Origin of the sequence: Agrobacterium sp. GD03872 (genome assembly GCF_029840625.1) — a bacterium.
GTDB lineage: Bacteria > Pseudomonadota > Alphaproteobacteria > Rhizobiales > Rhizobiaceae > Agrobacterium > Agrobacterium fabrum_A.
Genome location: NZ_JAOCCY010000003.1, coordinates 444,828 through 500,912 on the forward strand (window position 1 = coordinate 444,828; position 56,085 = coordinate 500,912).

Sequence of the window (56,085 nt, forward strand, 5' to 3'; positions counted from 1 at the left end):
CAGCGACTGATAGGCGGCGTCTTCGATGACGGCGATATCGAGTTCATCGGCCAGCGCCAGAACCTTTTCACGGCCGGCGAGATCGACAGTTTCGCCGGTCGGATTGGAGAAATCGGCCGAGAGATAAGCGAACTTCACCGCACCGCCGAGCTTGGCGGCATTCTCACGGTAGGTCTCGGGCGTGCGGTTGCCGCCGGGGTTCAGCTGGTCGTAATTCGGCTCATAGGCGTTGAAGGCGGAAAGTGCGCCGAGATAGGTCGGCCACGTCACCAGCGCCGTATCCTTCGGCGACAGGAACAGCTTGCCGAGATAATCGAGACCCTGCTGCGAACCGGAAACGATGAAGACATTGTCGGCGGTGCAGTCGATGCCGATCTCGGCCATTTCGCCCGCCAGCCATTCGCGCAGCGGCTTGTAACCTTCGCTCACCGAATATTGCAGCGCCGAGTTGACCTGCGAACCCGAAAAAATTTCCGCATAAGCCTGCTGGAACTCCTCTGCGGGGAAAAGAGCCGGGTCCGGAATACCGCCGGCAAAGGAGATGATATCGGGCTGCTCGAGCAGCTTCAGCAACTCGCGGATTTCGGACGCTTTCATGCGCGAAGAGCGCGTGGCGAAAATTTGTTCCCAATTGAGCATGGGTACGTTTCCTCTTGTGTCGTTTTTATGCGTGCATCTTTACAGAAATGTCGATACGTCAGCAATACTGACTTATCAGTTTTTCGAATTATTTCTGCCTCCCTGCACCTTGCCCGCAACCGACCTGCCTTAAGGCCCGATTTTGCGGACAAAGCCAAATACACCCTTGCGCAAAGCTTCACAATCACACCTTTGCGATTGACGCGGCAAGGTTTTCCGGCTGGATTGCGCGCGCGCCGCAACACGGCGAAAGCATCATGGGAGTTTGATGACATGCTGAAAAATATCGACCCGGCGCTGAATGCCGATGTCCTGCACGCGCTGCGCGCCATGGGGCATGGCGATACGCTGGTAATTTCCGATACCAACTTCCCTTCCGATTCCGTTGCCCGCCACACGACCGTCGGCAAGGTGCTGCATATCGACAACGTCTCCGCAGCCCGCGCCATGAAGGCGATCCTCTCCGTCCTGCCGCTCGACACGCCGCTGCAGCCTTCCGTCGGCCGCATGGAAGTGATGGGCGCGCCGGATCAGCTGGAGCCGGTACAGGTGGAAGTGCAGAAGGAAATCGACGCGGCGGAAGGAAAATCCGCACCCATGTACGGCATCGAGCGCTTCGCCTTCTACGAGCAGGCAAAAAAAGCCTATTGTGTCATCACCACAGGGGAGACACGGTTTTATGGCTGCTTCCTTCTGACGAAGGGTGTCATCCCGCCAGCGAAGTAAGGCCGAAAACGGGAAAATGACGCCGGCCGCCCACCTTCATGACAATTTCAAGTTGTTATGGCAAAAACTTCCACTAGGCTTGAAAAACCAACCGGAGGTGTGCGGATCATGACCCAATATGTCCTGGCGTTCTGGAATGTCGAAAACCTGTTTGCGCCGGAGGGTTATCCGGCGCGAGAGCCGTGGATTGCCGAGCGGCTGAAGAACGATCTGAAAGGCTGGACCGAGGACCTGTTCAAAACCAAGGTCAAGCAGCTCGGTTCGATCATAAGCCAGATCGGCGGCGCGGGACCGGATCTGCTCGGTGTCTGCGAAGTCGAGAACCGTTTCGTTCTGGAGACGCTGGCGGAACATCTGAACGACCTCATGCCCGCGCGCTCCTACCGGGTCGTGCATGCCGATTCCAGCAAGGACCAGCGCGGCATCGATACCGCCTTCATCTATGACAGCAAAAAGCTGCTGATCAACGAGAACGAGATTTTCAGCCATTTCGTGATGCGCCGCACCGGCACGCGCGACATTACCCAGTGCACTTTCATCACCAAGGGCGGCCGCCAGCTTATCGCGCTCTCCAATCACTGGCCGTCGCGCTCGGGCGGCGCGGTGGAAAGCGCCGGTTTTCGCATGACGGCCGGTGAAACGCTGGGCTACTGGCACCAGCGTATCAGGGAAGAGAAAGGCAACGACATCGCCGTTGTCGCCTTCGGCGACTTCAACGACGATCCTTCCGATGCCTCGCTACGCTACCACGCCAATTCCACCCGCGAGCGCGACGATGTCGAAAACTCGCAATCGGCCATGTTCTATAATCTCACCTGGAATTACCTGCGCCAGCCGGTGGTCGATTCCGTCGGCACGGCAAGAACGATCTACGGCACGCTCTATTTCAACGGAGACGCCAATATCTTCGATCAGATCCTCGTTTCCCGATCGCTTCTGACCGGCAGCAGTGGCTTCAAGGCGCGTGAGGAGACGGCAAAAATCGAAGCCATTGCCGCCATGGTCAGCCACAGCAAGAATGAGGGGCCGATCCGCTTCGGCCTGTCGAAAGGCGATGCGGTCAAAAACGTCAATCTCGGTGGGTTCTCCGATCACTTCCCGGTTTCGGTGGTTACCGAAGAAGAAGACGCCATCGTGTGATCGAGCACCAGGCACAATGCAAAAAAGGCCGGAGCTCTCGCCCCGGCCTTCCAATCTTCTGCAAGCAATGAAGCTTAGTTGACGGCCTTGTCGACCAGCTTGTTCTTGCCGATCCAGGGCATCATGCCGCGCAGCTTGGCGCCGACTTCTTCGATCTGGTGGGAGTCGTTGTTGCGACGGATACCCTTGAAGCGGGCGCCGCCGGCCTTCCATTCCTGCATCCACTCGGAGGTGAACTTGCCGGTCTGGATGTCGTGCAGGACGCGCTTCATTTCAGCCTTGGTGTCGGCGGTGATGATGCGCGGACCGGTGACGTATTCGCCCCACTCGGCCGTGTTGGAGATCGAGTAGTTCATGTTGGCTATGCCGCCTTCATAGATCAGGTCGACGATCAGCTTCACTTCGTGCAGGCACTCGAAATAGGCCATTTCCGGTGCGTAACCGGCTTCGACCAGGGTTTCGAAACCGGCGCGGATGAGTTCGACGAGACCGCCGCACAGAACGACCTGTTCGCCGAAGAGGTCGGTTTCGCATTCCTCTTTGAAGTTGGTTTCGATGATGCCCGAACGGCCGCCGCCAACGCCGCAGGCGTAGGAGAGAGCGAGTTCAAGCGCGTTGCCGGAAGCGTTCTGATGAACGGCAACGAGGCAGGGAACGCCGCCGCCCTTCTGGTATTCGCCGCGAACCGTGTGGCCGGGGCCCTTCGGTGCGATCATGACGACGTCGAGCGATGCCTTCGGCTCGATGAGGCCGAAGTGAACATTGAGGCCGTGTGCGAAAGCAATTGCTGCGCCATCACGGATGTTGCCGGCGATGTCGGCCTTGTAGATGTCGGCCTGGAGTTCGTCCGGCGTCGCCATCATCAGAAGGTCGCCCCACTTGGCGGCTTCGGCAACGGTCATAACCTTGAAGCCGTCGGCTTCGGCCTTCTTGACGGTCGGCGAACCGGCCTTCAGAGCGATGACGACGTTCTTGGCGCCGGAATCCTTGAGGTTCAGCGCATGGGCGCGGCCCTGGGAACCGTAGCCGACAACGACGACATTCTTGGACTTGATGAGATTGAGATCGGCATCACGATCATAATAAACGCGCATTTTATGGTCCTTCCCTAATGCTTGTCTCTCAGTTGTCTGAACCGGAATGTCAGGCGGGTTTGCCGCTGAGTTCCGAATGTACCTTTTCCGTGCCGTAGAGGGTCAGAAAGGCGACGACCGCCTTCTTCGCCCGGGCGGAAAAATCCTTGTCCGGCGCCTCGCCCAAAAGCATGCGCACATGCAGATCCGAAACGATGAGGCCGTAAAAACTACGATATGCCTCCTCGGCATCATCGAAACGCAGATAACCGGAACGGCGACCCGCCTCGATCAGCCCACGCGCCCGCCGGTCGATCTGGCGACGGCCGCGTTCCAGCAAGAGATCGCCGAGCTTCGAGCCGTCACGGCTCGCCTGCCCTATCGCCAGACGGTTAAGCGCCAGTGACACGTCACCCGCCAGCACATCCAGCAGATCATGCGCGAAAACCTCGAGGTGATCGGCAAGCTGCGGTGCGGAAACGCGGTCACCCGCCTTTTCAAAGGTGCGGACCTTGCTCTGCTGAAAGGTGATCATCGCCGCCAGCAGGCCGTCCCGGTCACCAAACCACTTATAGAGGCTTTCCTTGGAACAGTTGGCGGCGCGCGCCAAACCGGATGTGGTGAGCGCTTTCTCGCCGCCCTCGACCAATAGACGCAATGCCTGGTCCAGAACGGCGTTCTGGCGCGGCGAAAATTCCTGCGCTGTGATCGGGTCGGAAGCCAAGTCTTTCCACTCCAGGGGCTCGATTAATGTACCGTACGGTACGGTTCGAGCGCCATTTAAGCGGAGGCTGCGTTGCGGTCAAGCGGATTCTTCAGAGAGGATGAGAATTGACGCGGTGCGGCGGAGGGTGAATGCCGGCTTGGGGAGCTTTATCAGGAGGTTTTGTGTTGGTGGCAGATCGATGGTGGGGGCTTTACCCCCCCCCGCCCTGCCGGGCATCTCCCCCTCAAGGGGGGAGATCGACTCGTGGTTGGGTCTCGCCCATCTCAACGTTTGCGAATGGAGCGGTGGTAGGGCCTCCTGCCGATCTCCCCCCTTGAGGGGGAGATGCCCGGCAGGGCAGAGGGGGGTAAGCCCCACGTGCCACCGCTCCGCCTTGAATGGACACCTACCCAGCCGCGCTGATCTCCCGCGATGCATCGATATCCCGCGACGGCGATAATCCGTAAAAGCGGCTATATTCACGGCTGAACTGCGACGGGCTCTGATAACCGACGCGGTGGCCGGCGGTGCCCGCATCCAGCCGCTCCAGCAGCATCAGCCGCCGCGCCTCATGCAGGCGCAGCTGCTTCTGGTACTGAACCGGCGTCATGGCCGTGATCGTCTTGAAGTGATGATGGAAGGACGAGACGCTCATGCCGATATGATCGGCCAGATCCTCGATACGCAGCTGGCGGGCAAAATTCTCGCGCAGCCAGGCGATGGCGCGGGCGATGCGGTTGCCATGGCTGCCGGCCGCGATGATGTTCATAAGCTGCCCGCCGGCCGGTCCGGTCAGAATACGGTAGAGGATTTCCTGCTCGATCAGCGGCGCCATGGCCGGGATGTCCGCCGGACGGTCGAGCAGACGCAACAGGCGAATGGCCGCGTCGAGAAGTTCCGGCGTGGCCGTATTGACGACGATGCCGCGCTGCGCATTCGCCGGCTCGGCGGGCGGATCGATGGGCACGCGCCGCATGAGATCGAGCAGCTTTTCGCTGTCGATGGCAAGTGCGATGCAGAAATGCGGCACCTCCCTGCTCGCCTCCACCACCCGCCACGCAACCGGCAGATCAAGCGAGGTCAGGAGATAATCCCCCGCCCCGTAATTGATGGTGTCGGTTCCCAGCCGAACGCTTTTCGAACCCTGGATCACCATGGCGAGACAGGGGCGATAGCTGCCGTGGCATGGGGCGCTTGGCGTCGTGCGCCGGCTGATGCCGAGGGAGTCGATTACCGTCTGCACCTCACCGTCCTCAGTGGTATGCCGCGCGGCGATGGAGGCGATCTCCTGATAGACATTGAACGGCAAGGACATGGGGAAATCCCTTAGCTTAAAGAAGAGATGCGGCTGATGCCTTTTATCTAGAAAGCCGCGCGGCCCGCGCAAAGAGTGGCCCACCATATTTTTGCAGGATCGTGCAAAAAGCTCGGAGGATCGCTCTAACGCCGCGTCCCTCTTCCATCGCATATTCCGACGTCCCCAACTCCCGAAAGGATATTCAGATGGCTATTGCTAGAGGTTACGCTGCGACCGATGCGTCGAAGCCGCTTACCCCGTTCACCTTCGAACGCCGCGAGCCGAATGATGACGACGTCGTCATCGACATCAAATATGCCGGCATCTGCCACTCGGACATCCACACCGTCCGCAACGAATGGAAGAACGCCGTCTACCCGATCGTTCCCGGCCATGAAATCGCCGGTGTCGTGAAAGCCGTCGGTTCAAAGGTCACGAAGTTCAAGGTCGGCGACCGTGTCGGCGTCGGCTGCTTCGTCGATTCCTGCGTCGGCTGCGCCACCCGCGACCTCGACAACGAACATTATATGCCTGGCATCGTCCAGACCTATAATGACGTCGACCCCTTCACGAAGACCGCGACCCATGGCGGCTATTCCGACTCGATCGTCGTCAAGGAAGGTTATGTCCTGTCGATCCCGGAAAACCTGCCGCTCGACGCTTCCGCACCGCTTCTCTGCGCCGGCATCACGCTCTATTCGCCGCTGCGCCGCTGGAATGCCGGTCCCGGCCAGAAGGTCGCGATTGTCGGCATGGGCGGCCTTGGCCATATGGGCGTTAAGCTCGGCGCGGCCATGGGCGCGGATATCACCGTTCTTTCCCAGACATTGTCGAAGAAGGAAGACGGCCTGAAGCTCGGCGCGAAGGAATATTACGCCACCAGTGACGCCTCGACCTTCGAGAAGCTGGCCGGCACCTTCGACCTGATCATCTGCACGGCCGGCGTCGCCATCGACTGGAACGCCTATCTCGGCCTCCTGAAGCCCAAGGGCAGCATGGTCGTCGTCGGTGCGCCGGAACATGCAATCCCGGTGCACGCCTTCTCGCTCATCATCGGCGCGAAAAGCCTGTCCGGCTCGATGATCGGTTCGATCAAGGAAACCCAGGACATGCTGGATTTCTGCGGCGAGCATAACATCGTCTCGGAAATCGAGACGATCAACATCCAGGATGTCAACGAAGCCTATGAGCGCGTGCTGAAGAGCGACGTGCGGTATCGCTTCGTCATCGACATTGCATCGCTCGACGCTTGATGGGCGCCAAATCGACGTCGTAACTAAAAAAGGGCGGGGAGCAATTGCTTCCCGCCTTTTGATTGGGGCAAACCTCTCCTTCCACACGACGTCATCCTCGGCCTCGTGCCGAGGATCTGCCAACGTCCCGTCAATTCGATACGTTGCAGATGCTCGGGACAGGCCCGAGCATGACGACGGAGAGGTTATTACCCTCTAGGACAGTAGGCGGCCGGGATCTCCCGCCCTTTCCGCCTCCGCCTCAGGCTTCGTCCTTCAGCGTCTCTTTCTGGGTAATAAGCCGAGCGCTGTGCTGGCCGCTCAGGTAAATCCACAGCCAACTCCACGCCACGGCAAGCCGCGACCGTGTTCCGATCAGGAAGTAGATATGGGCAAGCCCCCATATCCACCAAGCCAGTACGCCCTTGAGCTTGAACCTGCCGAAATCGATCACCGCCGCGCGTTTGCCGATGGTCGCCAGATTGCCCTGATGGCTGTAACGGAAGGGAGCCGGCAATGGTTTGCCGTCAAGCCGCGCCTTGATGACCTTCGCAACATAGGCGCCCTGCTGCTTTGCCGCGGGCGCAATGCCCGGCACCGGCTTGCCGCTTTCCTGATTGACCGCCGCCGTGTCGCCGATAACGAAGATGTCGGCATCGTCTTCCAGATTGAGATGAGGTCCGACGATGACGCGCCCCGCCCTGTCGGCGGCGGCGTCAAGCCACTTCGCGGCGGGCGACGCCTGCACGCCGGCGGCCCAGACGACTGTGCGGCAGGGATAATAGGTCTCGCCCACCGTCACCCCTTCATCGGTGCACGCCGTCACCGGTGTTCCGAGCAGAACCTCGACGCCGAGCTTTTCGAGCGCCGCCTTTGCATAGGCCGAAAGATCTTCGGTGAAGACCGGCAGAACGCGGGGGCCAGCCTCGACGAGCAGCACCCGGGTCTTTCTGGTATCCACATTGCGGAATTCCGCCGGCAGCGCCTTGTGGGCCAGCTCGGCGATCATGCCTGCCATTTCCACACCCGTCGGGCCGGCCCCGATGATCACGAAGGTCAGCAGCGCCTGCCGCTCTTCCTCGCTGGTGGCGAGTTCGGCCCGCTCGAAAGCCAGAAGCAGGCGACGGCGAATTGTCGTCGCATCTTCCAGCGTCTTGAGGCCGGGGGCTGAACGTTCCCACTCATCACGGCCGAAATAGGCGTGGCGCGCGCCGGTGGCCAGCACCAAGGTGTCGAAGTGGATCGCTTCACCCGAATTCAGCTGCACGGTCCGTGCCGCCCGGTCTATGCCGGTCACTTCCGCAAGCAGGGTCGTCACCTCCTTGCGGTCGCGATAAAGATGGCGGATCGGCCAGGCGATTTCGGATGTCGCGAGAGCCGTCGTCGCAACCTGATAAAGCAGGGGCTGGAACAGGTGGTGATTGCGGCGGTCGATCAGTGTGATGCGGACAGGGGCCCCCTCCAGCCCGTGTACCAGTTGCAAACCGCCGAAACCTCCACCCACGACGACAACATGATGTTCTTGCATATGTCTCTGCCTTCCAAAGCTTGCGCACGGAGCATGCGCAGGCAAAGCATAGGCGAAAAAATTGACTTTGGTTATGAAATAGCCTGACCGCAGGCCTGACAAAAACGCCGGACTGTTTCAGCCATGCCATATTCCAGCGCATCCGCCGTCAGCCCGTGACCGATGGAAACCTCCGCCAGATAAGGGATACGTTTCATCAGCCTGGGCAGGTTCGCCACAGTGAGATCATGGCCGGCATTGACGGCAAGCCCGAGCGCTCTGGCATGATCCGCCGTCTGCCCGAGCTTCTCGACAAGCACATCCGCCTTTTGCGGATCGTCAAAACAGCCGCCATAAGGGCCGGTATAAAGCTCGATACGGGAAGCCCCCGTCTCCGCCGCCAGTTCCACCGGCTCCCGCTCTCCATCGCCATCGGCAAAAAGCGAGACGCGCATGCCGCCGGCCTTCAGGCGTCCAACGACATCCTTCAGGAAAACGGCGTGTTTGCGGAAATCCCAGCCATGGTCGGACGTCGCCTGCGACGGGTCGTCGGGCACCAGCGTCACCTGCTCCGGCTGGGTCTTCTCGCAAAGGACAAGGAAATCTTCAGTCGGATAACCTTCAATGTTGAATTCCGCACCGGGGAAACGATCATCGATCAGTGCCCGCAGCACCGGCAGGTCTGAAAAGCGGATATGGCGCTGGTCGGGCCGCGGGTGTACAGTCAGCCCGCTTGCACCCGCCGAGAGTGCAATTTGCCCGAAATGCGCGACATCCGGCCATGGAAGATCGCGACGGTTGCGTAACATGGCAATTGCGTTCAGATTGACAGAAAGTTTAGCGGGCATGTCATCAGGGCTCCGGTTCGGAATTGACATCCTGTTTCACGCAGGTTGAGGCCAACCGCAAGGAGGCCGGCAGATTTTTTATGAGGGCGGGAACGAAAACACACAATACACGTTACGGTTCTTATGTAGCGTTTGGCATGATGTCTTGATCGGAAAACAGGTCCGTTGCCGGGGAACAAGCAACGGACGCCTTAAAAAGGCAGGCACGCTGCCTGAAAGCGCGAAGGGGGAGACAATGCAGGATGGCCGGATGCCGTTCGAAAATCACGGCGACGAGGACAAACCCAATCTAAGGATCAGCAGCTTTTTACCGGATATAAGCCTGCCTTCCTCCCTGCCCGCCGAACCGGTCCCCATTGCCGACATGGCCAATATCTTCGGCGTCACCCATCGGACGCTGCATTTTTACGAGGAGAAGGCGCTGCTGACCTCGAAGCGCATCGGCCAGATGCGGGTCTACACCCATCGCAACGTCCAGCGCATGGCCGTCATCAATGTCTGCCGCGAAGTAGGCATTTCCGTCGCCGCCATTACCGAGATCATGGAAAAATTCGTCCGTTCGCTCTCGCAAGATGAGGCGGACGACATATTCCACGCCGCGCTGCGGCAGCGGAAGCGGGAATTGACGGCGGAACTTTCCACCCTTCAGCGCCAGGCGCAGCAGATCGAGGAACTGCTGGTCACCGACACCGATGCGGACGGCATGGATGGCGCGGAACGGGCCCCGGCGAAGGACATCGCCCTGACCGATACCGAACGAAAATGTCTGGAGCTGATGGCGGAGGGTTACGCCCCGGTGCGCCTTGCCCGCGCCCTTGGTCTTTCGGGCAGCGATCTCAATGTCCTCGAGGCGAAGATCATCGGCAAGTTCAATGCCAGCAACCGCTTTCAGGCGGTCGCCAAGGCGGTTCTGCTCGGCGTCATCCGTGCATAGTCACGATCAACGAACGATTGTCAGTGTCTCCGCCGCACGGGTAATGGCAGTGTAAAGCCACCTTTCGCGCGAGTACCGGAAAGCATAGCTTTCGTCGAAGAGGACCACGTTGTTCCACTGCGAACCCTGCGCCTTGTGCACGGTCAGCGCATAACCGAAATCGAACTCGTCGTATCGCTTGCGGGTCGACCACGGAATTTCGGTCTCCACGTCCTCGAAGGCCGCCTTCAGCAATTTGATCTTGGCCGCACCGCGATCCATATCGTCGTCTTCCGGCCGGATCATCAGGTTGATGCCGGGCTTCACCGTTTCGCGCGATGAACTCATCACCTGCCATAGCGAGCCGTTGAGCAGCCCCTTGGCCGGATCGTTGCGCAGGCAGACCAGCTTGTCGCCGGATTGCGGGTAATCGGCGGTAAAACCCTTCAGCTCGCGAAGCCGCTGATTGTAGCGGCGGCGGGTGCGGTTGGTGCCGACCAGCACCTGGTCGGCGTCGAGCACCAGCGACTGCGTCACCTCGGATTTGGAAATCACCTGCGCGGTCCCGTAATCGCCACGCATGATCTCGCGGCCCTCCCGCACATCCATGGCAAGATGGATGATCGGATTGTCCTTGGCCTGCCGATGGATTTCCGACAGCAGATAATCCGGCTCCTGCTCGGTGAAGAAGCCACCTCCCGAAACCGGCGGCAGCTGGCCGGGATCGCCGAGCACGAGGATCGGCGTGCCGAAGCTCATCAGGTCCCTGCCAAGCTGCTCGTCCACCATCGAACACTCATCGATGATGATAAGCGCCGCCTTGGCGAGCGGGCTCTGGCGGTTGATGGAGAACATCGGCGCAATCGAAGTCTTGCCGGTTTCCTCGTCTTCCACGGTTTCTTCGCCGCGCGGGCGATAGATCAGCGAATGGATGGTGCGGGCATTGGTGGCCCCGCGCGAGCGCAGCACCTGCGCCGCCTTGCCGGTGAAGGCCGCAAACAGCACCTCGCCATCGACATTTTCCGCGAAGTGCTTGGCAAGCGTCGTCTTGCCGGTTCCGGCATAACCGAACAGCCGGAAAACCGGCGTCCGGCCTTCCTTCAGCCAGCGGGAAACAGCCTTCAGCGCTTCGTCCTGTTGCGGTGAAAATAACATGCGCCCTCATCGCAGGATTCGAGCGTTGTGCGCAACAGAAAAAGAACGAAAGATGAATCATCTCGCCAATATGAAGGCTCAATTGACCGCTTGCTTCTCGACAAGCTGCGCCAGCTGCTCCGCAACCGTGTTCCAGCCGTCGAAGAACCCCATCTCCGCGTGCCTGTCGCGATCCTCAAGATTGTTGTGCATGGCGTAAGCCACATATTCCATGCCGTCGGGGTGATCGCGAAACGTCATCACGGCGGTGAGGAACGGCTGGGCGGAGGGGCGAAAACCCGCCGTCAGCGCATCGGTGAAAACCAGACGCTGCTCATGATCCACCGCCAGAAAACATCCTTTGACATGCGGACCGAAGGCCATGCCGTCCTCGCTGTAGCGCGTTTCGAAAGCGCCGCCGGGATGGAGCTCCATGCGGTCGACCCGGCATTGGCCGGGATGCGGCACCCACCATTGTTCGAGGCTCGCCCTGTCCGTCCAGGCATTCCAGACGAGCCGGCGCGGCGCCCTGATGACGCGTGAAATCTTCAGATCGAGGTCGGGATTGAAAGTCTCGGTCATTGGTCATTCTCCCCTTTGCTGGACATCCTGTCCTGTTGTGCCATCACGAATTGTTCGAGCCGGTCGGTGCGGCCTTCCCAGATGGCGCGTTGTTGTGACAACCAGCCATCGAGCATGGAGAACCTCTGTTTCTCCAGGGAACAGAACCGGACACGCCCTTGCTTGCGCGTCACGATCAGCCCCGCCTCTTCCAGCTGGCGGATATGTTTCATGAAGGATGGCAGGGCCATGTCGAAGGGCTCGGCGAGCGTTCCGATACTCGCCTCCCCGCCGCCCAGCCTCAGAATCACCGCCCTGCGGGTCGGATCGGCAAGAGACTGGAAGATATCGTCGAGCGCGTCTGAATAGTTTTCCATAAGGCTAACTATCATATCGAAATAGTTAGCTCAATGGATAAGTTTAAAAATCGCGAAAATTCGTTGCCGCAGGGAATAATCCGTCGGGCTGCGGTGTCTCTTGATGTGCTGGCGGCAGAGGCCGCCCGAACCAAGGAGGATATGTCCATGAAGATCCGCTTTATCGTTCCCGCCCTCGTTCTGGCTTTTGCCGGAACGGCCTATGCCGCCCCTATGGTCGAAACCGTCAAGACTGCCAAGGGCGATGTGCTGGCGGGCGAAAAAGGCATGACGCTCTACACTTTCAAGAACGACAAGAAGGGCGTATCCAATTGTTACGACAAATGCGCGGTGAACTGGCCGCCGTTTTTCGCAGCCGCCAGCGACAAGGCCGAGGGCGCCTATTCCCTCGTGAAGCGCAAGGATGGCAAGATGCAATGGGCGAAGGATGGCATGCCGCTTTATTACTGGGTCAAGGACACGAAAAAAGGCGACGCCACCGGCGACGGTATGAACGGTGTATGGGATGCCGCAAAACCCTGATGGCATGAAGGACGAAAAGCGGGGGAGCCATTCCCCCGCAGCCGGCAGCTTCGAGGCGGAGATGCTGGCGCTGATGCCCATGCTGCGCCGTTATTCCCGCAGCCTTTCCCGTTCCGATGCCGATGGCGAGGACCTCTTGCAGGATTGCGTGGAAAAGGCGCTGACCAATAAAAGGCAGTGGCGCGGAACGGGTTTGAAATCATGGGCTTACACGATAATGACGAATCTTTATCGTAACCGCCACCGCGCCGAGAAACGCCATCCTTCCGAGAGCCTGGACGGCCATGAGAGCATCGCCGGCGCAGAGACGCTCTCCGACACGCTGGAGAACGACCGGCTGCACGGCGCGCTCGCGCTTCTTTCGCCGGACATGCGCGCGGTGCTGATGCTGGTGACGGTGGAAGGCTACAGCTATCAGGAGGCGGCAGAGACATTGTCGATCCCGCTCGGCACCGTCATGTCCAGATTGTCCCGCGCCCGAGAGACCCTTCGCCAGCATCTGGCGGCGGACAATATCATTCCCCTGCGGAGACCCCGATGAAACGGCCCGACACCATAACCGAAGACGACCTGCACGCTTATGTCGACGGACTTCTCTCCGACGACGATCGCGCGGCCGTCGAGGCCTGGCTGGCGGAAAGGCCGGAAGAGCAGGCCCGCGTGGAAGAGTGGAGAAAACAGGCCGATATTCTGCGCAATGCCTTCGCCTCCTATGCCGCCGCACATCCGCATGACGCATCCATGCTCGCTCCACAAAAGAAGGCCCGCGCATGGCGGGCAAAACCGGCTCTGCTGCAAACAGCGGCCGCCCTTTTGATCTTCGTGGCGGGCGCTGCAGCCGGCAGGCTTCTGCCGCCGTCTTTTTCCACACCGCAGGACGTGACGCTCGCATCGTTGACGACGGATATTCCGGCGCAGGCGAAATCCGCCTATCTCATCTATGCGAGCGAGGTACGCCATCCCGTTGAAGTCGGTGCCGGAGAACAGCAGCATCTCGCGACATGGCTCGGCAAGCGGCTCGGTTACCCCTTTACCATCCCCGATCTCTCGAAGATCGGATACGACCTCGTCGGCGGGCGTCTTATCCCCGTCAGCGGCAAGCCGGGCGCGATGCTGATGTATCAGGACAAGACCGGCCGCCGGGTGACGGTGCTGATCGGCCACAACGAGGAAAACCGCACCACCAGCTTCCGCATGGCCAGCGCCGACGGCATCGAGACCTTCTACTGGATCGACAATGAACTGGGTTACGCCGTTTCCGCCGAGCTGACGCGCGACGAGGTGCAGGCGATCGCCGAGGAGTGTTACCGGCAGTTCCCGACGTGAAGGCGGTTATTTCAGCATCGGCCACAGACTGATGACAAGAAGCACGGCCATGGTGATATTGAACCATTTGAGCCGGACCGGGACAGCCAGCCAGTCGCGCAGGGCCGAGCCGAAACCGGCCCAGGTGGAAACGCTGGGAAGATTGACCGCGGCGAAGGCCACACCGACGAGAAGCACGGTGAGGAAATATTGCCGCTCATCCGTATAGGTCGCCATCGCCGTCACCGCCATCACCCACGCCTTGGGATTGACCCACTGAAAGGCGGCCGCGGCAAGGAAACTCATCGGCTCCAATGCGGCCGAACCCTCGCTCAGGCTGCGGGAGGTGCCGATCTTCCACGCGATCCAGACGAGATAGAGCCCGCCTGCGAATTTCAGCCCGGTGTAAAGCACGGGCACCGAATGCAGCAACGCGCCGAGACCTAAGCCGACCCCGATCAGCAGCGACAGGAACCCCGCCCCGATACCCAGCATATGCGGGATGCTGCGGCGGAAACCGAAATTCACGCCTGACGCAAACAGCATCATATTGTTCGGGCCTGGTGTGATGGAGGTGGTGAAGGCAAACAGCACCAGCGCGACGAAGGTTTCGACAGTCATGATCTCTCCTTGAGCCGAAACCCTATCCGCCGGCCCATCATCAAGCCACCCCGTGAGGTCGATGGGCGTGGTCAATTTTTTTGATGGGTCGATCCTTCCCATGCCGGGTTTGAGAAGTCGGCACAAAGGACTATTGTCCAATCGACAACCGCTGGAGCGAAACCATGCATGACGACATTCCTTCCGTCACCCTGACCTCCGGGAAAGACGTTCCAGCCCTTGGCCTCGGCACCTGGAACATGGGGGAGACAAGATCATCCGCGCCGCAGGAGGTCGAAAGCATCCGCAGGGCCATCGATCTCGGCATGACGCTGATTGACACGGCGGAAATGTATGCCGACGGCAGATCGGAGGAAGTGGTGGGCGCCGCAATCGCCGGCCGCCGCGACGACGTGTTTCTGGTCAGCAAGGTCTATCCCTGGAACGCCAGCGCCAGAGGCACGGCGGAGGCCTGCGAGCGCAGCCTCGCAAGGCTCGGCACCGACCGCATCGACCTCTATCTGCTACATTGGCGCGGCGAGCATCCCCTCGAAGAAACCGTGGCGGCTTTTGAAAGGCTGAAGAGCGACGGCAAGATCGGCGACTGGGGCGTCTCCAATTTCGATACCGACGACATGGAGGAGCTTTTCGCGGTTCCCGGCGGCAGGAACTGCGCCGCCAATCAGGTGCTCTACAACCTGTCCCGGCGCGGGCCTGAATTTTCGCTGCTGCCCTGGTGCCAGGAGCGCGGCGTGCCGCTGATGGCCTATTCCCCCATCGAGCAGGGCCGCATCTTGAAGAACCACGAACTCATCCGCATCGCCAAGGCCTATCAGGCGACGCCGGCGCAACTGGCGCTGGCCTTTCTTCTGGAGAGGGACGGCGTCATCGCCATCCCGAAATCCGCCAGCGTTTCCCGTGTCGAGGAAAATCGCGGCGCGACCGATCTTGAAATAACCGAGGAAGACTGGGCCGCACTAGATGCCGCCTTCCCGCCGCCAATGCGCAAGACGGCGCTGGAAATGCTTTGATATAACAGCTGATTAAGAAGAATTTCGGACTCTGTCGCTCAAACGGTTGAATCGGAATGTGAACAAGCCTTTTTGCACGCATCACGGCAGGCGCGGGCTGGAAACAACGGCGCGGAGAGCCGCGCCGTCGAAATCGAAGAATGCAACGCCCTTATTGCGGTATGCGCTGCTCATATTCCTTTTTCAGTTCCAGCCAGGCGTCCCAGAATGGCCCCGGCTCCTTTTCCCGAAGACGACCGGCGAGAATATCGAGATGCGCATGCCAGCCGGCGCTGACATTGAGCCTGGTGTTCCTGTCCGCCAGCCGGCGATGAACCAGCGTCAGGAGCACGTCCTTGCCCAGGGCCTGTAGCTCGATCGACACCTCACCGCCTTCGCCCCAACTGAAGACAAGTCGATGCGGCGGAACGACGGTAATGATGCGCGAGGCCATCTTCTCCTCTTCGGAAAAGCCTTCCGGCCGTTTGCCCGGCGGATCGGAAAGTTCGTCATTACGCCAGACGAGTTCGAACGGCGCATCGGGTGCAAGTTTCATTTCACCGGATGCCAGCCAGCGGCGGCGAAGCTCGCTTTGTGTGAGATAGGCCCATACCCGCTCGATCGGCCCCGGCAGCAGCCGTTCGATCTTCAAGGTAGTCGGCTCGACGAGACGGCCATAGGCGTCGGGCATTGCAATATCAGCCATTGTCATTTCCTCCATCTGCAGGGGTTTTTCCCTGATCATCCTCCCTGAGCATCTGCTCAAGAATATCGAGGCGGCTGCCCCAGAACTGCCGGTAGAAATCCAGCCACTCATGCGCTTCTGCCAACCGTTCCGGCGCAAGGCGGCAGACATGGGTGCGCCCCCTCACCTCGCGGCGGATAAGCCCCGCATTTTCCAGCGCCTTGATATGTTTCGAGGCGGCGGCGAGCGATATGTCGAACGGCCGGGCCAACTGGCTCACCGTTCGTTCACCAAGGGAAAGGTCACGTAGCATCGTGCGTCGCGTGGCGTCGCCAAGGGCATGAAAGACAGTGTCGAGATGTGAAGCGGATAATTCAACCATGCTGTTGAATATAGACCGACGCCCCGGAAAGTCAACCATATGGTTGAATATAAATTCATCGAATGGATACGACAAACCGCAGGCCGAACGGCTGACAACAGCGGATCGAGTTTTCGGATCGGAATCAGATTCGGAGAAACTTCATTGCCAACTGGCATTCTTTGAAACGTAAATATCAAAGCGCAAACAACAAGATATGCGCACGAATACATATTAATATACAAACACTCTAATAATCATAAAAACAGTCAAATGAAATAGCGAAATTGATTAAATTTCACGATCTATATTTACGGTAGCGCAACTGGAATGCACGATCATACTGATATATTCATCGGGATCACCAGTATTATGATCGGGAAATATACCAACCAAATGCAAACAGCCCTCCTTTTGGAAGGCAACTTCACCTCCTCGCCATTACCGGGTCTGATCAAGCAGCTCCAGACCGTGTTCAACCGGCTCGGCATTCCCCTGACGTGCCCCGGAATGTCTTCGACCTATGTGCAGATGTTCGGGCCGAACGATCTGCAGGTCACCATCGAGTTCATGGCCGGGCCGGCGGATCACGGCGTTTTCGCTGGCACGCTCGGCTCACCAATCTCCACCATGCTGGTGCCCGATGCCACAGACCGTATCAGACGCCATAAATCCCATCTGCTTGTCTACGTGCAGCACGGTGTATTTGGCGGTGTGATGGGGGAAAAAGGTATTTCGAGCCTGTTCAACGAACTCGGCATGCACCAGCCCGGACATTCGCTTGCCGAGTTTCTCGAGCGGATCAAAATCCTGTCGATTGCCTGCGAAACAATCTGCGCGGAAATGCCTGCAAGCCTGATCCACTGGACACAGAGCAACATGGTGTTTTCATCCACCAACTTCACGACAGTCGTGGAAGAGCCCATCGGTCCGCTGACGGTTCATCCCTGCCTTTACGGTCCGGAACCGCCCCGGGGAGCGGCGAAGCAATATGTCGGCATCCACACCTTGGGGGCAGCAGACTATATTGGGCGGGAAATCCACGTGGAAGCCGCGCCGGTTCCCTGGACGGAATTATATGCGGGCGCCCTGAGTTTCATCAAAATCGCTATCGAGAAAAACGGATATATCATCCCCGATGGCGACATCTTCGGGGTGGAGGGCGATTCCGTTTCTTTCAGGGTTCGCCATGTCGGAGCAAATGCCGAACAAGGCCTGTCGGATCATTACCAACTAACCCTTCGCTACTCTCGCGAACATGGGTATACGATGCCTGATGCCAAACGTCGGCTGACGGTTCCAGGTGGCGTCGACGGCGTTGAGAGGCTGATCGGCACGGCGACGCCGGAAGCACGGGCCCAGCTTCGCAGAATGCGCGAAAGCGCGGCGCTGGCTGAAGGTATCGGCGGCCGTCTCGTCGTGACCCGACCTGCGGATGAGCCGCCCCAGGCCCCCGGACGAACCGGAAACGCACGCATCATCCCCTTTGGAAAACGCACCGGACTATAATTGGAAAAACACAAGCCCGCGACGTAGCGCGGGCTTGATACTCAACGGCGTTTACTTTGCTTACGGAGATTACATCCCCTGCGAGCCACGGTTCATTGCGGCAATACCCGTGCGGCAGATCTCGATCAGGCCGAGCGGCTTGATGATGGCGACGAACTGGTCGATTTTCGAGGACTTGCCGGTGATTTCGAAGATGAAATGCTCCACCGTCGCATCCACCACCTTGGCCTGGAAGGCATCCGCAAGACGCAGGGCCTCGGCGCGCACTTCGCCCGTGCCGGCGACCTTGATGAGCGCCACTTCACGCTCGATAGGCCGCTCCTGCCCGAGTTCGCGGGCGCGGACGGTGAGATCGAGAACCCGGTGCACGGGAACGATGCGCTCCAGCTGCGCCTTGATCTGCTCCAGCACGATGGGCGTACCGCGCGTGACGATGGTGATGCGCGACAGATGCGCCTCATGCTCCGTTTCCGAAACCGTCAGGCTTTCAATATTGTAGCCGCGGCCGGAAAACAGGCCGATGACCCGGGCGAGAACCCCCGGCTCGTTGCTGACGAGAACCGACAGCGTGTGATTTTCGACGGCAGCCGTTTCCTTCTGGATGAAATAGGCGGAGCCGGTGGGTTGTAGGTGTGCGTTCATGTCCTTTTCCTCTCCCGGCTCAGACTAGCTGACGGCCCTTGGCGTCAATGGCGTTGGCAACCGCTTCATCCGTCGCCTCATCCGGCAACAGCATCTCGTTATGGGCTTTACCAGACGGGATCATCGGGAAGCAATTGGCAAGATTGGCGACGCGGCAATCGAAGATGACAGGCTTCTTGACCGCGATCATTTCGGCAATCTTGTCGTCCAGTTCCTTCGGATCGTCGCAATACATGCCGACCGCGCCATAGGCCTCCGCCAACTTGACGAAATCGGGCATGGCTTCGGTATAGGAGTTGGACAGGCGGTTACCGTGCAGCAGCTGCTGCCACTGCCGCACCATGCCCATATACTGGTTGTTGAGGATGAAGATCTTCACCGGCAGACCGTACTGGATGGCGCAGGACATTTCCTGGATGCACATCTGGATCGAGGCGTCACCGGCGATGTCGATGACCAGCGCATCGGGATGCGCGACCTGGACGCCGATGGCCGCCGGCAGGCCGTAACCCATGGTGCCGAGGCCGCCCGAGGTCATCCAGTGGTTCGGCTCCTCGAAGCCGAAGAACTGCGCCGCCCACATCTGGTGCTGGCCGACTTCGGTGGTGATGTAAGTGTCGCGCCCCTTTGAAGCCTCATAAAGCCGCTGCAAGGCATATTGCGGCATGATGACGTCGTTGGAATTCTTGTAGGCGAAGGAATTGCGCGCGCGCCAGCGCTCGATCTGCGCCCACCAGTCGGCAGTCTGCGCCTTTTCCGGCTTCTTCGGCAAAGCACGCCACAGGCGGACCATGTCTTCCAAGACATGGCCGACATCGCCGATAACAGGCACGTCGACGCGGACCGTCTTGTTGATCGAGGACGGGTCGATATCGATGTGGATCTTCTTCGAATTCGGCGAAAACGCATTGATGCGGCCGGTAATTCGGTCGTCGAAACGCGCGCCGATGCAGACCATGACGTCGCAATCATGCATCGTCATGTTGGCTTCGTAGGAGCCGTGCATGCCCAGCATGCCGAGCCAGCTCTTGCCGGATGCCGGATAGGCGCCGAGACCCATCAGGGTCGAGGTGATCGGGAAGCCGGTCAGCTCCACCAGCTCGCGCAGCAGCCGGGTTGCCTCAGGCCCGGAATTGATGACGCCGCCGCCGGTGTAGAAAACCGGCTTCTTCGCCTTCGACATCAGCTCGATGGCCGCATGGATGGCGTTGAGATCGCCCTGGACCTTCGGCTTGTAGCTCTTCTGCTGGATGGCGGCGGCAGGCGGCGTATAGGTGCCGGTGGCGAACTGGATGTCCTTCGGAATATCGACGACGACCGGGCCCGGACGGCCCGTCTGGGCGATGCGGAAGGCCTCATGGATGATCCCGGCCAGCTCGTTAACGTCCTTTACCAGCCAGTTGTGCTTGGTGCAGGGGCGCGTGATGCCGACGGTATCGCATTCCTGAAACGCGTCGGAACCGATCAGCGTGGTGGGAACCTGGCCGGACAGGCAGACGAGCGGAATGGAATCCATCAGCGCATCCTGCAGCGGCGTGACCGCATTGGTCGCGCCGGGGCCGGATGTAACAAGCATGACGCCGACCTTGCCGGTGGAACGGGCATAACCTTCGGCGGCGTGGCCGGCGCCCTGCTCGTGGCGCACGAGGATATGCTGGATGTCTTCCTGCTGGAAAATCTCGTCATAGATCGGAAGCACGGCACCGCCGGGATAACCGAAGATGTGCTCGACGCCATTGTCCTTCAGCGCCTGCAGAACGATCTCCGCACCCGTCATGCGATTGCTGTTTTCCGTATTGTCCTTATCCGTCATTGCCTGTTTCCATCCCGATTTGGCTTTGGATATCGAGGAGCCCGAGGGCCTGTTTGAAGACATAAAAAAAGGCCCCTTAAGGAGCCTCGTTCAGCGCATGGGTGCTTTCGCCGGATGGTTACACCATCCTGCCCATGCGCCGTCCCACCACGATAAGTACGTTAAGATTTTTCATGGGCCGGAGTGTTAGCCACAAAAGCCCCAGCCGTCAACGCATATTGCAGGAAAAAATCACCGCCGCCTTCTTTTATTACCCGAAAGCGGGCTTCCGCGAAATTTTCGAACGCAGTCGGTACACCTGTTGTTAAGCATAATCTTTTATACCGAGATAGCAGATGCTGCCCGAACCACCGCGATCATCCGCATGTACCGGGAAAAAATGTGAATAACGACAGGTCTCATAACGCGTCCCGCATGGACGAAAACGAACGGCGATCCGGCGAGCAACCCGCGAACCGCATGCTCGGCCGCGTCATCGCCTGTAACGGTGCGCATGCCACGATCGTCGCCGAAACGGAGCCCGGCTCGACCGATGCGTCGCAGCTCTGGTCCGTCGGACGCCTGATCTCCATCGAAATGGGCACGAGCCGTGTCGCGGCACTGGTCTTTTCCATGCGCACCGGCGAGGACCATTGGGCGGCGGACAGGCCGAACAGGCTGCTGATTGAGGTCGAACTCGTCGGAGAAGTCTATCGTACCGAGGACGGCAGCGAGCGTTTTTCCAGCGGCATCTCGCGTTACCCCTATCTCGGCGCGGTGGCGCACCGCATCCGCACCAGCGACCTTTCCAAGATTTACGACAGCGGCAGGCGTGACGCCTGCGTGATCGGCAAGCTGACGCAGGACGACACGATCAATGCCGCCATCAGCATTCCGCAGATGCTCGCCAAACATTTCGCCGTCGTCGGCTCGACCGGTGTGGGCAAGACCACGACCGTTTCGCTGCTTCTGAACAAGGCGATCGAGACCGATCCGAAACTGCGCGTGCTCATTCTCGATCCGCATAACGAATTCGCGGCCGCCTTTCCCGATCACTCCGTCGTCATCGATACGGATACGCTGGACCTCCCCTTCTGGCTGATGCGGCTTGAGGAATTTGCGGAAGTGATTTTCCGCGGCCGCAAGCCGGTGCCGGAAGAAATGGATGTGCTTCGCGACATCATCCCGGAAGCCAAAAAGGGGTTTCGCGGCACCGAAGGTTCCGCCGTGCGCCGCACATCCGACAAAAGCGTCATCACGCCGGATACGCCGGTGCCCTACCGCATGGCCGATCTTCTTGCCCTCATCGACGAGCGCATCGGCCGGCTGGAAGGGCGCGGCGAAAAACCCGCATTGCGCGCGTTGAAAGGCCGCATCCTCTCGGCCATCAACGACACACGCTACAATTTCATGTTCTCCAGCAATACGATCAGCGACACCATTCTGGAAACGGTGGCGCATATTTTCCGTATTCCCGGAGAAGGCAAGCCGATTTCGGTGTTCCAGCTCTCCGGCATCCCCTCCGAAGTGGTGAATTCGGTGGTCTCGGTCCTTTGCCGCATGTCCTTCGAACTCGCAGTGCTGGCGCGCGGCTCGCTGCATATGCTCGTCGTCTGCGAGGAAGCGCACCGTTATGTGCCCGCCGACCCCGAGCGCGGTTTTTTCCCCACCCGGCAATCCATCGCCCAGATCGCCAAGGAAGGCCGCAAATACGGCATTTCGCTCGGCGTCATCAGCCAGCGGCCAAGCGAGTTGGACCAGACGATCCTGTCGCAATGCTCGACCCTGTTCGCCATGCGGCTGTCGAACGAGATCGACCAGAAGATCATCCTCTCCGCCGTACCGAACGCATCGACCTCGACCACCAGCTTTCTGTCGTCCATCGGCAATGGCGAGGCCATCGCCTTTGGCGAGGCCGTGAATGTGCCGATGCGCATGCGCTTCGATCGCGTAGCCACGGCCAAATTGCCGAAGGCGAGCAGCACCACCAGCCATGCGAACCACGAAACGCCCGATACGGTCGACCTGAACAGCATCGTCACCCGCATGCGCGCCACAGCCAAGCCTGTTATCACCGGTTTCCAGCAAAGCGTGGAAGCCGCATTTTCCGATCTGCCGGAACCGGCGGCCCCAAACCGGACGACGGACGAGATCGATACCTGGAAACGTGAGCTTGGAACAGCCGCAACAGGGGGATATGAACCCTACCGCCCTGACATGCTGCCCGGACGGCTGCCATCCGCGCCATCCACCACCACGGCAACGGATCCCGCCTCCGGGGCCGTCAACGAATTGCGCAAGGCCGGTTTCCAGATGCAGGCCCAGAATGGCCCGCCGCCTGGAGATACGCGGCCTTCCCTTCGTGAAAGCCTGCTGAAGAAACCGCTCGGCAGCCTCTACCGCAAGGATTGAGGCCGGCTCTCACGGCTGGATGCGCGCCCAGTCCGGCCCCATCTGGTTGCGGAACCACGTCATCTGCCGTTTGGCATATTGACGGGTCGCGGCCGCCGATTTTTCGATAACCTCCGCCTCGCTCATGCGCCCGGCCAGCATATCGGCGATCTGGGCGACACCGATCGCCTTCATCGCCGTTGCATCGGGCGCGAGATCGAGGGCGAGGAGCGCCTGAACCTCCTCCACCGCGCCGCTTTCCATCATGGCCTCGAAACGGCGGTTGATGCGGTCATGCAGCACCGGCCTTTCCGGCAGGACCACGATTTTCTGCGCCCGGTCAGGGTCGACGATCATCGGGCCGCTGGCGCGCTGAAAGTCCCGGATCGATTTTCCGGTTACCTGAAACACTTCCAGCGCCCGGACAATCCGCTGCCCGTCACCCGGCTGAAGCGCATCCGCCATGGCCGGATCGTGGCGGGCAAGCTCAGCGTGAAGGACCGCTGCCCCCTCATCAACCAGCCGGGCCCGCAATCCCTCGCGAATGTCTTCGGGAATGGCCGGCATGTCGGAGAGACCGCCCGTCAACGCCTTGAAATAAAGCCCCGTACCGCCGACGATGACAGGAAAACGCCCCTGCCGGCGCAGATCCTCAAGCAGCGCGGAAATATCCCGCAGCCATTCCCCCGTCGAATAGAGGCTGCTGGCGGGCACATGGCCATAGAGAAGATGCGGCACGCCTTCCATCTCGTCTTCGGAAGGCCGGGCGGTCAGCACCCGCAGCGTGTCGTAAACCTGCATGCTGTCGGCATTGATGACGACACCGTTCCGCTCCCGCGCCAGACGAAGCGCAAGCGCGGACTTGCCGCTTGCCGTCGGGCCGGTTATCAGGATCGCATCAAAATTCTCATCAAGGTTTTTCATCATGGCTTTCGTTGCCACGCTTATCGCCAATCCGTCAAATCCTGTTCTGACACCGGCCCTCGGCGAAGCGGCCGCGAAGGCCGTCAACGCATCGGGCCTTTATTGGCTGGCCGATGGCATTGCCTGCGATATTGCCCTGCCGGAAGGAACGGATGTAGACACCGCCGATCGTCTCCTCCGAATGGCAATCGTCGATCGGAAAATAGACGTCGTCATCCAGGAACAGGATCAGCGCCGCAAGAAGCTGCTGATCGCCGATATGGATTCGACCATGATCGGCCAGGAATGCATCGATGAGCTGGCCGCCGAAGTCGGGCTGAAGGATAAGGTCTCCGCCATCACCGCCCGCGCCATGAATGGCGAGATCGCCTTCGAACCTGCATTGCGCGAGCGTGTGGCGCTGCTGAAGGGCCTGCCGGTCTCTGTCATCGATGACGTCATCGAAAAGCGCATCACGCTGACCCCCGGCGGCAGGGAACTGATCGCCACCATGAAGGCGAAGGGCTACTACACCGCCCTCGTTTCCGGCGGTTTCACCGTCTTCACCGGCCGCGTTGCCGCCATGCTCGGTTTCGATGAGGACCGCGCCAACCTTCTCGGCGAAGCCGATGGCGAGCTTGACGGCACGGTGGCCGAACCCATCCTCGGCAAGCAGGCCAAGGTGGATGCGCTGAACGATATTGCCGCAAGGCTCGACATCTCTCCGGAAGAGGCGATGGCCGTCGGTGACGGCGCCAACGATCTCGGCATGCTGCATCTGGCCGGCGCGGGTGTGGCCCTGCATGCGAAACCGGCCGTGGCCGCCGAGGCGAAGATGCGCATCGACCATGGCGATCTGACCGCGCTTCTTTACATTCAGGGTTACCGCAAGACGGATTTTGTCACCCCATGATCATCCGAGAGACGCCACGACTCATTCTGCGCGAGTGGAAGGAGAGCGACCGCGACCTGTTCCGCGAAATCAACGCCGATGAAAAGGTCATGGAATTTTTTCCCTTCCGCCGCAGCCATGCGGAAGCGGACGCCGTTCTGGAAACCATCAACGGCATGATCCGCGGCAGCGGTTATGGCTTCTACGCCATGGAGCTACGCAAAACCGGCGACATCATGGGCTTCTGCGGCATATCCCCCGTCATGAACCTCGATCCGCCCTTCCCTGTCGGCACCATGGAGATAGGCTGGCGGCTCGCCACCCGCTTCTGGGGACACGGCTATGTTACGGAAGCCGCGCAATCGCTGCTCGTCATGGCCTTCGATGAAAAGGAGACGCCGGAAATCGTCTCCTTCGCCGTCCATAACAACCACCGTTCGACGGCGGTGATGGAGCGCATCGGCCTGAAACGTGATCCGTCCCGCGACTTCGACCATCCGCGCGTGCCGGAAGACACCCATCCGCATCTGCGTCCGCACGTCACCTATGCGCTGACGCTGGAGGAATGGCGGGCGCGATAATATCCCCGCCCGCCGGTTTTGGACTTTACTTCACCGCCGCATTGCCGCCATCGGCAAATAGCGCCGCCCCTGCGACGAAGCTCGCCATGGGGCTTGCCAGGAAAAGCGCTGCCTGCGCCATTTCCTCCGGTCGCGCAATGCGTTTCATCGCATGCAGCCCGGCAGCCCATTCCTTCTGGGCATCATCGCCGGCCATGGCGGTATCGACCCCGCCGGGCAGCAGCGCATTGGCCCGAATGCCCCTGACAGCATAATCGGCGGTAATGCCTTTCACCAGCCCCATCAGCGCCGCCTTGGACGCGCCATAAGCGGCCATGCCCGGAATGCCGGCACTGGTGCCGACAAAACTGGAGGTGAAGACGATGGAGCCGCCGCCCCGCCTCAGCATCAGCGGAATCTGGCAACGCGCACCCAGAAAGGCGGAGGTGAGATTGGCGGTCAGCACGTGATGCCACTCCTCGGGCGAAATCTCCGCAAGAGGCTTCATGGCCCCGACTGCACCGGCATTGTTGACGGCGATATCGAGACCGCCAAAGACGCTCTCAGCCGCCTCAGCCATCCGGGAATGGGTTTCTTCAACACCGGCGTCACCCACGACCGCGCGAACGCGGCCGCCCATCTCACGAATATCTGCGGCAACCTTATCCAGCGCCGCCTCGCCCCGCGCATTGATGATGACGGCCGCGCCTTCGGCGGCAAACAGCATCGCCGTCGCCCGGCCGATGCCGGATGACGCGCCGGTGATGATGGCAACCTTGTTTTCGAGTAATTTCATATCCTTGGCCTCCGTTTGATGGAGACCAAGGATTAGGGAGCAGCCGGGACTACAACCACCCGATTCCTGCATGACAGGGCGGAAAGCGCCTTATTCCAGCGGCAGCGCCACGACGCGCAGATTGCCCTGCGCATCGGCCACCATCATATGCGCATTCTTGCGGCCCTCGGATTTCAGGCCGTTGACGCGCACCAGCACATCGCCCGGAACCTCCATGAAGTCCTGCCCGACCTCGACGATGATATCGCCGGCCTTCATGCCCTTCTGCTCGGCGGGCGAGCCCGGATCGACGCTTGCCACCAGCACGCCTTCGACGCTTTCGGCAATGCCCTTTTCAGCGCGCAACTCGTTGCTGAGCACCACGAGGTTCATGCCGAGCACGCTCTGCGGCGCCTCACGCACTTCCGGCGTCTGGTCCTGCGCCTGATCGTCGGCGCCGCCATCATCTTCGGGCGCGACCACGCCGCCATCGCCGTCTTCGCTCTGCTGATCGTCGGCCGAGGCCTTTTCGTCGGTCGTATCCTGCAATTGCCCGAGCTTGACTTTGACGGTCTCCTCCTTGCCGTCACGCAGGATCACCACATCGACCTCCTTGCCGACAGGGCTTTCCGCCACGATCCGCAGGAGGTCGCGCATCTCATGAATATCCTTGCCGTCGAATTTCAGCACGACATCGCCAGCCTGGATTGGGCCGTTCTCCACCGGCCCGCCCTTGGCGACGCCGGAGATCAGCGCACCCTTGGCGCTGTCCATGCCGAGGCTCGCCGCCACATCGTCGGTGACCGGCTGTACACGAACGCCGAGCCAGCCGCGGCGGGTTTCGCCGAACTCGATGAGTTGCTGGACGATATTCTGGGCAAGCTCCGTCGGCACGGCAAAACCGATACCGATCGAACCGCCGCTCGGGGAAATGATCGCCGTATTGATGCCGATCACCTCACCCTTCATGTTGAAGAGCGGGCCGCCGGAATTGCCCTTGTTGATGGCCGCATCCGTCTGGATGAAATTGTCATAGGGACCGGCATTGATGTTGCGGCCGCGCGCGGAAATGACGCCGACTGTCAGCGAGCCGCCAAGCCCGAAGGGGTTGCCGATGGCCATCACCCAGTCGCCGATGCGCATGCTGCGCGAATCGCCGAACTTGACAGCCTTCAAAGGCGCTTTCGGCTCCACCTTCAGCACCGAAAGGTCGGTCTTGGTATCGGTTCCGACCAGCGTTGCCTTGAGCTTCGAGCCGTTCGGGAAAATCACCTCGATGGCGTCGGCGCCCTCGATGACGTGGTTGTTGGTGACGACATAACCCGCCGGATCGATGACGAAACCCGAGCCCAGCGAACTCACCTTCTCGCCGCCCTCGGGCTTCTGGCTGTCGAAATAATCCTTGAAGAACTCCTGGAAGGGTGAGCCCTCCGGCAGACGCGGCGAAACAGGACCCTTGCCATCGGTCTTGACGTTCTGCGACGTCGAAATATTCACCACCGCATCGAGCAGCGGCTCGGCAAGATCGGCCACCGATGCCGGCCCATGGCTCTGCGCCCATGCCGCAACCGGTGCCGAGAGGCTGCCCGCCACAAGCGCGATGCTTGCGACTGCGGCGATGCTGCTGCGAAAAGGCGGAAGAAGGGTCACGGCCATAAGCGTCCTCGCGTTTCAAATAGTCTTGCCCTGCATATATCGGCAAAGCATAAGGCGGAATGATGAAGTGTAAAAATACCTTTTCGTGAACAGGCGGGGGACGCCTTGCCCTTCGCCACAGCATTGGCACGAAATCGGACCAATAAAGAAAGGGCCGGTAAAACCGGCCCCTCCAAAATCATTTTATCCGCTATCAGTTCGCCGGCGCTGGCGCAGGGGCAGCCGGAGCAGCAGGCGCTGCGCCGTCGATATTGTTGAAATAACGGAAGAAGGTCGAATCCGGAGACAGGACGAGCGTCGTACCGTTGCCGTTCAGCGAATTCGCATAGGCCGACATGGAGCGATAGAACTCGAAGAAGCTCGGATCGCGCTGGAACGCCTCACCGAACACCTTGTTGCGTTCAGCGTCGCCTTCACCGCGCAGCACTTCGGACTGACGGCGGGCGTCGGATTCGAGCTCGACGACCTGACGGTCGGCGATAGCACGGCGGCGCTGCGCCTCTTCGTTTCCGCGGGCGCGGATCAGTTCGGCCTCGGCCAGACGTTCCGACTTCATGCGCTCGAAGGTCTGCTGCGAGACTTCCTGCGTCAGGTCGGTGCGGCGGATGCGGACATCGACGATGCTGATGCCGAGCGATTCCGCATCAGGACGCAGATCGTCGCGCACTTCTTGCATCATCGACGCACGGGCGTCCGAAAGCGCCGATTCGAAGCCACGCAGACCGTAAACCCGGCGCAGCGATGCGTCGAGACGGGTGCGCAGACGCGATTCCGCCGACATCTGGTCACCCGAGACCGTCTGCCGGAAGCGGCGTGCATCCGTGATGCGATAGACCACGAAGGCATCGACCTCGTAGAACTTGCCGCCGGAGACCTGAACACGGATATTGTCGTGATCGAAGCGCAAGGCCCGGTTCTCGACATATTGCACGCGGTCGGCATCCATGAAGGCGAAGGGCAGCTTGAAATAGAGGCCCGGCGCCGTTTTCACGTCCTGGATCTGACCGAAGCGGACGACAATGGCCTGCTGGCGCTCGTTGACCACGAAGATCGACGAATAGCCGAGGAAAAGCAGGACGGCGAGACCGACGAGAACGGCCGTAAGACGGTTACCCATATCAGTTGCCTCCCTGCTGTGCTGCGCCCGGATTGTTGCGCATGATCTCGTTCAGAGGCAGATAAGGCACCACGCCCTGTTTCTCGTCGATGATGATCTTGTTGGAACCCTTCAGGACCTGTTCCATCGTTTCCAGGAACATGCGCTGACGGGTTACATCAGGCGCCGTGCGATACTGGTCGTAGATGGAGACGAAGCGCTGCGCCTCACCCTGTGCCTCGTTGACGACGCGCGACTTGTAGGCGTTCGCTTCTTCGAGTATCTGCGCGGCCTGACCGCGTGCGGCGCCGAGCTTCTGGTTGGCGTACTGGTTGGCTTCCTGAACGAAGCGGTCTTCGTCCTGTTCGGCGCGCTGCACCTCGTCGAAGGCATCGGCCACTTCGCGCGGCGGCGCCGCATCTTCGATGGCCACGGCATTGATGGAGATACCGGCGCCATAACCGTCCATGGTGGACTGGATGATGGTGCGCACATCCGCCGCAATCGCCTGACGGTTATCGCGGAAAATATCCTGCGCCGGGCGACGGCCGACAACTTCGCGCATGGCGCTTTCGGAAACCTGCTGTAGGGTTTCGGCCGGGCTGTCGACATTGAAGAGATAGGATTTCGGATCGGAAACGGTATAGAGCACCGAGAACTGCACGTTGACGATGTTCTGGTCGCCCGTCAGCATCACGCCGCTCGACGAAGACGACGAGGCGCGCGAACCGATATTCTGCTGCTGCTCGGTAACCTTGACGATTTCAACCGTCTCGATCGGCCACAGATGGAAATGCAGGCCGGGCATCGAGATTTCGTCCTTGGGACGTCCGAAACGCAGCTCCACGCCGCGCTCGTCCGGCTGGACGGTATAGATGGACTGGATACCGAGGAAAACCAGCACGACGAGAACCACGATGGCAACCGCGCCGCCGTTGAAGCCGCCGGGCAGGACATTCTTGAAACGGTCCTGGCTGCGCCGGATGATCTCTTCCAGATCGGGCGGGCCGCCATTGCCGCCGCCACCGCCGCGAGGCCGGTTAGGCCCCTGCCCCCATGGGCCGCCACCGCCGCCCTGGTTGTTTCCTCCACCGCCGCCGCCCCAAGGGCCGCCGCCGCCATTCTGATTGCTCCAGGGCATCAATACCTCTTTATAAAAGCCTCTCCCGGTTCCGTTCGTAAGCGAATGCTCGCGTGCGGCGGGAATATCGACCCGTTATAGGAAGGAGAAGCGTCCGTTTCAACGCAGAGGTGGTAACTAAATACCCAATCAGGGTAAATAGTTCACTTTGACGCGGCTCTTCGCACATAAGTGGTAAACAGAACCGGATAATTGTCCTTTTCCCCTGCGGGAGCGGGGATTTCCTCGGTTTTCTCAAAAACGGCAGGATCGATTTCCGGAAAAAAAGTGTCGCCATCCAGCTTTACCGCCACATGGGTGACGGAAAGTTGATCGGCAAAGGCCATGGCCTGACGGTAAATCTCACCGCCGCCAGCCACGAAAACCTCATCCACACCCAATCCCGCCGCCTTGCTTCTGGCAAGCTTCAGGGCCTCCTCCAGCGAGGAGACGACATCCACACCTTGCGGCCGGTAATCGGCATTGCGACTGACGATGATATGCGGGCGGCCCGGCAGAGGGCGCTCGCCCACGGACAAGAATGTCTTTCGCCCCATAATGAGCGGTTTGCCCATCGTCATCGCCTTGAAGCGCTTGAGGTCGGTGGAAAGCCTCCACGGCATGTCGAGATCGCGGCCGATGACGCCGTTTTCGGACACCGCAACGATGATTGTGACGCGCGGCCCGCTCATACCGCGATCGGCGCCTTGATGCTTGAATCGGCTTCGTAGTTTTCCAGCGTAAAGTCTTCGAACTTAAAGCTGAAAATATCCTTCACGTCCGGATTGAGGCGCATCGTCGGCAGGGCCTTCGGCGTGCGGGTCATCTGCAGTCGCGCCTGTTCGAAATGATTGGCATAGATATGCGCGTCACCCAGCGTATGGACGAAATCGCCCGGCTTCAGCCCCGTGACCTGCGCCACCATCAATGTCAGAAGCGCATAGGACGCGATATTGAACGGCACGCCGAGGAAAATATCGGCCGAGCGCTGGTAAAGCTGGCACGACAGCTTGCCATCGGAAACATAAAACTGGAACAGGCAATGGCAGGGCGGCAGCGCCATCTCGTCCACCAGCGCCGGGTTCCAGGCCGAAACGATATGACGGCGGGAGTTCGGATTGGTTTTCAGGCCCTCGATCAGAAGCGCGATCTGATCGACATGGCGTCCGTCCGGCGCCGGCCAGGAACGCCACTGCGCGCCATAGACCGGACCGAGATCGCCGTTCTCATCGGCCCACTCGTCCCAGATGGAAACGCCGTTTTCCTTGAGATAGGCGATATTGGTATCGCCCTTCAGGAACCACAGCAGTTCATGGATGATGGAGCGAAGATGCAGCTTCTTGGTGGTGAGAACCGGAAAACCTTCGGAAAGGTCGAAACGCATCTGGTAACCGAAGACCGAGCGCGTGCCGGTGCCGGTGCGGTCTCCACGGTCGGAGCCGGTTTCCATCACGTGCCGGAGAAGATCGAGATATTGTTTCATGCGTTCTGCCGCCGATTCCCTGATATCGAGGGAATATAATAGCACAGGGCGGCAGAACCAATCACCTAATGCGGGTTTATCCCCGGCTCAAATCAAAGCGACTGGAGCTTGCCCAGTTCCTTGGCCACCAGATAATAAAAGGTCACGCGCGACTTGGAGCGATCCGCAGCCATGGCCTTGGCAACGGCGGCAATCGCCGTATCGGCGCTGTCGTCGGTCACGCCAAGCTTCTTGCCGCACCAGCTCGCCTTGACACGTGCAAGCTCTTCCGGATCGGAAGCGGACACCAGCGATGAATCCCGGTTGCGCAAGGCAATGCCGAGATGTTTGACGATCTTGCCGACAACGGCTTCGTCGGCGGCGGCGTCGTATTTCTTCACATCTGCGAGATAGTCTGTCATGTCCACTCCTTCGTGTGTCCCCGGCCCGGTGTTGCTTCTGGTGACCGGTTGCACGGAGAATGGGACAGCAATCCCTCGTCGTCAAGAATAGTCTAAAGTGTGCGCAGCAATCACGAAACCTTTTCATGGAATTGTCACCGAGCACATTCCAGCGCCCACTCGCCCGGCAAACTACGCCGCGCTAGGCTGGGCCACGATTGTCATAGAACTGTCTTTGTGCTCCACGCGCAGGCCCAGATAATCGGCAACGCTGGCGCGGCCCTGAAGGGTCGAGCTGTTCGTGTGGGTGATCACAAGCACGGAGGCGCCGGCGGCTTCCGCAGCATGGATACCGGCATCCGCATCCTCGAACACCAGGCACCGTGCCGGATCGACGGAAAGGAGCCTTGCGCCGGCAAGAAACGGATCGGGCTGCGGCTTTCCCCTCGTCACGTCCTCAGCTGCGACGATGGCGTCCGGCAGCGGCAGTCCCGCCGCCGCGATCCGCCGGAGGGCAAGCTGCTTCGGGGCGGACGTCACGACGGCCCACTTCCGGGGCGGAAGCATTTTCAGAAATTCGGCCGCACCGGGAATGGCAACCACGCCGGCGAGGTCATCAAGCTCGCGTTGGGTGATTTCGGAAGCCCCCTTTTTGGGGTTGATGCCAAATCCCGTCAAATCGGCCATCGTATCCTCAACGCGCCGACCATGGTAAGGCGGTGTCGGTATGCCGTTCTCCCTGGCCCAGCCTCCCCATACCCGCTCCGAGGCGGCGCTGGAGTCGAGAATGGTTCCGTCCATATCGAACAGGAAGGCGTCAAAGGATTGGGACTGGATCGACCTGAACGACAACATGATGCTTCCTGTGCTTGCTGAATGACGGATTGTAGGGGCGCGGCAGATGCAGCGCCGTTGCTCGTCGACGTGCAATCTGTCAAAAGGTTAGATCAATTGCAACAAATGAGCGAAAATCTTCTCAAATGCCTCGACGCCCACTTCAAAAACTTCAGGCTTCCCTCGTCGCTCGCCGTTTCTACATCGAGCAGAAGACGAAGTCCCAGATCGCCGATGAACTGGGCATTTCCAGATTCAAGGTCGCCCGCCTTCTCGACACCGCCCTTGCCGATGGCATCGTCAAGATCGAGATCAACGATCAGGGCGACATGAATACGGAGCTGGCCGAGAAGCTCAGGCAGAAATATGGCCTCAAGGCCGCCCTTGTTCTGGACGGCCCCGACCTTCATTCGAACGAATTGTTCGAGCCACTTGGCCTGCTCGCAGCCGACTATCTCGAGGAATCGCTGATTGACGGTCAATTGCTCGGCCTGTCCTGGGGGCGCACCCTTTCCGCCACGGGCAAGGCGCTTGGCCGCCTGCCGCGCGTGGATGTCGTGCAGGCCGGCGGCAGCCCTGCGGGGCTCGACCTTTCCCAGAACCCTACCGAACTGGTTCATCGCGTCGCGCGCGCCAGCGGCGGCGCGGCCTATCCGCTGTTCGGCCCCATGTGGGTGGATGATCCCGACCTGATTGCAAGGCTTCGCAACGAGACATCCATCGCAAGCGCCATGTCGCGTTACGACAAGATCGACGTGCTTGCGGTCGGCATAGGCTCCTGGCGGCCGGCGGAATCGTGCCTATGCTCGGGTTTCCCGGAAGACTGGCGGCGCGATGCATTGAAGAAAAACGTATGCGCCGACGTGTGCGCCACCCTAATCGACGAGGATGGAGAAGCCGTGGCAAGCCCGCTCGACCAGACCGGACTGTGCCTCAGCACGGACCAGCTTCGGCGTATTCCCGAGCGCATCGGCATCGGCGGCGGCATCGAAAAGGCGGATGCCATCAGGGCCACGCTGAAAGGGAACTGGGTGACAACACTGATAACCGACGCCGGGGTGGCAAGGAAGCTGATGGCGACCTAAAAGTTAATAACGCTCAAATGAGCGCATATATACTCACTTGACGAATTTGCGTGTCTGTCATATGACTGCCTCATCAGGGAGGCATTCTATGCAGTCAGAACATGAGTGGGTCGGTCGCGCCAAAGAGGTCATCCGTGCGGATGCTGCGGCCATTCTTGGAACGCTTGACGGGGTCGACGAGACCTTTCTGGCCGTTGCCGGGAAATTTATCGCGTGCAAGGGCAAGATCCTGGTCACCGGCAGCGGCACCTCCGGCGCAATCGCCAGCCGCGCGGCGCATCTTCTTTCCGTCGGCGGCACGCCCGCCTTCTACCTGCCGCCGGCCGATGGCCTGCATGGCGGCCTCGGCGTCCTTCAGAAGGATGACCTCGTCCTTGCCCTTTCGAAGGGTGGCAGCTCGGATGAGCTCAACGACTTTTGCGCACGCGCCAGGACGCTCTGCGCCGGCCTGATCTCGATCACCGCCGATCCGAAGTCGCCGCTGGCGCAGATGTCGGATGAGGTGATCACGCTGACGCTTCCCGCCAACAGCGATCTCGGCGCCGTCGTTGCCACCGGCAGCTCGCTTGCGACCGCCGCCGTTACCGACGCGCTCGTCGAAGTCTGCCGCGTCGCACGCGGTTACGGATGGGACAAGCTCCTTTTCACCCATCCTTCCGGCGCCGTCGGCCGCGATGCCGAAGACAGCCTGAAGCGACTGAAAAACGCCGAGGGCTGATCAGATGCAACGCGATCTCGTCGCCGGCGTCGATTCCTCCACGCAATCCTGCACGATCGTGCTTCGGCGTCTGGAAGACGGCGCCGTTATTGCCGAAGCCCGCAAGCCGCACCCGCCAACCACGCCGCCGCGCAGTGAACAGGCGCCCGAGGCGTGGTGGCAGGCGCTCGTTTCCGCCTTCGGCGAACTGACGACCTATCTCCCGCGCATCGCCGGCATTTCCGTGGGCGGCCAAGGCCATGGCCTTGTCATGCTCGGTGACGACGGCCTGCCGCTGCGGGACGCCAAACTCTGGAACGACACCGAATCCGCGCCCGACGCGGACATTCTTCGGCAAAAACTGCCGCTCAAGGACTGGGCCGGGCGAACCGGATCGGTGCCGGCGGCAGCCTTGACCGTGAGCAAGCTCGCATGGACCGAGCGCATGCACCCCGGCACCGTCGCCCGGGCGCGCAAGATCATGCTGCCGTCCGATTATCTTCTCTATCGGCTGAGCGGACGGGCCGCCACCGAGCGCGGCGTCTCCTCGGGAACGGGATACTTCAACCCCTTCACCAATCAATGGGACTACGCGCTCGCGGAACTGGCCGTATCAGGCATCGACTGGGAAAGCGTGCTGCCTGACATCATCGGCTCGAGCGAAGCCGCAGGCGCGGTTCAGCGGATCGATGGGCTTGAGGCGCTTCAGGGCGCAATCGTCGGCGCCGGTTCCGGCGACAACATGACGGCCGCACTCGGCATGGGCATCCGTGCGGGTGACGTGATCATTTCTTTTGGCACCAGCGGGACGCTTTACGGGCGCACGCCGATCGGCATCAAGGATGAGACCGGTTCCATCAATGGCTATGCGGATGCCGCCGACGCCTTCCTGCCGATGATCACCACACTGAACTCGGCAAAAGTAACCGACGCGTTCCGCCGAATCCTCCGGGCAAGCACCGAGGAGTTCGATACGCTCGCCCTTGCGACCGAACCGGGTGCACGCGGACTTGTCCTCGTCCCCTATCTCGATGGCGAGCGGACCCCCGACCTGCCGGACGCCACAGGCATACTCGCCGGTATTCGCAGCGATGTCGAACCGGGGCAGATCGCCCGCGCTGCCGTGGAGGGCGTCATCTGCGGCCTGCTGGAGGGCGGCGATCACCTTGCGTCTCTCGGGCTGGAGCGTAACGGCCGGTTGATCGTGACCGGCGGTGCGTCCCGCTCGAAGGCCTATCGACAGATCCTCGCCGACCTCACGGGCCAGCAGGTCTGGACCTGCAACCTTCCGGAGGCGGCGGCCGCGGGCGCGGCAGTTCAGGCAGCCGCGGCGGTTGCCGGACAGCATACAGCAAAGATCGCCGAACAATGGGAGCCCCGATACGAAATCGTGGCGGAGCCGCGCGCGCGAGATGCCGCGCGGAGCGAGGATGTGCGCGAAGCCTACAGGGCCGCCCTGTCCCTCGCAAAGTGGAGGAAGGAATGACGGACATGACACAGACCCAACCCTATGACGGCAAGGGAATTCGCATCCCCGCCGAAGCAGGCATCGCCTTCGTTCTTCTCGTCGTGATGATCGCCGGCGCAATCGCGTCTCCGAATTTCCTCACGCTGTCGAACATTTTCGTGCTGCTTCTCAACGGCGCGGTCATCGGCTTCCTCTGCCTCGGGCAATCGTTTGTCCTGTTCACGGGCGGTATCGACCTTTCCTGCGGATCGATCGTCGCGATGACCTGTGTTCTTGCCGCCGTCTTCATCGAATATCTCGGCCTGCCCTGGCCGGTGGCAGCGGTGCTTGTGCTCGCGTCAGGCGCTCTCGCCGGCGCATTGAACGGCATTATCATCGACAAGACCGGCGTGCCGCCCTTCATCGTGACTTTCGCCATGATGGGGGTCGCAGCCTCCGTGCCGCAGATCATCACGGGTGCGGAATCGATCCGCGTCATGGACTTCGGTTACCGTTTCATCGGGCAATATAAGCTGTTCGGAATTCCCTTCCCGGTCATCGCCCTTGCCGTCGCCGTCGTACTGGCCGCCCTGTTCATCAAGCGGACCGTGACCGGCACGCATATTTTCGCGGTCGGCGGCAATGTCGAGGCAGCCCGTCTGGCAGGCGTTAATACCTCCCGCATCACCATTCTCGTCTACGCGATCTCCGGCTTCTGCGGCGCCTGCGGCGGCCTGATCTACGGATCGCGCCTGATGACGGGCTATCCGACCGCCGGTCGCGGCGACGAGCTGTTCTTTTCGATTGCAGGTGCAGTGGTCGGCGGCGTCAGCCTCTTCGGCGGCATCGGATCGATCTGGGGCGCGATGATCGGCGCCACCCTGATCGCCACCATCTCCAATCTCATGAACGTCCTGAACGTCAGCGCCTACTGGCAGCCCCTGGTGATCGGCGTGATCATCCTTGTCGGCGTGACCTTTGACACGATGCGTTCATCCAGCCGGCTCTCCCTGCCCTGGGTCGCCCTGCTGAAGAAGAAGTTTTCGGCCAGCGCCTGAACGCGCGGACCAGAGACGGCGCCGGCCGATCCGGCAATCGAATTCATCATCCAATAGGAGGAGAACGATGAAGAAACTCGTGAAGAATTCCGTATTGGCGGCGTTTGGCATGTCGCTTGCGCTGTCCGCTGCAGCTGTCCATGCACAGGACAAGAAGGTTCTGGGCGTTGCCCTGCCGAACCTGACGAACCCCTATTACGTGGCGATGAAGAAGAGCTTCGAAGAAAACGGCGCCAAGCAGGGCTTCGACGTTCGCGTGCTGATCGCCGACAATGACGACGCCAAGCAGCTTTCGCAGGTCCAGACGCTTGCCCAGCAGGGTGTGAGCGCCGTCGCGCTGAACTGCGTCTCGTCCGGTCCATGCGTCGCCTCCGTTTCCGAGCTCAATCAGGCAAAGATTCCGGTCTTCACGATCAACCTCCTGCCCGATCCGGCGGGTCTGAAGGCTGAAAACCTGAAGGTCGAACAGGCCGTGCAGACGGACCAGAAGGCCGGCGGCGTCTATATCGGCAAGCAGCTGCTGAAGGATATCGGCGCGGACGGCAAGGCTGTCATCGGCATCGTCGGCGAACCAACCTCCGTGGCGGCAAATGCACGTGATGAAGGCTTCAAGGAAGCCCTGGCGTCCAACCCCAACGTCAAGTTCGTCGCGCTCGTCAACGGCAAGGTCGAGGAAACCACCTCGCTGAAGGTCACGACGGAAATGCTTCAGGGCAACCCTGAAATCACCGTCGTCTATTCCGACACCGAACCGTCCGCGCTCGGCGCGATCGCCGCAATCGAACAGCTCGGCCGCAGCGATGTGACGCTCTACGCCTTTGTCGACAAGCTCGGCGTGAAGCACATCGAGGACAACACCATCCTGAAGGCCGGTGCGATCCAGGAGCCGGCCAAGCTTGCCCAGATCCAGGTTGAGAACATCAAGAAGTTCCTTGACGGCGGGAAGCTTGACCCGATCATCGACAGCCCGCCGCTGCTCGTCAACAAGGACAATGCCGGCGAAACCGTCGACAAGGCCTACTAAGGGCATTGCCAGAAAAAGTGGAGCACCGTTTTCCATCCGGAAATACGACTAGGCTCTAAGACTGTCCGGGCGCGCGGAAATTCGCGCGCCCGCCTTCCGGTCAGTAGATGTGAGGTACGCGATATGTCGAGCTATAAGGCGACAGACATCACCAAGTCCTTCGGCAGCGTCGGGGTCCTGCATGGCATCGGCTTCGAAGTGAAGCCGGGAACGATCCATGGTCTCTTCGGCCACAATGGCGCGGGCAAATCGACCTTGCTGAAAATCCTCGCCGGCGCTCAGCCGCAGGACAATGGCACGCTCAGCGTCGACGGCGAAACCGTCACCCTCGCCTCGCCCAGAGAGGCGCTCGGCAAGGGCATTGGCTGCGTTTATCAGGAACTGCGTCTCATCCCGAACCTCACGGTTGCGGAAAATCTCTTTCTCGGCAGGGAAGTGACGCTGCATGGCCTGAAGAAAACCGCCGAAATGAACGCCTATTGCAAGACCCTGCTCGCAAGCTATGGCCTGCATGTTGACGTGACGCGGACCGTTAAAGGGCTTTCCCACCCGGAGAAACAGCTCCTCGAAGTGATCGCCAATCTCGAAGGCAAGGTCCGTTATCTCTTCCTCGACGAGCCTACCACCGCACTCGACGGTAATCAGTCCACGGAACTGCTGGCCCATGTCCGCCGCATCGCGCTGGAGCGCAATATCGGCGTCGTTCTGGTCTCCCACAAGCTCGATGAGGTTCTGGCGGTCTGCGACGAAGCGACCGTGCTTTCGGGCGGGCGCGTCGTCTACCATGCGGCCGGTCAGGACGTCAGCAAACAGGCGATTGTCGACGCCATCGTTGGCGACGCCCATGGCAAGCATGTTGCCAGCCGGCGCGAGGCGCGGGCTGCGGGCGAAATATTCCTCAAGGTTGAGGGACTGGCTGGCAAGAGGCTCAAGGGCGCCGATATCGTGGCGCGGCGCGGGGAAGTTCTCGGCCTTTACGGTCTTATCGGCTCCGGCCGCACCCGTTTCCTGCGCACGCTCTATGGTATGGAACCCATATCGGCCGGTACGGTGGAAATCTCCGGAAAACGCTATACTCCATCGAGCCCCAAGCTCGCCATCCAGCACGGTATCGCCTTCCTGACGGAAGAGCGAAAGCAGGATGGCTTCATCCCCCTCATGTCCTCGTTCCAGAATGTCGTTCTCTCGACGCTGACGCGCTACCGCAACAACGGAATAGTTGACCTCAACGCCGCAAGGGCCTCGGCGCAGAAAACGCTTGCCTCGATCGGCACGCGCGGACGGCTCGACGCCCCGACCAAATCGCTGTCGGGCGGCAACCAGCAAAAGGTGCTGCTCGGCCGCATCATCGAACAGGATGCCGACCTCATCCTTCTCGACGAACCGACCAAGGGCGTCGATATCGGCGCGAAATCGGACATATACGACATCATCCGGCGTCTGGCCGATGAAGGCCGCTGCATCGTCGTCGTCTCCTCGGAAGAAGAGGAGCTGGTGGAAATCTGCGACCGCATCGCGATCTTCCAGCACGGCTTCTGCACAACCGCGCCGAAGCCGGTGGAAGAATGGTCGCTGGGCAAGCTTCGCGAAGCCGCATGGGCGCCTGCAGCATGACCGCGCTCTCAGCCTCCGTTTACGCCGCCGATCCATTCCGCCTGGCGGAAGACATCGAAGCGGTGCTGCCCAACGTCGAATCCCTGCATCTCGACGTGATGGATGGCGTCTTCGCCCCGGAATATGGTTTGACCGCAAGGGTCATCCGCAATCTCAGCGAATGCGCATCCAAACCGCTGGATGTTCACCTGATGGTGGCGCGCCCGAGAGATGCCGTCATCCGCTTTTCCGAGCTGGGTGTCAGGTCGATTGCGATACATCTCGAAGCCGAAGAAGACTTCGTGGAACTCTCCCGTATCGCAAGAGCAAACGGTTCCGGCGCATTCGCGGCGCTGAGGCACACGACACCCATATCCGAACTTGAAAAGGTCGCCGAGCACACGGATGGCTGCCTTCTTTTGACGGCACCGGCCGGCGGCGGCTCCTTCGACGACAGGGCCTTCGAGCGCCTCTCCCAGCGCCCGACCGGGCTTTACACCATTGTTGACGGAAAGATCGTTCCCGAACACTTCGAGAGGCTGGACCAACTGGGCGTCGATCTGGCGGTGGTTGGCGCAGCGTTGTTCACGGATGGCGACGCGCGGGAACGCGCCAGAGCTTTCTCACGCATGCTCGGGAAGCGTGCCGCGTAATCCACAAAAGCCGATGGCAGGCGACTCCTCGATCTGAAGGACGCTCCGAAGAGCGTCCCCCTGATGGCTTATCAGTTCGCTGCCATGACCTTGTCGACATTCTCCGAAGTCACCGCAAGCCATGGAACATAATAGTGCTGTTCCTTGCCGCCGTTCCACGCCAGCTTGCCGCCATTCGTGTCCCACACCTTGGCACGCGGCTTGTAGCTGTCACCGAGGAGCTTGCTGAGCGCGAGGTCGATTGCACCCTGCGCCTGGCCGTTGGCATCCTGCAGGATCGACATTGTCTGTTCGCCGCGCTTGACGGCCTCCAGCGCGTCCTTGATGCCGTCGACGCCCGCGACCGGGAGCTTCTTCGGATCGAGGCCATGGTTACGGATGCCTTCGATGGCACCGACCGCCATTTCGTCGTTCTCGGCCAGCACACCCTGAATCTGATCGCCGTGCGACGTGAGGAAGTTTTCCATCAGGGTGATGGCCTCCGCACGCGACCAGTTCGCGGTGTTCTGCTCCAGCACGGTCACGTCCGGATTCTCCTTCAGAACCTTCGTGATGCCTTCAAGTCGCTGGACCTGTGCGGATTGACCGAGCATGCCTTCAAGCACGACGATCTTGGCATCCTTACCGGCCTTGTCGATGACGGCTTTTGCCAGCATCTCACCGGCTTCAACGTCGTTCGAATTGATATAGGCATCATAGAGATCGGTCTTGGACACAACGGTGTTGGAACCGAAGACCGGAATGCCGGCCGCCCTGGCCCGCTCGATGGGATCGTTGCCGGCGTCGATATCGACGGGAATGAAGATGATCGCATCGTATTTTTCAGTGATTGCCGTGTCGAACAGGTTCGACTGGGTAAGCACGTCCTGGCGGCCGTCGAGCACGGTCAGGGCAGCCGTTCCGTCAGCAAGAGCCGGATGCGCCTTGGCGGCATCGGCCCATAAAACGTTGTATTCCGTGTTGAGGCTCTGCACGATGGCGGCGATCTTGAGGGTCTTCGCATAGGCGGGTGCGCCGGTCAGAGCGCCGCCCATCAGGCAAAGAAAGGTCGTCGCGCCCAGAAGGGCACGTCTGGTCATGGTCATTCTGGATTCCTCCACTTATTGGCGCAGCACCTGCTGCACCTTCAAACTGAGTTTGCTATTCGCCCCGGGATCTGGAGCGGTCGATCAGCACCGCAAGGACGATGATCGAACCCTTGATGATCTGCTGGTAATACGAAGACACCCCCATCAGATCGAGACCATTGCTGATCATGCCGATGATCAGGACACCCACGAGCGTGTAACCGATACGGCCGACACCGCCGGTGAGACTTGTGCCGCCGATGACCACGGCCGCAATGGCGTCGAGCTCATAGCCGATGCCGGCCTGCGGCAGCGCGGAGGTGGTGCGCGCGGTGAGCATGACGCCAGCAAGCCCGGCGAGAGCCCCCATGATGACATAGACGGAAAAGGTGATGCCCGAGGTGTTGATGCCGCTGGTCTTTGCGCTGCGCGGATTGCCGCCGACGGCGTAAACGCGACGTCCATAAACGGAATAGCGAAGCACCACGGCCGAGATGGCAAAGACGATGGCAAAGATGATGACAGGAACCGGTATTCCGAACACCAGCCCCTGACCCAGCCAGCGGAATTCCGCACTGAGGTTGGGGATCGGCCGGCCGCCGCTGTAAAGCAGCGTCGCCCCGCGTGCGACACTCAGCATACCGAGTGTCGTAACGAAGGCCGGAACCCTGAAATGGGCAATGACGGTGCCGTTGACCACACCGCAGAGAGCGCCAACGCCCAGACCTGCCGCAACCCCGAACAGCGGGTTCATCGCATCCGCGCCCGTCACCAGGCTCGCCGCCACCGCACCGGCAAGCGCCAGGATCGATCCGATGGACAGATCGATGCCGGCGGTCAGGATGACGAAGGTCATGCCGACGGCGAGGACGCCATTGATCGAGACCTGCCGCAGAACATTGAGGAGGTTGTTGGCGGAAAGGAAATTCTGGGATGCCACCGACAGGATGACGAACAGCAGAACGAACGAAATGACGATGCCGTAGCGGGCGATGAGCGAACCGTAGTTCGTTTCGCGCTTGACGAGAGTTGCGGAATTCACTGGTTTCTCCTCCATGATCCGGCGCCTTCCTTACGAGGCCAGATGGACTAGGGTTTCTTGGGTGGCGTCCGGTCCGGACACCTCGCCGGCAACGCGGCCGCGCTGGAACACGACGATCCGGTCGGCATTGCCAAGGATTTCGGGAATCTCCGAGGAGATCATCAGCACGGCATTGCCGGCCTTCACGAAGTTTTCGAGGAAGGCGTAAATCTCCCGCTTGGCCCCTTCATCGACGCCGCGCGTCGGCTCATCGCAGATCAACACCCGGGGATTGGTGTCGATGCAGCGGGCGAGAACGACCTTCTGCTGGTTGCCGCCGCTTAAGGACTGGACGGGAATATCCGGCGATGCGGCCTTGATCGAAAAGCGTTTCATATGCTCGCGGACGCTTTTCGCCTCCTGCGCGCCATCCATGAAACCGCGTCGCGCATAATGGGGCAGGTTCGCGACGGTGATATTGTGGGCGACCGAAGCCGTCAGCGACAAGCCCGTCTGCTTCCGGTCTTCGGTGACCAGCGAAATACCGGCCCGGATCGAGTGGGCAGGCGTCTTCAGATCGGCGGGCCTGCCGTCGATGAAAATCTCGCCCGCATCCCGTGGCTCGGTGCCGTAGAGCGCGTTGACGAACTCGCTGCGGCCGGAACCGAGGAGACCATAAAGACCGACAATTTCGCCCGCGTGAAGGGTCACATTGATGTCGCTGAACTTGCCGGCGGAGGAAAAGCCCCTCGCTTCCAGAAGCGGTTTTGCCGCCTCGAATGATTTTACTTCGCGCCTGTGATCAAGGAGATCGCGCCCAACAATCGACCGGATAAGCCCCTTGCGGTCGATCTCGTCAATGCTGCCCCCGCCGACGAAACGGCCATCGCGGAAAACGGTGTAGTCGTCGGCGATCTCAAAAATCTCGGTAAGGCGATGCGATACGTAGATGATGCCGACACCATCAGCCGTCAGCCTGCGGATGGCGTCGAAAAGCATCTGCGTTTCACGCTCGCCAATGGCGGAGGTCGGTTCGTCCATGATCAGGATTTCGCTGCGCCGGCTGATCGCCTTGGTGATCTCGACGAGTTGCGACTGGGCGACGGAAAGGTCGCGCAACCGGGCGCGGGCGGGAATATCGAATTTCAGGCGGCCGAGAATATCCTCCGCATCGGCGATCATCCGCCGGTCATCCACGAAGAACCGCCCCCTGCGCTGCTCGCGGCCGAGGTAGAGATTTTCGGCGACCGTCATGTCGAGGAACGGGCTCAGCTCCTGCGTGATGATCGCCACGCCGCTGTCCAAAGCTTCGGCTGGAGAGGAGAAATCGACCTCGGCGCCCCTGATGGTTACGGACCCCGCATCGCGGCGGAGCAACCCCATCAATATTCCGAGAAAGGTCGACTTGCCTGCGCCGTTGCCGCCGCATAACGCATTGACACTGCCCGGGCGAAGGGCAATCCTGCCATCGAGGAGTGCAGCCACTTTGTTGAAACGCTTCGCAACGCCCGATGCCTCAAGAAGCAACGGTCCTGCGGCACGTTCCTGAACGTGCTCCAACCCGGTCGTTTCCATTGAAATCCTCCCACGGTTTCGCCTTCGCCGAACCGGCCTCCCGGCGATTTCGGCGTGACATTCATGTTCAAGGTCGGGTGCGGAGGATGCCTCCAGCCCTTCCGCTTCAGCTTAAGTGCCCGGAACCCCTAGAGACCCGGCCGCATCACCAGCAGGTAAAACCGGCATCCACATTGACGATTGCGCCCGTCATCAGGCTTGCCGCACCGGATGCAAGAAAAAGCACGGCGCTCGCCACCTCCTCCGGGTTGCCCATTCGCCCCATCGGCGTATCCGCCAGCCAGATAGGGATACGCGCTTTATTGGCTTCCACCGCGGCGACCATGGGCGTCTCGATATAGGTCGGCGCGACCGCGTTCACCCTTACACCGTGATGCGCCCATTCGGCAGCCAGCGAGCGCGTGAGATGATGGACCGCCGCCTTGGAGACATTATAGGCCGTCTGCGGCTGGGGCCGGTTGCAGATATTACCCGACATCGAACCGAGATTGACGATGGCCCCCTGCTTCGCCGCTATCATATGCCGCCCGAATGCGCGCGAGCACCAGAAGACGCCGTTGACATTGACATTCATCATCCGAAGCCAGTCGGCATCCGTCACATCTTCCGCAGGGATACCGTTCTGGCCAATTCCTGCATTGTTGACGAGGATCGTCGCCGCCCGGCCCATATCGACAAGTTCGGATGCTATGGTCTCCATGCGGGCGGAATCGGTGACATCGCCAAGCCGGATGTCGATCTCATATCCTTTCGCCCGAAGGGCGATGGCCTCCCGCGCGTCTGCCTCGCTGCGCTCGATGACGATGACGGAGGCCCCCGCTTCCGCCAGGGCTTCCGTGCAGCACAGCCCGATGGCGCGCCCGCCCCCGGTAACGACGGCGCGCTCGCCGTCCAGACGGAATTTCTTCTGATAGGACATGGGCCTCTCCTTAGATGTCGAAAGCGCTGGGAAGAATGACGACGTCGCGGATCGTCACGTTCCTCGGACGCGTCAGCATGAAGATGATCGCGTCGGCGACTTCCTTCGGTTCGATGAGTGCGCCGACCTCCTTGGCCTTGCGCAAATTCTCCTCCGGCCAGTCGGCAAGCAGGGCGCTGATAACCGGCCCCGGCGAGACAGAGCCGACGCGGATTCCGTTTTTCAGGAGCTGGCGACGCATCGTCTGAACGAAGCAGTGCATGGCCCATTTGGAAGAGGAATAGACCGGCTCCCACGGCACCGCCGAATGCCCCGCCACCGAACTCGTCACGACGATATCGCCGGTCCCGCGCCCAACCATGTGCGGCGCGACGGTGCGGACATTCTTGATGACGACATTGATATTGAGATTGAGCATCCGGTCGATACCGTCGAGATCGGCATCGACAAGATCGCCGCCGATATAGGTTCCGGCATTGGCATGAAAAATGTCGAGATGCCCGACCTTCGACAAAAGGCCATCGAGTAGCGAGGCGCATTGCCCGGCATCGAGAAGATCGGCCGTCAGCGGGATTGCGCGGTCCCCGAGACGCGAGCAGACCGCGTGCAGCGCCCGCTCATCGCGATCGACGAGCACGACCGTCGCCCCGGCGGCGATCATCGCCTCGGTTGAGGCAAGCCCTATTCCCGATGCGGCGCCCGTTACGGCCGCGATCTTACCGTTCAATTCGTTCATGCGCTCCTCCTCCCTTTATTGCCCGGAGCCTTGTCGTATTTCCGGACGGAAAACCGGGCTCCACTTTTCCTGGAAATACTCTAGTGGCTTTTTCCAACCCCACATGCCGCGTGGTAATCCGCAATGCTGCGCATGACCCTCCAGATCAGGACGCCCTCCGGGTCGAGCGGCGATCCCGCGAATTCCTGGGCCGACGGCATATGCTGCCAGAACAGCGGAAGCGGAACGGACTGGCCGCGCAGCGCATCGCAGAGACGATCGACGGCAAGCTGGGCCTCGGGCGCCGCCCAGTAATAACGGATGCGGTCGGACAGCGAATAATGACGAAGCCACCGCTCGCCATTGTGATAATGGCGGCTCCAGTTTTCGGGCTGGCTCAGCATCAGGGCTTCCATGGTGGCATAGAGCGGTCGGTCGCCATAATCCGGCAGAAGGTCCGATGCGATGGCATCCAGCGCATAAAGCGCCTCGCGAAGCACGAAAGTCAGTTCGGGTCCAACCTTCAGGATCGGAAAACCATCCGCCACCAGTGCGGTTAGCGGACCGGTGCCCTGATAGTCGGTCGAATGGGCTTCGAACACGAATTGCGGCTCGTCAGCGAGCACGGATTTCAGCGCGTCGATCTTGCTGTGGTCATAGTGGATGACATTGTGATTGCCGAATTCGACGCCGGGCTGAACCACGAGACCGATCGCCCGCCCGAAAGCTTTGTCGAGTCCCAGATCCGAAAAGACGCGTCGGTGCACATCGATCGTCTTCAAGGCCGCGGCGGCCGATGTCGGCTCTATGGTATCGAGGGCGTGATCGGCCCCGCCCGGAGGCGGCACTTCCGTTCCGATGATGTAAACGGGCATTTCACCCCCGGCCCTCTCGGCGCAGGTCTCGGCGACAGTGGCAAGACGCGCCGCGCGTTGCGCGGTCGTTTCATCGTCGAGCGCGACGGGTTCGCCCTTGCAACCCATCGAAGCATCCAGATGGATTTTCCGGAACCCCGCCTCGATATAGGCGGCAACCATTTTTTCCGCCTGCGCCATGGCTTCCTCCGCCGGCCGGTCCCGCCAGGGATTGGGACCGAGGTGATCGCCACCGAGTACGATCAGTTTCTCGGGGCAGCCTTCCTCGGCGGCGATCTCGCGAACGAGCGCCGCAAAATCGTCAGGCGTCATCCCGGTGTAGCCGCCGAGGTGATTGACCTGATTGCAGGTCGCCTCGATGAGCACGGTGCTTTCATGCTGCCTGCCATGGCGAAGGGCGGCGCGAATGACAATCGGATGCGCGGAACATGCGGAGGTCACTCCCGTCGGACGTCCCTGCCGGCGAAGCGAAGCGAGCTGTCTGAGATCGACCTGCATCACACGCGCCTTTCCGTCGAGGAGATGAACGCGTCGAGTTCCTGCCGGGTCCCCGCTCCTTCCATGGGACCGCGAACGGCGACATTGCGGGCGCCGGCTGCCGAAGCATAGGTGAGCGCCTGCTCGGGCGGCATTCCCAGACGGCGGCAGGTCAGATAGGCCCCGCCGAAGCAGTCGCCCGCCCCCGTCGGATCGACTTCCTCGACAAGGAAGGCCGGCGCATCGATGCGCTCGCCATCCCGGCCGAAATAGGTCGCCCCTTCAGCCCCGCGCTTGAGGACGATTTCCTTCACGCCGATCTCGAACAGGCGGCCGATAGCGTTTGTCTCGCCCTCCACGCCCGCGGCTCTTTCAAGTTCCTCGCCGGAGGGAAGCAGGAGATCGGCGGCGGCGACCAGCCGCGCAAAACGCTGCTCGGTCGCCTCGTCCAGTTTCAGCTCCTTGCGGATATTCGGATCGACGGAAAGGGTTCCGCCCCGGCCCTTGACGATATCCACTGCCCGGTCGATGACCTCCCGCGCGCTCGGAACCGAGAGGGCTGAGCCCATGACATGCAGATGCCCGGTCCGCTCGATCAGGCTTTTGACCGTCCCGGACCATCCGAAGCGCGCGGCAGCGGATGTGGCGATGTTATAGACAAAGTCCCGTGACCCATCCTTGCGGTAGCGGACGAAGGCGCTTCCGGTCGGATAGTCGCTGTCGATCGAAATCGTCGAGACGTCCACGCCGTCCCGTTTGAGCCTGTCCGTGTTGACACGGCCGAAATCATCGTCGCCGACACCGCCGACCATGGCGGACGAACCGCCGAGCCGCCCGCATTGCGAGATGAAGATTGCGGGCGCGCCGCTGGGATAGGGCCCTACGAGCGGCTGTGCTTCGGTAAATCCATCGCCGACAGTGGTTGCGACGATCTCGACAAGTATCTCGCCAACGCAGACGGTGGGACCAAGTCGGTCCGGAGCAATTACTGAAGCCATCGCAATCCTGCTTTCGATATTGGTTTGTCTATGTCACTGCCAGTCGTGGCAATGCGCCGTCCTCGCTTCCGAACTCCTCGTTCTCAAGGGACAGGAAGCGCTGGTGCAGCATGCAGGCCGCACCGAATGCCGACCCGAACTCCGCATCGTCATCGACGACGATCTCGGGGGTCGGAAATGGAATATTCTGCCCTTCCGCCATGTGAACCGCGACGCGCGCGGACACCATCGGGTAAAGCGATGCGACCGACCCGCCAAGGACGATCCTGTGCGGATCGATGAGGCGGCAGGCCTGCAGAAGTGCGTAGGCGAGATGTTTCGACCACGTCTCCGCGATGTTCACGGCATCCGGCACACGGTCACGGACATCCGAAAGAAAATCCTGGATTTCCGCGCTCTTTTTACCGGTCGCCTCCCTGTATTGCCTGATGAGCACCTCACGGCCGATAAGCTGCTCGAATTTCTGCCCGCCGCTGCCCGGCACCAGCGTATGGCCGATTTCGCCCGCCAGCCCATGCCCGCCACGGAACAGCTTCCCATCGATCATGATGCCGCCGCCGACACCCGTTTCCATCGTCAGGAACAGGGTCACGCCGGCCGATCCGTTTCGGTAGCTGTCCCCGATCGCGAATGCATTCGCATCGTTTTCGATCAGGATCGGCACCCTGGCCGGGAAGGCTGCACGACCGATCTCCTTCAGCGGCACATCCCGCCACCCAATGATCGGCGCCAGACTGACGCTTCCATCCGGACGAATATGGGCCGGGGTCGAAATCCCGAGCCCTTTGCAGCGCCGGATCATGTCCTTCGACATTGCCCCGACGATAAGCTCCACAGCTTCCGCCACCGCCTGCTCGACCGTTGAAGCCGGCGTGTCGAAGGCCATTTTCCGGCAGACACGCACATCGGCGCAGAGATCCACCACGGCGGCCGAAATATGCTCCACGCCAATCTCGATGCCGACGAAGAAGGCCGCGTCAGGCACGAGTTCAAGCATGATCCCCGGCCGGCCCAGCCGGGCATGGTCCGAACGCGGCTTGCTGCTCTCCTCGGATTCCTGGACGAACCCGCCCTCCGTCAGCTCCGCAACGATCTCGCCCGAAGACGAGCGGTTCATCCCGAGCTTCCGCGCCAGATCGGCGCGGCTCATCCGGCGATGAGCGTAGATCGTCTGCAGGGCGGCAACGATATTGTTCTGACGAATCCTGCGTGGCGAACTTCCGGTGGAGGCGGTGTCGTTCATGATCATTTCCCTTCAAATCAACCTGCACCAACCCTTACACAATTGAAGCAGGCCACCAGAAGGATATTTAAGGCCGCGCATTCGTCGCGCGACGACGCTTGGCCTCTTCATATTTCAGTTCGATATAGGCCTTTGCATGCGCCGCAAGCGGATCGTTATCGGTCCAGGTGTCGCGCCAGATAGCGCAGGCAAGCGAAAGCCCCTCATCCACGACAGCCGTGGAAAAGCTCTCGAATACGACGTCACGCTTATAATCGATGTCGAGCAGCGCATCGAAGATCAGGTCGAAATTGATCGTCCCGTCACCCAGATAACCGCGATTGCTTTCGCCGATGTGGAAATAACCGATCTTGTCGCCAGCAAGGCGAATTGCCGCCGCCGGGTTGGCTTCCTCGATATTCATATGAAACGTATCGAGGTGCAGCCGGACATGGTCGGAACCGGTTTCGGAAATGAATTTCAGACCCTGCGCGGTGGTGTTGAGAAGGTTGGTCTCGAAACGGTTGACGACCTCAAGGACCAGATCGACATTGGCCTCTTTGGCGATATCCGCAGTCTCCGCAATCGCCGCGACGCTGTTGTCCCAGCCCCTGGCCGTCGGCTGCCGGCCGTATTTGGCATGTGCGGAGTACAGGATGCCGCCAAGCTTGTTTCCGCCGATATCCCGGACGGCGTGCACGGCGTCGGACAGCGTCCGCTTACCCGCCTTCACGACCTCACCATCCTCGCTGGAAACGTCGTTTTGAAATCCCAGCCCCATCGTCACACCGATCTCGACATCCAGTGACTGGGCAAGCTTTGCCAGACGGTCGAGGTTGAACTTCTCCGGACGCAGATAGGCAAATTCGATGGTGCGGTAGCCATGCTTCGCAGTCTTGTTGAGGGCCATTTCGAGACCCTCCTGAGTTTGGCCGCCCGTCCATACAAATGAGTGGATACCCAATCGCCGCATAACCGTTTCCCTCCACTGAATGCTTTCGGTTGGGCAATTGCTAAGTCATTTAGTATGGCAAAGCAACAAATAAATTTGATCACCTTGAATTTTGGCGGCGCAGGAAAAAACCTTGCAGTGCAGCATTTAATGGCAAAACAAGGAACATTCACACACAACAAAGCAAGCCGACAAAATAAGTTTCCGGGGAAATCAAATAGATAGATTTCATATTTGCAGGTTTAAACAACAAATATTGCGGGAACTGTTCTTTTCGTTTACAAAATGGACCAGCGAATGATCTCGCTGCTATCTGGGAGGATTGACATGAGGTACGCATTGAAGGCCAGCGCGCTTGCGCTGACGGTTAGTCTCGCGACCGCCGCATCGCCGGCATGGGCTGATTTCTGGTCGGACGCAGGCGCCAAATTTAAGGGCGTGACCCTTCACGGCGTGACCGAATCCACGCCCCCATCCAACTATATCCGGAACGTGCTTGCGCCTGATTTCGAGAAGAAAACGGGCATCAAGGTCGAGATCGAAACGACCTCATGGGACCAGATGTACGACAAGGCCATCAAGGACATGGAAGCCAAGACGGGCATCTATGACATGGTCTATATCGAGCAGGACATCATCTATTCGTATCTCGCCCGCGACTTCCTCGTCGACATCACCAAGACATTGAAGGACCAGCCGGACCTGAAGGCGCCGACCTACGACGACAAGAACTTCACCAGCTTCGCCGATTATTTCAAAGGCTCGAACGGCGACCTCTACGGCATTCCCATGGAAGCCTTCCTGAAGACCTACCTCTATCGCAAGGACCTGTTCGAAGACCCGAAGATCAAGGAAGCGTTCAAGAAGGAAACCGGCAAGGATCTGAAACCGGCGACCACCCATGAGGACTACACGCAGATCGCCGAATTCTTCACCAAGTGGGGAAAGGATAATGGCGAGCAGCTCTGGGGCACGACCGCACAGGCCCATACCGGCCATCCGGCATCCTGGTACGAGTTCTTCGAATCCGTCGCGCCGACCTTCGGCGTCTATAATTGGGGCATCGACGCCAAGAACAACTACGCCGCGGACATCAAGAATGGCGGCATGATGAACAGCGACAAGTCGAAGGCCGCGCTGAAATACTGGCTGCACCTGCGCGATATCGCCCCGCCGGAATCGACACAGTCCACATGGACGGAAACCGCGACGACATTCGCAGCCGGCCGCGTCGCCCAGGGCCTGATCTATGGTGAGAATGCCGCGTGGATCCAGAGCGATCCGGCGCAGTCAAGGGTCGTCGGCAAGGTCGGCTTCGCCCTTCCGCCGCTGGAACCGGGCGTTCTCGACGACGCCAAATCCGGCAAGGGCTACATCGGCTATTATGACGGCGGCGCCTTCGGCCTGCCAATCACCTCCAAGAACAAGGAAGCCGCCCTGCTCTTCCTGCAATATATCGGCCAGAACGACGTGCAGCCCGATTGGGCCGTCGCCGCGCCGCGCATCACCAACACCGCAACCTTCGATGATCCGAAGGTGAAGGAGATGGATACCAAGCTCGGCGGCTTCTACACGATGCTGAAGGAACAGGGCAAACTGTTCGCCGGCGCACCGCCCTATCCGTTCCACGCCCAGGTGCGTGAGGCGACCGCGCCGATCTTCTACGACATCCTGACCGGCAAGATTGCCCCGGATGCAGGGCTCGACCAGATGGCCGCCAAGGCCGAGGAAGAGCTGAAATCCCTCGGCTATCGCAAATAAAACATCCTCCCCAACTTGGCGGGCCGCCCTACCCCGGCGACCCGCCCTTTTTCGGCTCACAGGGCGCCCGAGGGTTGCCAAGAGGATGAGGCCATGCATTCACAAAAGCTCGGATGGCTGTTGCTGTCCCCAACGCTCATAGTCCTTGGGCTCTTCGGCATATTCCCCTTCATCTACGTCGTCTGGGTCTCGTTCCACCAGTGGAACCCCTTTGCCGCCAATCCCACGATGATTTTCAACTGGGCCTCGAATTATCGCACCCTTGTTTTCGATCCGCTGTTCCTTGCATCGCTGGGAATTACCGTCGCCTTCGTCTTCTTCGCCGTCGTCACCGAGCTGATCCTCGGATATGTGCTGGCACAGGCGCTGATGAAGGATTTCCCCGGCAAGGCCTTCTTCCGTACCATTCATACGCTGCCCCTGATCATGGCGCCGATCATCGTCGGATCGGTGTGGAAGCTGATGACGACGCCATCGATCGGCATCATCCCCCATCTGCTTAGAAGCTGGTTCGGCTACGATCTCAATATCGGCCAGAGCGCAGTCGCCGCCTTCACCGTCACGGTCATCATGGATGTCTGGCACTGGACCCCACTGGTGACGCTGTCGCTCATTGCGGCCCTGGTCTCCCTGCCATCCGATCCCTTTGAGCAGGCGCAGATCGACGGCGCAGGCAAGCGCCAGATATTCTGGCACATCACCCTTCCGCTGATCCGCCCTGCCCTGATGGCCACGGTCTTCATCCGGCTGATGGACGCACTGCGCACCGTCGACGAAGTGCTGATGCTGACCGGCGGAGGCCCGGGATCCTCGACCCGCTATATCGGCGTCCATATCTTCCGCGAGGTCTTCCCGAAGACGAATTACGGCTATGGTTCGGCGATTTCGGTCGTTGTCCTCTACCTGACCATCGTTGTCTGCTGGCTGCTTTATGTCGGCCTGATTGCGCCCCGCGTGAAGAGGAGCTGAACCGATGAGAAAACAGAACCCCTGGCTTTCAATCATCCTGTGGACATTGCTCAGCCTCGCCACGCTTTTCCCGATCTACTGGCTGTTCGTCATTTCGGTAAAGCAGCCTTTCGACCTCTTCTCGACACCCGACGTCATCCTGACGGACTTCTTCTGGAAGAACTATCAGGACGTCCTGACCAACGAGACCCTGCGGCGATATATGTGGAATTCGCTGATCATCTCGTCGGGCAACGCTCTGCTGGTCACGACGCTCGGCTTCCTCGCCTGTTATGCGCTCACCCGCTTCGATCTGGCGGGCAAGGAAAGCATCTTTTTCTGGACGATCACCAACCGCATGGCGCCGCCGGCGGTCTTCCTCCTGCCGATGTTTCTGCTGTTGACCCAGGTCTACAAGATCGGCGACTTTTCGCTGGCGGATACGAAGATCGGCATGATCCTTGTCTATTGTTCCTTCAACCTGCCATTCGCCATCTGGACCCTGCGCCCGACGATCGAGAGCATTCCCCGGGAGCTGGACGAGGCAGCCTATGTCGATGGCGCAAGCCCATGGACGGTGCTCTACGACATCGTTTTTCCGCTTGCCCGGCCGGGTCTCGCCGTCACGCTGATCCTGACCTGGGTATTCGCCTGGAACGAATATCTGCTTGCCGCCACACTCACCAACTTCAACGCCCGGACACTCACCACGGGCCTGTCGGAATATGTCACCACCACAGGAACCGCCTGGGGCATCATGGCCGCAATCTCGATGCTGACGCTGGTTCCGGCGCTCATCGTCTTTTCGGTGGTGCAGCGTCACATCGTCGCCGGCCTGACCTTCGGCGCAGTGAAAGGATAAGGCCATGGCTTCGCAACCTCAGAACAACGAAAAACAGCCCGGCTTCCTGCCCATAGAGACGAACTGGTTCGACCGCCTGTTCATCTCGGTGGTGATCTGGGTCGCCCTGTCGCTCCTCTGGATGCGCTTTCTCGAGCCGATGGGCCTGTCGATCTGGATCGCGGTCGCGATCTCCGTCGCGCTCGGCGCCTTCATCATCCGGAAGGGATGAAACGATGCACTCGATCAATCACAACAACAAGCAAGCCGCACGGGTTTAGGGGAGGAACGACTTTGGCAAACGTACAGGTTAGCGAGGTCACCAAGAAATATGGTGCGCTTCAGGTCATGCACGGGGTCAGCGTCGACATCGAGGACGGCGAATTCGTCGTGCTCGTCGGCCCGTCCGGCTGCGGAAAATCCACCCTGCTTCGAATGATCGCCGGGCTCGAAACCGTGACCGGCGGCGACATCCGCATCGGCGGTCGTGTCGTCACCAACGCTCCCCCGAAAGACCGCGATATCGCAATGGTCTTTCAGTCCTACGCGCTCTACCCGCACAAGACCGTCTCGGAAAACATGGGCTTCCCCCTGAAAATGGCGAAGCGCCCCAAGGCGGAAATCGAGGAAAAAGTCCGGAAAGCCGCTGAAATCCTCGACCTGACCCGCTATCTCGACCGTTATCCCAAGCAATTGTCGGGCGGGCAGAGACAGCGTGTGGCCATGGGCCGCGCAATCGTTCGCGATCCGCAGGTGTTCCTCTTCGACGAACCCCTGTCCAATCTGGATGCGAAGCTTCGTGTCACGATGCGCGTGGAAATCAAGGAATTGCATCAGCGCCTGAAGACCACGACCATCTATGTCACGCATGACCAGGTCGAAGCCATGACGATGGCCAACAAGATCGTCGTGATGCGCGACGGGCGTGTCGAGCAGATCGGCAGGCCGCTCGACCTCTATGATTTCCCCGCCAATATTTTCGTAGCCGGTTTCATCGGCAGCCCGTCCATGAACTTCCTGCAGGGAAAGGTCGCCACCCGGGACGGCAAAAGAATAGTTGTGACGGAGGGTGGCGTAGTGCTCCCGCTCGAAAACACCGACGTGGAAGACGGCCGGGCCGTCACCTATGGAATCCGTCCCGAGCACATTGCCGTCGGTAACGACGGCGTGCCGGTGGAGGTGTCCGTGGTCGAGCCGACCGGTTCGGAAACGCTGGTCTTCGGCCGGGCGGGAGGCGCGCCCATAGATGCGCTCATCCGCGAACGCATCGAGGTGATTCCGGGGCGGACAATGCATTTCCGCATAGATCCGCGCAGGGCGCATATATTCGACCGGGAAACAGGAAAAAGACTCTGAAAGACATGCGCAATGCGCACTGACGGCCCTTCAGCCCGTTCAAAGACACCCGGCAAAGCATCGGCGGCGTCACCGCCGATCTCCTGATTGCTCGGGACCCATTGAATTCGATATGAAAATGCACTACCTGATAATTGCCTTCGCAAGGAGGCTACGGTGCTAAACCTTTTGTGCAATAGATGTACAGGACGCGGCTTCGAAGCCGCCGCCTCCACCAAGAACAGCCAGGCCGGGCTGCTGTTGATGGGGGCGAAATGGGATCGACTGGCATTGAAAGACTTAAGCTGTGCTCGGCATGATACCGCCGTTATCGGGTCACAAGTGTAGTTGCAAACGACAACAACGCTAAGGAATATGCTCTCGCTGCCTAATGGCGGTGCGGGAATTCCGCTCCAAGTCCTCTAGGTTAGCCCCTTGAGGCGGGGTTCGGAGGTACCTGGCAACAGAAACCTCCACCTTCTCCATTTTGCCTGAATTGATTATATGATAGCTGACTTGCGGACGGTATCGGCTTTTCCGTTGCTGCCGTTCGGGACATTGCGTATACTTGGCCAACGCGTGAGCGTCAGGATCCGAAATGATCCGGCTCAAGGATTACGCGAAGATTCAAAGTGTTACAGCGTCCTTGGCGCGCAGCCTGCGCCGTGTATTAAAAGACGTTCGAATAAGGGAAAGACAGGACCGCATGGGGCAGGATCATATCCGTTACGACATTCTCGCACAGGATGCCCTTCGCGGCGTTATTCGTAAGGTTTTGGGCGAAGTGGCCGCAACCGGCCGCCTGCCCGGCGACCACCACTTTTTCATCACCTTCCTGACCGGCGCGCCGGGCGTGCGGATTTCCCAGCACCTCAAGGCGAAATATGCCGAACAGATGACCATCGTCATCCAGCACCAGTTCTGGGACCTGAAAGTAACGGAAACCGGCTTCGAAATTGGCCTCTCCTTCTCCGATACGCCGGAAAAGCTGGTCATTCCCTATAACGCCATCAGAGGTTTCTACGATCCTTCCGTCAATTTCGAACTCGAATTCGACGTGCCTCTGGCTGAAGAAGAAGAGATGGAGGACGCGGAGATCACCGCTTACCCCGTTTCCCATGAGGCGAAGCCTGCTTCCGCTGCCGAGACGCCC

The 56,085-nt window shown here is 60.3% G+C and carries 57 protein-coding genes and 1 other RNA gene (2 of these 58 running past the window's edge); 26 read left to right on the forward strand and 32 right to left on the reverse strand.

The genetic code is table 11. The features are described 5' to 3' along the window. Positions 1-639, reverse strand: the 5' portion of a protein-coding gene (locus tag N5D22_RS09880; protein ID WP_035223971.1) for a PLP-dependent aminotransferase family protein. 606 nt of this gene lie to the left of the window's left edge; only the first 639 of its 1,245 coding nucleotides appear in the window; its start codon is at positions 637-639; its stop codon lies beyond the left edge, outside the window. 273 nt (positions 640-912) lie between these two features. Here N5D22_RS09880 and N5D22_RS09885 point away from each other — a divergent pair, with 273 nt between their 5' ends. Together N5D22_RS09885 and N5D22_RS09890 are read left to right on the forward strand one after the other, a co-directional pair. Then, positions 913-1,365 (forward strand): RbsD/FucU family protein, encoded by a 453-nt coding sequence (locus N5D22_RS09885; RefSeq protein WP_003522400.1) that lies wholly within the window; start codon positions 913-915, stop codon positions 1,363-1,365. A gap of 108 nt (positions 1,366-1,473) precedes the next feature. Then, entirely contained in the window at positions 1,474-2,505 is a 1,032-nt protein-coding gene (locus N5D22_RS09890; RefSeq protein ID WP_279656200.1) for an endonuclease/exonuclease/phosphatase family protein, read from the forward strand. 74 nt (positions 2,506-2,579) lie between these two features. On the opposite strand, the gene ilvC is transcribed toward N5D22_RS09890, so the two are convergent. The 3 genes from ilvC to N5D22_RS09905 all read right to left on the reverse strand — a co-directional run bounded on the left by ilvC (position 2,580) and on the right by N5D22_RS09905 (position 5,599). Then, complete coding sequence (ilvC, locus tag N5D22_RS09895; RefSeq protein WP_003495030.1) at positions 2,580-3,599, reverse strand: ketol-acid reductoisomerase; 1,020 nt, start codon at positions 3,597-3,599, stop codon at positions 2,580-2,582. 49 nt (positions 3,600-3,648) lie between these two features. After that, positions 3,649-4,302: a TetR/AcrR family transcriptional regulator gene (locus N5D22_RS09900; protein ID WP_003507581.1), complete on the reverse strand. Its 654-nt coding sequence runs from the start codon at positions 4,300-4,302 to the stop codon at positions 3,649-3,651. Between the two features lie 388 nt (positions 4,303-4,690). After that, positions 4,691-5,599, reverse strand: a complete 909-nt coding sequence (locus N5D22_RS09905) for an AraC family transcriptional regulator (protein ID WP_279656201.1) — start codon at positions 5,597-5,599, stop codon at positions 4,691-4,693. Positions 5,600-5,787: 188 nt separating this feature from the next. Between N5D22_RS09905 and N5D22_RS09910 the strand changes: the two genes are divergently transcribed. Continuing rightward, positions 5,788-6,834, forward strand: a complete 1,047-nt coding sequence (locus N5D22_RS09910) for an NAD(P)-dependent alcohol dehydrogenase (RefSeq protein ID WP_279656202.1) — start codon at positions 5,788-5,790, stop codon at positions 6,832-6,834. A 241-nt stretch (positions 6,835-7,075) separates the two neighbouring features. Here N5D22_RS09910 and N5D22_RS09915 read toward each other — a convergent pair whose 3' ends face one another. Together N5D22_RS09915 and N5D22_RS09920 are read right to left on the reverse strand one after the other, a co-directional pair. Beyond that, positions 7,076-8,341 (reverse strand): NAD(P)/FAD-dependent oxidoreductase, encoded by a 1,266-nt coding sequence (locus N5D22_RS09915; protein ID WP_279656203.1) that lies wholly within the window; start codon positions 8,339-8,341, stop codon positions 7,076-7,078. Between the two features lie 71 nt (positions 8,342-8,412). Continuing rightward, positions 8,413-9,168: a pyridoxine 5'-phosphate synthase gene (locus N5D22_RS09920; RefSeq protein WP_279656204.1), complete on the reverse strand. Its 756-nt coding sequence runs from the start codon at positions 9,166-9,168 to the stop codon at positions 8,413-8,415. Positions 9,169-9,403: 235 nt separating this feature from the next. Between N5D22_RS09920 and N5D22_RS09925 the strand changes: the two genes are divergently transcribed. Continuing rightward, a complete protein-coding gene (locus N5D22_RS09925; protein WP_347881150.1) occupies positions 9,404-10,102 on the forward strand; it encodes a MerR family transcriptional regulator in 699 nt (232 codons plus the stop codon). A gap of 6 nt (positions 10,103-10,108) precedes the next feature. On the opposite strand, the gene N5D22_RS09930 is transcribed toward N5D22_RS09925, so the two are convergent. From N5D22_RS09930 to N5D22_RS09940, 3 genes are all read right to left on the reverse strand, one after another. Continuing rightward, the gene (locus N5D22_RS09930) at positions 10,109-11,236 is read right to left on the reverse strand and encodes an ATP-dependent RecD-like DNA helicase (protein WP_279656206.1); all 1,128 of its coding nucleotides are present in this window, start codon (positions 11,234-11,236) and stop codon (positions 10,109-10,111) included. Positions 11,237-11,314: 78 nt separating this feature from the next. Beyond that, entirely contained in the window at positions 11,315-11,797 is a 483-nt protein-coding gene (locus N5D22_RS09935; RefSeq protein ID WP_279656207.1) for an SRPBCC family protein, read from the reverse strand. Then, on the reverse strand, positions 11,794-12,153 hold the full coding sequence (locus tag N5D22_RS09940; RefSeq protein WP_020810226.1) for a metalloregulator ArsR/SmtB family transcription factor: 360 nt from the start codon (positions 12,151-12,153) through the stop codon (positions 11,794-11,796). Before N5D22_RS09940 ends, N5D22_RS09935 begins: the two co-directional genes overlap by 4 nt. Before the next feature lie 147 nt (positions 12,154-12,300). Between N5D22_RS09940 and N5D22_RS09945 the strand changes: the two genes are divergently transcribed. The 3 genes from N5D22_RS09945 to N5D22_RS09955 are packed head-to-tail and all read left to right on the forward strand — an operon-like array spanning position 12,301 to position 14,001. Further along, positions 12,301-12,675 carry a hypothetical protein gene (locus N5D22_RS09945; RefSeq protein ID WP_223215537.1) on the forward strand — a complete coding sequence of 125 codons (375 nt, stop codon included), beginning with the start codon at positions 12,301-12,303 and terminating at the stop codon, positions 12,673-12,675. Beyond that, positions 12,659-13,216: an RNA polymerase sigma factor gene (locus tag N5D22_RS09950; protein ID WP_279656208.1), complete on the forward strand. Its 558-nt coding sequence runs from the start codon at positions 12,659-12,661 to the stop codon at positions 13,214-13,216. The genes N5D22_RS09945 and N5D22_RS09950 overlap by 17 nt, the downstream gene beginning before the upstream one ends. Continuing rightward, complete coding sequence (locus N5D22_RS09955) at positions 13,213-14,001, forward strand: anti-sigma factor (protein WP_279656209.1); 789 nt, start codon at positions 13,213-13,215, stop codon at positions 13,999-14,001. The genes N5D22_RS09950 and N5D22_RS09955 overlap by 4 nt, the downstream gene beginning before the upstream one ends. A gap of 6 nt (positions 14,002-14,007) precedes the next feature. On the opposite strand, the gene N5D22_RS09960 is transcribed toward N5D22_RS09955, so the two are convergent. Next, a complete protein-coding gene (locus N5D22_RS09960; protein ID WP_279656210.1) occupies positions 14,008-14,601 on the reverse strand; it encodes a LysE family translocator in 594 nt (197 codons plus the stop codon). 164 nt (positions 14,602-14,765) lie between these two features. On the opposite strand from N5D22_RS09960, the gene N5D22_RS09965 reads away from it, so the two are divergent. Further along, positions 14,766-15,611 (forward strand): aldo/keto reductase, encoded by an 846-nt coding sequence (locus N5D22_RS09965; RefSeq protein ID WP_279656211.1) that lies wholly within the window; start codon positions 14,766-14,768, stop codon positions 15,609-15,611. A 151-nt stretch (positions 15,612-15,762) separates the two neighbouring features. On the opposite strand, the gene N5D22_RS09970 is transcribed toward N5D22_RS09965, so the two are convergent. Further along, positions 15,763-16,296 carry an SRPBCC family protein gene (locus tag N5D22_RS09970; RefSeq protein ID WP_279656212.1) on the reverse strand — a complete coding sequence of 178 codons (534 nt, stop codon included), beginning with the start codon at positions 16,294-16,296 and terminating at the stop codon, positions 15,763-15,765. Next, positions 16,289-16,657, reverse strand: coding sequence for a metalloregulator ArsR/SmtB family transcription factor (locus tag N5D22_RS09975; protein WP_279656419.1), 369 nt, complete (start codon positions 16,655-16,657; stop codon positions 16,289-16,291). The genes N5D22_RS09970 and N5D22_RS09975 overlap by 8 nt, the downstream gene beginning before the upstream one ends. Before the next feature lie 309 nt (positions 16,658-16,966). On the opposite strand from N5D22_RS09975, the gene N5D22_RS09980 reads away from it, so the two are divergent. Further along, positions 16,967-18,145, forward strand: coding sequence for a hypothetical protein (locus N5D22_RS09980; protein WP_279656213.1), 1,179 nt, complete (start codon positions 16,967-16,969; stop codon positions 18,143-18,145). Positions 18,146-18,214: 69 nt separating this feature from the next. Here N5D22_RS09980 and ilvN read toward each other — a convergent pair whose 3' ends face one another. Both ilvN and N5D22_RS09990 read right to left on the reverse strand, forming a co-directional pair. Continuing rightward, positions 18,215-18,787 (reverse strand): acetolactate synthase small subunit, encoded by a 573-nt coding sequence (gene ilvN, locus N5D22_RS09985; RefSeq protein WP_003507555.1) that lies wholly within the window; start codon positions 18,785-18,787, stop codon positions 18,215-18,217. 19 nt (positions 18,788-18,806) lie between these two features. Continuing rightward, positions 18,807-20,600 carry an acetolactate synthase 3 large subunit gene (locus N5D22_RS09990; RefSeq protein WP_279656214.1) on the reverse strand — a complete coding sequence of 598 codons (1,794 nt, stop codon included), beginning with the start codon at positions 20,598-20,600 and terminating at the stop codon, positions 18,807-18,809. A gap of 381 nt (positions 20,601-20,981) precedes the next feature. On the opposite strand from N5D22_RS09990, the gene N5D22_RS09995 reads away from it, so the two are divergent. Then, the gene (locus N5D22_RS09995) at positions 20,982-22,991 is read left to right on the forward strand and encodes an ATP-binding protein (RefSeq protein WP_279656215.1); all 2,010 of its coding nucleotides are present in this window, start codon (positions 20,982-20,984) and stop codon (positions 22,989-22,991) included. A gap of 9 nt (positions 22,992-23,000) precedes the next feature. Here the strand turns inward: N5D22_RS09995 and miaA are convergent, their stop codons facing one another. Beyond that, positions 23,001-23,897, reverse strand: a complete 897-nt coding sequence (gene miaA, locus N5D22_RS10000; RefSeq protein ID WP_279656216.1) for a tRNA (adenosine(37)-N6)-dimethylallyltransferase MiaA — start codon at positions 23,895-23,897, stop codon at positions 23,001-23,003. Between miaA and serB the strand changes: the two genes are divergently transcribed. Next, positions 23,896-24,786 (forward strand): phosphoserine phosphatase SerB, encoded by an 891-nt coding sequence (gene serB / locus N5D22_RS10005; protein WP_279656217.1) that lies wholly within the window; start codon positions 23,896-23,898, stop codon positions 24,784-24,786. The genes miaA and serB overlap by 2 nt on opposite strands. After that, entirely contained in the window at positions 24,783-25,346 is a 564-nt protein-coding gene (locus tag N5D22_RS10010; protein WP_279656218.1) for a GNAT family N-acetyltransferase, read from the forward strand. Before serB ends, N5D22_RS10010 begins: the two co-directional genes overlap by 4 nt. Before the next feature lie 25 nt (positions 25,347-25,371). On the opposite strand, the gene N5D22_RS10015 is transcribed toward N5D22_RS10010, so the two are convergent. The 8 genes from N5D22_RS10015 to N5D22_RS10050 form a co-directional block, all read right to left on the reverse strand. Then, positions 25,372-26,121, reverse strand: a complete 750-nt coding sequence (locus N5D22_RS10015; RefSeq protein WP_279656219.1) for an SDR family oxidoreductase — start codon at positions 26,119-26,121, stop codon at positions 25,372-25,374. A 90-nt stretch (positions 26,122-26,211) separates the two neighbouring features. Continuing rightward, the gene (locus N5D22_RS10020; RefSeq protein ID WP_279656220.1) at positions 26,212-27,756 is read right to left on the reverse strand and encodes a Do family serine endopeptidase; all 1,545 of its coding nucleotides are present in this window, start codon (positions 27,754-27,756) and stop codon (positions 26,212-26,214) included. Positions 27,757-27,949: 193 nt separating this feature from the next. Next, a complete protein-coding gene (locus N5D22_RS10025; RefSeq protein WP_279656221.1) occupies positions 27,950-28,873 on the reverse strand; it encodes a protease modulator HflC in 924 nt (307 codons plus the stop codon). Position 28,874: 1 nt separating this feature from the next. Continuing rightward, on the reverse strand, positions 28,875-29,993 hold the full coding sequence (gene hflK / locus N5D22_RS10030) for an FtsH protease activity modulator HflK (RefSeq protein ID WP_003522368.1): 1,119 nt from the start codon (positions 29,991-29,993) through the stop codon (positions 28,875-28,877). Positions 29,994-30,136: 143 nt separating this feature from the next. Next, positions 30,137-30,664, reverse strand: a complete 528-nt coding sequence (locus N5D22_RS10035; protein WP_279656222.1) for a dihydrofolate reductase — start codon at positions 30,662-30,664, stop codon at positions 30,137-30,139. Further along, on the reverse strand, positions 30,661-31,455 hold the full coding sequence (locus N5D22_RS10040; RefSeq protein ID WP_279656223.1) for a thymidylate synthase: 795 nt from the start codon (positions 31,453-31,455) through the stop codon (positions 30,661-30,663). Before N5D22_RS10040 ends, N5D22_RS10035 begins: the two co-directional genes overlap by 4 nt. A 92-nt stretch (positions 31,456-31,547) precedes the next feature. After that, positions 31,548-31,856 (reverse strand): DUF2853 family protein, encoded by a 309-nt coding sequence (locus tag N5D22_RS10045; RefSeq protein ID WP_279656224.1) that lies wholly within the window; start codon positions 31,854-31,856, stop codon positions 31,548-31,550. A 171-nt stretch (positions 31,857-32,027) separates the two neighbouring features. Beyond that, entirely contained in the window at positions 32,028-32,690 is a 663-nt protein-coding gene (locus N5D22_RS10050) for an HAD-IA family hydrolase (protein ID WP_279656225.1), read from the reverse strand. Between the two features lie 125 nt (positions 32,691-32,815). Here N5D22_RS10050 and N5D22_RS10055 point away from each other — a divergent pair, with 125 nt between their 5' ends. The 7 genes from N5D22_RS10055 to N5D22_RS10085 all read left to right on the forward strand — a co-directional run bounded on the left by N5D22_RS10055 (position 32,816) and on the right by N5D22_RS10085 (position 40,226). Beyond that, positions 32,816-33,754, forward strand: a complete 939-nt coding sequence (locus N5D22_RS10055) for a sugar-binding domain-containing protein (protein WP_279656226.1) — start codon at positions 32,816-32,818, stop codon at positions 33,752-33,754. A gap of 88 nt (positions 33,755-33,842) precedes the next feature. Continuing rightward, a complete protein-coding gene (locus N5D22_RS10060) occupies positions 33,843-34,472 on the forward strand; it encodes an SIS domain-containing protein (RefSeq protein WP_279656227.1) in 630 nt (209 codons plus the stop codon). 4 nt (positions 34,473-34,476) lie between these two features. Beyond that, the gene (gene xylB, locus N5D22_RS10065) at positions 34,477-35,937 is read left to right on the forward strand and encodes a xylulokinase (RefSeq protein WP_279656228.1); all 1,461 of its coding nucleotides are present in this window, start codon (positions 34,477-34,479) and stop codon (positions 35,935-35,937) included. Positions 35,938-35,942: 5 nt separating this feature from the next. Further along, a complete protein-coding gene (locus tag N5D22_RS10070) occupies positions 35,943-36,956 on the forward strand; it encodes an ABC transporter permease (RefSeq protein ID WP_279659046.1) in 1,014 nt (337 codons plus the stop codon). A 67-nt stretch (positions 36,957-37,023) separates the two neighbouring features. Then, positions 37,024-37,980, forward strand: a complete 957-nt coding sequence (locus N5D22_RS10075) for a substrate-binding domain-containing protein (protein ID WP_279656230.1) — start codon at positions 37,024-37,026, stop codon at positions 37,978-37,980. A gap of 123 nt (positions 37,981-38,103) precedes the next feature. Then, entirely contained in the window at positions 38,104-39,594 is a 1,491-nt protein-coding gene (locus N5D22_RS10080) for a sugar ABC transporter ATP-binding protein (protein WP_279656231.1), read from the forward strand. After that, a complete protein-coding gene (locus N5D22_RS10085) occupies positions 39,591-40,226 on the forward strand; it encodes a hypothetical protein (protein ID WP_279656233.1) in 636 nt (211 codons plus the stop codon). The genes N5D22_RS10080 and N5D22_RS10085 overlap by 4 nt, the downstream gene beginning before the upstream one ends. Positions 40,227-40,297: 71 nt before the next feature. On the opposite strand, the gene N5D22_RS10090 is transcribed toward N5D22_RS10085, so the two are convergent. The 9 genes from N5D22_RS10090 to N5D22_RS10130 all read right to left on the reverse strand — a co-directional run bounded on the left by N5D22_RS10090 (position 40,298) and on the right by N5D22_RS10130 (position 50,068). Continuing rightward, entirely contained in the window at positions 40,298-41,311 is a 1,014-nt protein-coding gene (locus N5D22_RS10090; protein WP_279656234.1) for a substrate-binding domain-containing protein, read from the reverse strand. Positions 41,312-41,366: 55 nt separating this feature from the next. Beyond that, entirely contained in the window at positions 41,367-42,350 is a 984-nt protein-coding gene (locus tag N5D22_RS10095; protein ID WP_279656235.1) for an ABC transporter permease, read from the reverse strand. 15 nt (positions 42,351-42,365) lie between these two features. Next, positions 42,366-43,889: a sugar ABC transporter ATP-binding protein gene (locus tag N5D22_RS10100; protein WP_279656236.1), complete on the reverse strand. Its 1,524-nt coding sequence runs from the start codon at positions 43,887-43,889 to the stop codon at positions 42,366-42,368. A gap of 145 nt (positions 43,890-44,034) precedes the next feature. Continuing rightward, the gene (locus N5D22_RS10105) at positions 44,035-44,808 is read right to left on the reverse strand and encodes an SDR family oxidoreductase (protein ID WP_279656237.1); all 774 of its coding nucleotides are present in this window, start codon (positions 44,806-44,808) and stop codon (positions 44,035-44,037) included. Positions 44,809-44,818: 10 nt separating this feature from the next. Continuing rightward, positions 44,819-45,544: an SDR family oxidoreductase gene (locus tag N5D22_RS10110; RefSeq protein WP_279656238.1), complete on the reverse strand. Its 726-nt coding sequence runs from the start codon at positions 45,542-45,544 to the stop codon at positions 44,819-44,821. Between the two features lie 80 nt (positions 45,545-45,624). After that, the gene (locus tag N5D22_RS10115) at positions 45,625-46,896 is read right to left on the reverse strand and encodes a class II D-tagatose-bisphosphate aldolase, non-catalytic subunit (RefSeq protein WP_279656239.1); all 1,272 of its coding nucleotides are present in this window, start codon (positions 46,894-46,896) and stop codon (positions 45,625-45,627) included. Continuing rightward, positions 46,896-47,873, reverse strand: coding sequence for a sugar kinase (locus N5D22_RS10120; RefSeq protein WP_279656240.1), 978 nt, complete (start codon positions 47,871-47,873; stop codon positions 46,896-46,898). The genes N5D22_RS10115 and N5D22_RS10120 overlap by 1 nt, the downstream gene beginning before the upstream one ends. A 28-nt stretch (positions 47,874-47,901) precedes the next feature. After that, positions 47,902-49,116 carry an ROK family protein gene (locus tag N5D22_RS10125; RefSeq protein ID WP_279656241.1) on the reverse strand — a complete coding sequence of 405 codons (1,215 nt, stop codon included), beginning with the start codon at positions 49,114-49,116 and terminating at the stop codon, positions 47,902-47,904. 67 nt (positions 49,117-49,183) lie between these two features. Next, positions 49,184-50,068, reverse strand: coding sequence for a sugar phosphate isomerase/epimerase (locus N5D22_RS10130; RefSeq protein ID WP_279656242.1), 885 nt, complete (start codon positions 50,066-50,068; stop codon positions 49,184-49,186). A 306-nt stretch (positions 50,069-50,374) separates the two neighbouring features. Here N5D22_RS10130 and N5D22_RS10135 point away from each other — a divergent pair, with 306 nt between their 5' ends. The 7 genes from N5D22_RS10135 to N5D22_RS10165 all read left to right on the forward strand — a co-directional run. Then, positions 50,375-51,808, forward strand: coding sequence for an extracellular solute-binding protein (locus tag N5D22_RS10135; RefSeq protein WP_279656243.1), 1,434 nt, complete (start codon positions 50,375-50,377; stop codon positions 51,806-51,808). Positions 51,809-51,901: 93 nt separating this feature from the next. Continuing rightward, complete coding sequence (locus N5D22_RS10140; RefSeq protein WP_279656244.1) at positions 51,902-52,777, forward strand: sugar ABC transporter permease; 876 nt, start codon at positions 51,902-51,904, stop codon at positions 52,775-52,777. Positions 52,778-52,781: 4 nt separating this feature from the next. Continuing rightward, a complete protein-coding gene (locus N5D22_RS10145) occupies positions 52,782-53,618 on the forward strand; it encodes a carbohydrate ABC transporter permease (protein WP_279656245.1) in 837 nt (278 codons plus the stop codon). A gap of 4 nt (positions 53,619-53,622) precedes the next feature. Further along, positions 53,623-53,829, forward strand: coding sequence for a DUF2160 family membrane protein (locus N5D22_RS10150; RefSeq protein ID WP_279656246.1), 207 nt, complete (start codon positions 53,623-53,625; stop codon positions 53,827-53,829). 62 nt (positions 53,830-53,891) lie between these two features. Beyond that, positions 53,892-54,953, forward strand: a complete 1,062-nt coding sequence (gene ugpC, locus N5D22_RS10155; protein ID WP_279656247.1) for a sn-glycerol-3-phosphate ABC transporter ATP-binding protein UgpC — start codon at positions 53,892-53,894, stop codon at positions 54,951-54,953. Between the two features lie 97 nt (positions 54,954-55,050). Further along, positions 55,051-55,410, forward strand: a transfer-messenger RNA (tmRNA) gene (gene ssrA, locus N5D22_RS10160). Positions 55,411-55,638: 228 nt separating this feature from the next. Continuing rightward, positions 55,639-56,085 carry the 5' portion of an SspB family protein gene (locus tag N5D22_RS10165; protein WP_279656248.1) on the forward strand. 66 nt of this gene lie beyond the right edge of the window, so 447 of the gene's 513 nt are visible here — the first part of the coding sequence; its start codon is at positions 55,639-55,641; its stop codon lies off the right edge, out of view.

Bases quoted from the DNA above. Each gene is read 5' to 3' on its own strand.
- ilvC (WP_003495030.1), bottom strand. From the start codon at position 3,599: ATGCGCGTTTATTATGATCGTGATGCCGATCTCAATCTCATCAAGTCC.
- N5D22_RS09960 (WP_279656210.1), bottom strand. From the start codon at position 14,601: ATGACTGTCGAAACCTTCGTCGCGCTGGTGCTGTTTGCCTTCACCACC.
- N5D22_RS10075 (WP_279656230.1), top strand. From the start codon at position 37,024: ATGAAGAAACTCGTGAAGAATTCCGTATTGGCGGCGTTTGGCATGTCG.
- miaA (WP_279656216.1), bottom strand. From the start codon at position 23,897: ATGATGAAAAACCTTGATGAGAATTTTGATGCGATCCTGATAACCGGC.
- N5D22_RS10095 (WP_279656235.1), bottom strand. From the start codon at position 42,350: ATGGAGGAGAAACCAGTGAATTCCGCAACTCTCGTCAAGCGCGAAACG.
- hflK (WP_003522368.1), bottom strand. From the start codon at position 29,993: ATGCCCTGGAGCAATCAGAATGGCGGCGGCGGCCCTTGGGGCGGCGGC.
- serB (WP_279656217.1), top strand. From the start codon at position 23,896: ATGGCTTTCGTTGCCACGCTTATCGCCAATCCGTCAAATCCTGTTCTG.
- N5D22_RS10010 (WP_279656218.1), top strand. From the start codon at position 24,783: ATGATCATCCGAGAGACGCCACGACTCATTCTGCGCGAGTGGAAGGAG.
- N5D22_RS10135 (WP_279656243.1), top strand. From the start codon at position 50,375: ATGAGGTACGCATTGAAGGCCAGCGCGCTTGCGCTGACGGTTAGTCTC.
- N5D22_RS09915 (WP_279656203.1), bottom strand. From the start codon at position 8,341: ATGCAAGAACATCATGTTGTCGTCGTGGGTGGAGGTTTCGGCGGTTTG.
- N5D22_RS09890 (WP_279656200.1), top strand. From the start codon at position 1,474: ATGACCCAATATGTCCTGGCGTTCTGGAATGTCGAAAACCTGTTTGCG.
- N5D22_RS10090 (WP_279656234.1), bottom strand. From the start codon at position 41,311: ATGACCATGACCAGACGTGCCCTTCTGGGCGCGACGACCTTTCTTTGC.
- N5D22_RS10100 (WP_279656236.1), bottom strand. From the start codon at position 43,889: ATGGAAACGACCGGGTTGGAGCACGTTCAGGAACGTGCCGCAGGACCG.
- N5D22_RS09920 (WP_279656204.1), bottom strand. From the start codon at position 9,168: ATGCCCGCTAAACTTTCTGTCAATCTGAACGCAATTGCCATGTTACGC.
- N5D22_RS10150 (WP_279656246.1), top strand. From the start codon at position 53,623: ATGGCTTCGCAACCTCAGAACAACGAAAAACAGCCCGGCTTCCTGCCC.
- N5D22_RS09965 (WP_279656211.1), top strand. From the start codon at position 14,766: ATGCATGACGACATTCCTTCCGTCACCCTGACCTCCGGGAAAGACGTT.
- N5D22_RS09950 (WP_279656208.1), top strand. From the start codon at position 12,659: ATGCCGCAAAACCCTGATGGCATGAAGGACGAAAAGCGGGGGAGCCAT.
- N5D22_RS10070 (WP_279659046.1), top strand. From the start codon at position 35,943: ATGACACAGACCCAACCCTATGACGGCAAGGGAATTCGCATCCCCGCC.
- N5D22_RS10080 (WP_279656231.1), top strand. From the start codon at position 38,104: ATGTCGAGCTATAAGGCGACAGACATCACCAAGTCCTTCGGCAGCGTC.
- N5D22_RS10035 (WP_279656222.1), bottom strand. From the start codon at position 30,664: ATGAGCGGGCCGCGCGTCACAATCATCGTTGCGGTGTCCGAAAACGGC.
- N5D22_RS09940 (WP_020810226.1), bottom strand. From the start codon at position 12,153: ATGGAAAACTATTCAGACGCGCTCGACGATATCTTCCAGTCTCTTGCC.
- N5D22_RS10020 (WP_279656220.1), bottom strand. From the start codon at position 27,756: ATGGCCGTGACCCTTCTTCCGCCTTTTCGCAGCAGCATCGCCGCAGTC.
- N5D22_RS09930 (WP_279656206.1), bottom strand. From the start codon at position 11,236: ATGTTATTTTCACCGCAACAGGACGAAGCGCTGAAGGCTGTTTCCCGC.
- N5D22_RS09990 (WP_279656214.1), bottom strand. From the start codon at position 20,600: ATGACGGATAAGGACAATACGGAAAACAGCAATCGCATGACGGGTGCG.
- N5D22_RS10115 (WP_279656239.1), bottom strand. From the start codon at position 46,896: ATGCAGGTCGATCTCAGACAGCTCGCTTCGCTTCGCCGGCAGGGACGT.
- xylB (WP_279656228.1), top strand. From the start codon at position 34,477: ATGCAACGCGATCTCGTCGCCGGCGTCGATTCCTCCACGCAATCCTGC.
- N5D22_RS09935 (WP_279656207.1), bottom strand. From the start codon at position 11,797: ATGACCGAGACTTTCAATCCCGACCTCGATCTGAAGATTTCACGCGTC.
- N5D22_RS10120 (WP_279656240.1), bottom strand. From the start codon at position 47,873: ATGGCTTCAGTAATTGCTCCGGACCGACTTGGTCCCACCGTCTGCGTT.
- N5D22_RS09970 (WP_279656212.1), bottom strand. From the start codon at position 16,296: ATGGCTGATATTGCAATGCCCGACGCCTATGGCCGTCTCGTCGAGCCG.
- N5D22_RS09910 (WP_279656202.1), top strand. From the start codon at position 5,788: ATGGCTATTGCTAGAGGTTACGCTGCGACCGATGCGTCGAAGCCGCTT.
- N5D22_RS10085 (WP_279656233.1), top strand. From the start codon at position 39,591: ATGACCGCGCTCTCAGCCTCCGTTTACGCCGCCGATCCATTCCGCCTG.
- N5D22_RS09905 (WP_279656201.1), bottom strand. From the start codon at position 5,599: ATGTCCTTGCCGTTCAATGTCTATCAGGAGATCGCCTCCATCGCCGCG.
- N5D22_RS10060 (WP_279656227.1), top strand. From the start codon at position 33,843: ATGCAGTCAGAACATGAGTGGGTCGGTCGCGCCAAAGAGGTCATCCGT.
- N5D22_RS09945 (WP_223215537.1), top strand. From the start codon at position 12,301: ATGAAGATCCGCTTTATCGTTCCCGCCCTCGTTCTGGCTTTTGCCGGA.
- N5D22_RS09980 (WP_279656213.1), top strand. From the start codon at position 16,967: ATGCACGATCATACTGATATATTCATCGGGATCACCAGTATTATGATC.
- N5D22_RS10105 (WP_279656237.1), bottom strand. From the start codon at position 44,808: ATGTCCTATCAGAAGAAATTCCGTCTGGACGGCGAGCGCGCCGTCGTT.
- N5D22_RS09975 (WP_279656419.1), bottom strand. From the start codon at position 16,657: ATGGTTGAATTATCCGCTTCACATCTCGACACTGTCTTTCATGCCCTT.
- N5D22_RS10125 (WP_279656241.1), bottom strand. From the start codon at position 49,116: ATGAACGACACCGCCTCCACCGGAAGTTCGCCACGCAGGATTCGTCAG.
- ilvN (WP_003507555.1), bottom strand. From the start codon at position 18,787: ATGAACGCACACCTACAACCCACCGGCTCCGCCTATTTCATCCAGAAG.
- N5D22_RS10040 (WP_279656223.1), bottom strand. From the start codon at position 31,455: ATGAAACAATATCTCGATCTTCTCCGGCACGTGATGGAAACCGGCTCC.
- N5D22_RS10140 (WP_279656244.1), top strand. From the start codon at position 51,902: ATGCATTCACAAAAGCTCGGATGGCTGTTGCTGTCCCCAACGCTCATA.
- N5D22_RS10055 (WP_279656226.1), top strand. From the start codon at position 32,816: ATGCCTCGACGCCCACTTCAAAAACTTCAGGCTTCCCTCGTCGCTCGC.
- N5D22_RS09925 (WP_347881150.1), top strand. From the start codon at position 9,404: ATGCAGGATGGCCGGATGCCGTTCGAAAATCACGGCGACGAGGACAAA.
- N5D22_RS10050 (WP_279656225.1), bottom strand. From the start codon at position 32,690: ATGTTGTCGTTCAGGTCGATCCAGTCCCAATCCTTTGACGCCTTCCTG.
- N5D22_RS10015 (WP_279656219.1), bottom strand. From the start codon at position 26,121: ATGAAATTACTCGAAAACAAGGTTGCCATCATCACCGGCGCGTCATCC.
- N5D22_RS10110 (WP_279656238.1), bottom strand. From the start codon at position 45,544: ATGAACGAATTGAACGGTAAGATCGCGGCCGTAACGGGCGCCGCATCG.
- N5D22_RS10145 (WP_279656245.1), top strand. From the start codon at position 52,782: ATGAGAAAACAGAACCCCTGGCTTTCAATCATCCTGTGGACATTGCTC.
- N5D22_RS10045 (WP_279656224.1), bottom strand. From the start codon at position 31,856: ATGACAGACTATCTCGCAGATGTGAAGAAATACGACGCCGCCGCCGAC.
- N5D22_RS10025 (WP_279656221.1), bottom strand. From the start codon at position 28,873: ATGGGTAACCGTCTTACGGCCGTTCTCGTCGGTCTCGCCGTCCTGCTT.
- N5D22_RS10130 (WP_279656242.1), bottom strand. From the start codon at position 50,068: ATGCGGCGATTGGGTATCCACTCATTTGTATGGACGGGCGGCCAAACT.
- N5D22_RS09955 (WP_279656209.1), top strand. From the start codon at position 13,213: ATGAAACGGCCCGACACCATAACCGAAGACGACCTGCACGCTTATGTC.
- N5D22_RS09885 (WP_003522400.1), top strand. From the start codon at position 913: ATGCTGAAAAATATCGACCCGGCGCTGAATGCCGATGTCCTGCACGCG.